Source organism: Microbacterium sp. (genome assembly GCF_031180975.1).
Lineage (GTDB): Bacteria > Actinomycetota > Actinomycetes > Actinomycetales > Microbacteriaceae > Microbacterium.
The window spans coordinates 54,883-111,653 of record NZ_JAPSLI010000011.1 but is presented as its reverse complement, the minus strand read 5'-3'; the positions used below and the strand labels follow the sequence as shown (position 1 = coordinate 111,653).

The following is a 56,771-nucleotide window of genomic DNA, read 5'->3' as shown; positions in this document are numbered from 1 at the left end:
GCGACGCGGCGGAACGGGAACTTCTTGGCCACGGTGTGGCTCCTCTCTTGGGGGACTGCGTTGTCGGGAGGCTTTCGGAGCCTCATTGGTCTCGTCTAGAATTGAGACCGGTCTCAATCGGGGTTTCCAGGAGAATACATGCGCAGCGCCGACACGTCAATAGGCTGAGTCGGACGAAGACAGAGGAGGCGGTCGGTGGCCGCAGGCAGCGAACAGCGCGAGGACGCGCGGGAGCGGAAGACGGGCGAGGCGGCGGGTCTTGCGGGCGTGGCGCGGCGCGATGCCGTCCGCGAGGCGGTCGGTCTTGTGGGCGAGCCGCGGCGCGAAACCGTCGGTCTTGTGGGCGAGCCGCGGCGTGAGGCAGGTCGCGTGGAGCCGCGGAGGGGCGCGACGGTGGCCGATGTGGCGAGCCGCGCGGGCGTCTCGAAGGCGACCGCGGCGCGTGCGCTCGGCGACTACGGCGCGGTCAGCGCGAAGGTGCGGGAGCGGGTCCGTGCGGCGGCGGAGGAGCTCGGCTACCGGCCGAACGAAGTGGCCCGCAGCATGAGCACCGGCCGGTCGAACACGATCGGGATCATCGTCGGTGACATCGAGAACCCGGCGTTCGCGCAGGCGACGCGCGGAGCAGCGGACGTCGCCGAGGAGGCCGGGTACGACCTGATCCTCTCCAACTCGCGTGAGCATCTCGAGGCCGAGCGCAAGGCGATCGAGGTGCAGCTCGCCAAGCGCGTCGACGGCCTGCTCATCGCGCCGACATCGTCGCTCGTACCTGGCATCTACGGTGGGATCGCCGACGCCGGGCGGCCGGTGGTGTTCTTCGACCGGCTCGTGCACGACTTCGACGCGGATGCCGTGGTCGCCGCGAACCGCGACGGCGCGCGGCGCCTCGCCCAGGTGCTGCTGGACGCCGGGCACCGGCGCATCGCGTACGTGTCCACGCTGGAGGAGCCGGACCCGGTCGGCCCCCGGGCGGTGTGGACCGGCGACACGCTGAGCTTCACCACGGGTCTCGGTTCGTCGGTGATCGACGACCGTGTCGTCGGGTTCGCGTCGGCGCTGCGCGCCGCCGGCATCGCCGATCCGCTGGAGTTCGTGCGCTTCGGCGCCGCGTCGTACGGGATCGGTCGTATGGTGACCGAACTCATCACGGCTGAGAGTGCCGTCACGGCGATCGTGGCGTCCGACAGCGTGATCGCGATCGAGTCGTTCCGCGCGATCCGCGACCTCGGGTTGCGCATCCCCGACGACATCTCGCTGGTCGGCTTCGACAACGCCCCGTGGACCTCGGTCACCGATCCCGGGATCACCGTCATCGCCCAGCCGGAGCGCGAGCTCGGCGCGCTGGCGACCCGGCTGCTCATCGACCGGATCGAGGGCGCCGCGCATCCGGCATCCGTCCACACCCTCCCGCAGGAGCTGATCGAGCGCGGCTCCGTCGCCGCCCCCGCCCGCTGACCCTCTCGTCCGACCCCATCTTCCGGCCCTCATCTTCCGGGTTTGGGGCGGATTCTCGCGTTTGGGGCGGACGGCAACCGCCCCAAACGCGAAAACCCGCCCCAAACGGGACGAGAACGGGGACGGGGTCAGAGGCGGGTCACGTTGGTCACCTGGATGCTGGCCTCGCCCGCGTCGTCGGAGGCGTCGAGGTCGATGGTGGCGGAGATGCCCCAGTCGTGGTGGCCGGCGGGGTCGTCGAGGATCTGGCGGGCGGTCCATACCCGGCCGGCCTGCTCGTGCGGCGCCTCGTCGAGGATCAGGAGCGCCGAGCTCCTGGCATCCGGACCTGTGCGGATCTCGTCGTGCTCGGCGTAGTACGCATCCAGCGCGTCTGCCCAGCCGTCGAACGACGGGTCGAGCTCGGTGAGCGCGTCGAGATCGTCGCGCGCAGCGAGCTGCACCCGGCGGAACAGCTCGTTGCGGACCAGGATGCGGAACGCGCGCACGTTCGTGGTGAGCCGCTTCGGCGCAGGCGGGACGACCGGCTCATCCGTGTGCTTCGACACGTCGATCGCTCCCGAGACAAGCTCTTCCCATTCGTCGAGCAGCGACGAGTCGACCTGACGCACGAGCTCGCCCAGCCACTCGATGAGGTCGCGCAGGTCCTCGGTCTTCAGGTGCTCGGGAATGGTCTGGGACGCCGCGCGGTAAGCATCCGAGAGGTAGCGCAGCACCACTCCCTCGGAACGGGCGACCTTGTAGAAGGCGACATATTCCCCGAACGACATGGCCCTCTCGTACATGTCGCGCACCACCGACTTGGGTCGCAGTTCGAAGTCGCGGATCCACGGCTGGGCGGTGGCGAACACGTCGAACGCAGCGGTGAGCAACTCCTCGAGCGGTTTCGGGTAGCTGATCTGCTCCAGCAACTCCATGCGTTCGTCGTACTCGATGCCCTCGGCCTTCATCGCCGCGACGGCCTCGCCCCTGGCGAGGAACTCCTGCTGGCTGAGGATCGCGCGCGGGTCGTCGAGCGTGGCCTCGATGATCGAGATCGCGTCCAGTGCGAAGGTCGCCGCGGACGGGTCGAGCAGCTCGAACGCCGCCAGCGCGAACGGCGACAGCGGCTGATTGAGCGCGAAGTTCGGCTGGAGGTCGACGGTGAGGCGCACCGTGGGCGTCTCGCCTCCGGCTCGCTCAACGATCGGAAGGCGCTCCACGACGCCGGACTCCACGAGCGTGCGGAAGATCCCGATCGCGCGCAGCGCGAGCAGACGCTGCCGCGTCCGCGGCTCGTGGTTGTCGTATACCAATCGGCGCATATTGCCGAACACGTCCCCGCCGCGAGCGATCACGTTCAGCATCATGGCGCTGGTGATCTGCATGTGCGAGGACAGCGTCTCGGGCTCGGATTCGATCAACTTGTTGAACGACGGTTCGCCCCACGACACGAACCCGTCGGGCGCCTTCTTGCGGATGATCTTCCGCTTCTTCTTCGGGTCGTCGCCCGCCTTGCGGATGGCGGCGAGGTTCTCGGTCTCGTGCTCCGGCGCCTGGGCGACCACCGTGCCGGCCGTGTCGAAGCCGGCGCGCCCCGCGCGGCCGGCGATCTGGTGGAACTCGCGCGCGTTCAGCTGCCGCATCCGGGTGCCGTCGAACTTGGTCAGCGCGGTCAGCAGCACCGTGCGGATCGGCACGTTGATGCCCACGCCGAGCGTGTCGGTGCCGCAGATGACCCGCAGCTTCCCGCGCTGCGCGAGCTGCTCGACCAGCCGGCGGTACTTCGGCAGCATGCCGGCGTGGTGCACGCCGATGCCGAGCCGCAGCAGCCGCGACAGCGTCCGCCCGAACGCGGTGGTGAAGCGGAATCCGCCGATGAGCTCGGCGATCTCGTCGCGCTGCTCGCGGGTGGCGACCTTCGCGCTGGTGAGCGCTTGCGCCCGCTCCATGGCGGCGGCCTGGGAGAAGTGCACGATGTACACCGGCGCCTGTCCCGTCGACAGCAACTCGTCGATCGTCTCGTGGATCGGCGTCGTCGCGTAGTAGTAGTGCAAAGGCACCGGACGCTCGACGCCCGTGACCGTCGCCGTCTCGCGTCCCGTCCGGCGGGTGAGGTCGGCGGCCAGCGCCGTCACGTCGCCGAGCGTGGCGGACATCAGCACGAACTGCGCCTGGGGCAGCTCCAGCAGCGGAACCTGCCAGGCCCAGCCGCGGTCCGGATCGCCGTAGAAGTGGAACTCGTCCATCACGACCTGGCCGACGTCGGCATCCGCCCCCTCTCGCAGGGCGAGGTTCGCGAGGATCTCGGCGGTGCAGCACACGATGGGCGCGTCCGGGTTCACGGCCGAGTCGCGGGTGACCATCCCGACGCTCTCCGGGCCGAACACGTCGACCAGCGCGAAGAACTTCTCGCTGACCAGCGCCTTGATCGGGGCGGTGTAGTAGCTGCGCCGGCCTTCCGCGACGGCGGCGAAATGCGCTCCGACCGCGACCAGCGACTTGCCCGTGCCGGTGGGCGTGCTGAGGATCAGGTTCTGCCCCGAGACGATCTCGATGACCGCCTCGTCCTGCGCCGGATAGAGGCGGATGCCGGTGGACTCGGCCCACTCCACGAACGCCGCGTAGACGGCATCCGGGTCGGCGCCGCGGAGGAGGGAGGGGTCGAGGCGCGCTGTCATGGTGGTTCGATCCTCTCGCATCGCGCGGCGCGTTGCGCGCGGGGCGCCGGTTCACAGACCGGCAGGAGCCTGCGGCACCTCGACCCGGGCGAGCCGGACCGGGTCGGCGAGCACCTCGAGGCCGGTGATCCGCTCGTCGTCCACACGGAACCGCATGAGCGAGACCACGCGACCGTGGAGCACCGCGGCGACGCCCGGCTCGCCGTCGATGAGCACCGGGGTGGAGTGGGCAGCGAGGCGCGCGGCCAACGTCGCCTTCGCCGCGATCTCACCGGCGCCCGTGACCGTCTCGTGTCCGGTGCCGTAGTCGGCGTGCAGCACCGCGTCCTCGTCGAGCAGCCCGAGGAGAGCGTCGAAGTCGCCCTCCTGCGCCGCGGTCAGCCACGCCTCGACGAGGGCGCGGCCGCGCCGACGATCGGCGCGCGCTGGGACGGATGCCTCCCGCAGGCGCCGCCGGGCGCGCGAGGCCAGCTGTCGTGCGGCCGCCGTCGTCTTGCCGAGCGCGCGGGCGACGTCCTCGAACGGCTCGCCGAAGACGTCGTGCAGCACGAACGCGATGCGCTCGGCGGGGCTCAGCGCATCGAGCAGCACGAGCAGGGCGACGTTGACACTGTCGGACCGCGAGACCAGGTCGGCGGGTTCGGGGGTGGCGTCGGCGGGTTCGTCGCGCCACGCCTCCACCTGCCAGGAGCTCTCCCGTGCGCGGCGGGGCGCCCGCAGCATGTCCAGACTCACGCGCGACACGACGGTCGTGCACCACGCATCCAGATTGCGGATGCTGTCGGCATCCGCCGATGCCAGCCGCAGCCAGGTCTCCTGCACCGCGTCCTCGGCATCCGCCGCCGAGCCGAGCAGGCGCATGGCGATCGCCACCAGCCGCGGCCTGGCGCATTCGAACCGTTCGGCGAGTTCGCGCTGGTCCATGTCACATCTTCCCTTCGTCGATCGTCATGATCTCGACGGCCGGCCGGGCCGGAATGTGACCGGCCGGGGCACGACGAAAGGACATGATGATGAACACTCCCATTCTGGTCACCGGCGGAACCGGCACCATCGGGCGGCACGTGGTGCGGCTGCTCGGCGAGGCGGGGCGCGACGTGCGCGTGCTCACCCGGCATCCGCGTGCGTCGACCGTCGGCGTGCAGCACGTGGCGGGCGACACCGTGCGGGGGACGGGACTGGCCGAGGCGCTCGCCGGGGTGGAGACCGTGCTGCACCTCGCCGGTGGGGCGAAGGGCGACGACGTCGCCGCGGGCAATCTGGTCCGGGCGGCGCGAGAGGCCGGAGCGCGGCACCTGGTGCTGATCTCGGTGATCGGCGCGGGCGAGATGCCGATCGGGTACTTCCGCATGAAGCGCGCCGCCGAGCAGGAGTTCGAGCGCAGCGGCATCCCGTTCAGCATCCTGCGGGTGGCGCAGCTGCACGACTTCGTCCTGCCAGTGGCGCGGACGATGGCGCGGATGCCGTTGGCCCCCGCCCCGCGCGGCCTGCGCTTCGAGCCGGTGAGCGTGGAGGAGGTCGCGGCACGGCTCGTCGAGGTGGCGCTCGGTGAGCCGGCGGGCCGGGTGCCGGACCTCGCGGGCCCCGAGGTTCTCGACATCGCGGAGCTGATCCGCACGTTCGCCGAGGCGCAGGGCCGGCGTCGGCGGTTGGTGCGTTTCGCGATTCCCGGGGCTGTCGGACGGGCCTACCGAGCGGGCGCCAACCTCGCCGGGCCCGCAGCCCTGCGGGGCCGGCGCACGTGGCGGGAGTTCCTCGCGGAGCGTGACGGGGCGCGCGACAGGGCCGCGGCCCGGGGGTGACGGCGGTGCGGCGTTCACAACTCAGGAACGAAGCCGCGTGGCGACGATCACATCGCCGCCGGCGGGCCCGAACCCGGCGAGTTCTCCTGAATTGTGAACACCGGCCCGGGCGCTCTCACTCCTCCCGGAGCCGAACGATGAGGTCCGCGCGCGGAGCCGTCGCGTTGATGAGGTCGGCGTTGCGCTGATCGCTGCCGAGCGACCGCTCGGTCGCCTCCTCGCGCGAACGCCCGAACCGCTCGTGCCGTGCGATCAGCCGCTCCAGGCGCTGCTCCTCGGGTGGCGCGAGGAACCACACCTCGTCGATCAGCTCGCGCACCTGCTGCCAGGGGGACCGGTCCAGCAGCAGATAGTTCCCCTCCGTGACCACCAGTGGCGTGGACGGGTGAACGGGGATCGCCGAGCCGACCGGCTCCTCGAGGTCGCGCCGGAACATGGGGGCGTAGATGATGTCGTCCTCGCCCGCCGCCACGCGCTGCTGCTGTTCACAGATGCGGCGCATCAGGGCGGCGTAGCCGAACCCGTCGAACGTGTCGTGCGCGCCCTTGCGCGCGTGCACACCCAGGCTGTGCAGCACGGCGTCCGCGAGGTGAAAGCCATCCATCGGCACCAGCACCGCGGTCTCGGGCCCGAGCGCATTGACGAGGCGTTCGGCGAGCGTCGACTTCCCGGCGCCCGGGGCGCCGGTGATGCCCAGCACTCGGCGCCCGCCCCGCGCCGCGAGCCGTTGTGCGCGCTCCACGAGCTGCGTGAACGTAAGCGTGTCGGACAGTGAAGCGGTCACCGGTCTCCTCGATTCGGGTCCAGGGGGATTGCCGCGACGGCGTCGAGCCAACTGCGCGGTCCGATCATGCCGCATCGCGTCGCCGCGACCGAGCCGGCGAAGGCGATGCGCGTCTTCAGGTCGGCACCGCGTGCGAGCGCGAACGCATAGGCGCCGTGAAACACGTCGCCCGCCGCCAGCGTGTCAACGGCATGCACTTGCGGAACCTCGACCGTCCCGGCCTGCCCCTCGCTCCACCATCGGACGGGATCGGCGCCGGCCGTGGCGACGACCGCCGGGATCCCCTGTGACACCAGCTGCGCGGCGGTCGCGGCGGCGTCGTCCGCGTCCGGCATCCGGAAGTCTGCCGACATCACTACGTCGGTGGCGCGAGGGAGCAGAGTGGCGAACGCCGGCTTCCAGCGGCCGGCATCCATCACGATGGGCAGGCGTCGCGCGACGGCAGCCTCGGCGGCGGCTGCCGCCACCTCGGGATGATGACCGTCGAGAAGCAGCACCACGGAATCCTGCAGCGCGGCCTCCAGCATCTGCGTCGATGGGGCCGGGACGACCAGGCCCGCCGCGTCACCGCCGATGACCGCGCGGTCTCCGCTCTCCTCGCTGACCGCGATGGACGAGACCGGAGCGGGGGCGTCGAGGTCGGGCATGACGTCGATCACCTCCACCCGCACCGATTCCAGCTCGGCGGCGATGAGCCGTGCGACAGGGCTGCGGCCGAGCGCCGTGATGAGCGTCGCCCGCCCTCCCAACGCGGCGAACGTGACCGCTGCGTTGGCCGCGGGTCCACCCGCCGCCACGAACTGCATGCGCGCCGTGATCTTCTCGTTGCGGGCGGGCGGGGCGATCACCCTGTGCACGATGTCGAGGGTGGCCAGCCCCGCGAACACGCCGCGGGGCCGGCTGTCACTCACCGCCGGCCGCCTCGATGTCTGTGGGTCGCTCCGCACCGGTCATGAGCGCGACGACTTCGGACATGCTGCGCTGCTTCGGGTCCACGACGGCGGCGCGGCGTCCGAGCCGGTGGACGTGGATGCGGTCGGCCACCTCGAACACGTGCGGCATGTCGTGACTGATCAGTACCACGGGGATCCCGCGGTCGCGGATCGACTTGATGAGCTCGATCACCTGCCCCGATTCCCGCACGCCGAGTGCAGCGGTGGGCTCGTCCATGATGATGACCCCGCGGCCGAAAGCGGCGGCGCGCGACACGGCCACGCCCTGGCGCTGCCCGCCCGAGAGCGTCTCGACCGCCTGGGTCACCGACTTGATGCCGATCTTGAGGTCGTCGAGGTGCTTCGCGGCCTCGGCGCGCATCGCAGGCATGTCGAGGCGGCGGAACACCGACCCCATGATCCCCTTGCGGCGGATCTCGCGACCCAGGTACAGGTTCGACGCGATGTCGAGGGCCGGGATCACCGCGAGGTCCTGATACACCGTCTCGATGCCGTGCGCGCGGGCGTCGCCGGTGCTGCGGAAGTGCACGAGCTCGCCGTTCATCCGGATCTCGCCCTCGTCGGGCACCACCGCCCCGGCGAGAGCCTTGATGAGACTCGACTTGCCCGCACCGTTGTCTCCGATGACCGCGAGCACCTCGCCCTGGCGCAGATCGAAGTCCGCGCCGTTGATCGCGGTGACGCTGCCGTATCGCTTCACCAGCCCGCGCGCCTGCAGGGCGAGGGTCTGCGTTTTCAGATCAGTCATGATCTCTGCTCCTCCTAGCGCGAGCTGCGTCGCCGCATGAACTGGTCGACGGCGACGGCGACGATCACCAGGATGCCGGTCGCGACGTTCTGGTACAGGTTGTCGACGCCGGCGAGCGTGAGCCCGTTGCGCAGGACACCCACGATGAGGGTTCCGATCAGCGTGCCGAGCACACCGCCGCGGCCGCCGAAGAGGCTGGTGCCGCCGATGACCACCGCGGTGATCGTCTCGAGGTTGGCGTTCTGGTAGGCGTTCGGGTCGGCGTTGGGGATCCGTCCGAGTGCGGCCCAGGCCGCGATCATCGCGATGACCCCGGCCACGATGTACACCGACAGGATGGTTCGGTTCGTCTTGACCCCCGACAGCAGTGCGGCGTTCGGGTTCCCGCCTACGGCGTACACGTGGCGTCCCCACGCGGTCTGGGTGAGCGCATACCCGACCACGATGTAGACCAGCAGCATCGCGATCACACCGTAGGTGGTGATGAAGCCGCCCAGATTCACCGTCGTGCCCAGGAAGGTCAGCAGCGGGTCGCTGACCGGGAAGGTCTGCGAACCGGCGAACAGTCGGGTGGCGGCGACGATCGCGGTGAACGTGCCGAGGGTAACGATGAAGGGTGGCAGGCGCAGCCCGGTGACCAGCCCGCCGTTCAGGGAGCCCAGGGCGACGCAGACGAACAGGGTGAACAGGAGGGCGACCGGCGCGCCGACGGACCCGGCGGCCTGTGCCAGCACGATGGTGCCGAGCACGGCGATCGCTCCGATGGAGAGGTCGATGCCGGCCGTGAGGATGATCAGCGTCTGCGCGACGGCAAGGATGCCGATCACGACCGACTGCTGGAGGATCAGCGACAGGTTGCCCGGCGCGAGGAATCGCGGACTGATCGCCGTGAAGACGATGATCGCCAGAAGCAGCGCGATGGTGGAGCCGAACAGCGGCGCCTGCAGGATGCGGGACAGCCCTGGTCGTGCCGAGTGCGAGACGGTCGACGCCGCCATGGTGGGTGTGTTCGTCATGAGTTTCGTCCTTCTGCCGGGAGTGGGCCGCCCCGCAGAGCGACCCACTCTCACGAAGGGGCTCAGCCCCAGCAGTTCTCCGCGCCCCAGGCGGTGTCCTTCGACTCCACGCCGTCCACCGGCTTGTCGGTGATGAGCACCGACCCGGTGTCGTTGAACCCCGACTTCGGTTTGGTGCCGTCCTTGGCGTAGGCGACAACCGCCTCGACGCCCTGCTCGGCCATCTTGGTCGGGAACTGCATCACCGTCGCGCCGATGATGCCCTTCTTGACGTTCTCGACGCCCGTGCAGGAACCGTCGATGGAACCGATAACGATCTGGTCCTCGAGACCGGCCGCGAGGATGGCGGCGTAGCCGCCCGCCGCCGCCGGCTCGTTGATGGTGTACACAGCGTTCGCCTCGGGGGCGCGCTGCAGGAGGTTCTCCATCGCAGTCTGGGCCTTGGTCTGGTCGCCGTTGGTGTTCTCCATGCCGAGGATTTCAGGGGAGTCCTCTTCGAGGCCCATGCCCTCGAGGAAGCCGTCGTGACGGAAGGTGTCCACCGTGCCGCCCGGGGTCCCGTCCAGCATGAGCACCTTCGGCTCGGTGTCGCCGAGCGTGGCCTTCACCCACGAGCCCTGCGCGACGCCGGCGGCGAAGTTGTCGGTCGCGAAGGTCGCGTCGACGGCATCCTCGGGGTCGGTCGCCGTGTCGAGCGCGATGACGATGACGCCCTGATCGCGGGCGTTCTTGATAGCCGCCAGGATGCCGGAGGACGAGTTCGGGGTGATGAGGATGCCCTGGACGCCCTGGCTCACCAGGTTCTCGATCGCGGCGACCTGGCCTTCGTTGTCGCCGTCGAAGGCGCCCGCGAGGGCGATCAGTTCGGCACCGTTCTCGTCGGCCGCCTCCTGTGCGGCCTCACGCATCTTCACGAAGAACGGGTTGGAGTCGGTCTTGGTGATGAGGCCGATCTTCACCTCGGCATCGGATCCGCCGCCACCGTCGCCGGAGCCTCCACCGGACGTGGATGAACTGCACGCGGTGGTGCCGAGCAGCATGACGGATGCGGCGAAGGCTGCTGCAGTGACGAGCAGGCGCTTCGGAATGGTGCGCTTCATGAGAACTCCTTCGATCTCGCACGGGGGACCTCGGTGTCCCCGCCACACACCATACGGCCACGAAAGCGCTTGCGCAAGCGCTTTCGTGGCGGTGATGCAGCTGTTATCGTGAGCGAGGCGCGGGATGCGCAGGGTGCGCAGGAGAAGTGCGCGGGGAGAAGGAGGGCCGTCGTGGTGACGATGGTGGACGTGGCGCAGCGTGCCGGCGTCTCTTTGAGCACCGTCTCGCACGTCCTCAACGACACCCGGCGGGTGAACCCTGAGACACGTCAGCGCGTCGAGGATGCCGTCGCCGCTCTCGGATATCGACGCAACTCGGTCGCGCGCACCCTCGCCGGAGGCAGTTCGCACACCATCGGGTTGGCGATCTCCGGGCTCACCAATCCCTACTTCGGTCCGCTGCTGCACGCGATCGAGCGCCGGGTGTCGGCGGCGGATCACGTTCTGGTGCTCGGCGACACCCACGACGAGCCCGAGATGGAGGTGCGTGTCATCGAGTCGCTGCTCGAACGGCGCGTCGACGGCCTGATCGTGGCGCCCTCTGCCGGATTCCTCCCGACAGCCGAGCGGATCGCCGCGACCGGTACGCCCCTCGTCCTCATCGACCGCAGCATGGATCTCGACTGCGACCAGGTCATCCCGGAGAACACCGAGTCGGTCCGCCGACTCGCCTCCCACCTCATCGAGCACGGTCATCGCCGGATCGCCGCGGTGGTCGGCCTCCCCGGGCTGGACTCCTCCGCCGATCGTGAGAAGGGCTTCCGCGCGGCGCTCGCCGCCCACGGCATCCCGGTGGACGAGCGGCTCGTCGTGGGCGGCGAGTCGAACTCGGAGACCTCCGCTCTGCGCGTCGCGGAGCTGATGAAGGATCCCGACCCGCCCACTGCGCTGGTCACCTTGAACAACGCGATGACCATCGGCGCTCTTCGCGCGGTGAAGGATGCCGGCCGCAGCATCCCGGGTGACGTCGCCGTGGCTGCCTACGACGACTTCGAGTGGAGCGACCTCTTCGAACCCGGGCTGACGGCGATGGCGCAGGACGTAGCACGCATGGGGCGCGAGGCCGTCGATTTGCTGATGAGCCGCATCGGCGGGTCGACCGAGCCGCACGAGCGCCGCGTGATCGAGACCACCTTCCACCGCCGCACGTCGTGCGGCTGCCCGCCCACACCCTGAGAGGACTGATCTGTGCCGATCGCCACCCCCGAGCAGTACGTCGCCATGATCGACAACGCGAAGTCCCGCGGGTTCGCGCTGCCCGCGATCAACGTGACCAGCTCGCAGACGCTCAACGCCGCGTTGCAGGGCTTCGCCGATGCGGAGAGCGACGGCATCATCCAGGTGTCCCTCGGCACGGCGCTGTACCTCTCCGGTGCGCGTGTGCAGAACAGGGCGACCGGGTCGAAGGCGCTCGCCCTTTACGCCCGCGAGGTCGCCAAGGACTACGGCGTGACCGTCGCGCTGCACACCGACCACTGCCCGATGGAGAACCTGGACGACTGGGTGCGCCCGCTGCTGGCGGACTCCATCGAGCGCGTCGAGCGCGGAGAGGAACCGCTCTTCCAGTCACACATGTGGGACGGGTCCGCCGTCGCCCTCGATGAGAACTTGCGCGTCGCCCAGGAGCTGCTGGAACTGAGTGGCCGCGCCCGCACGCTGCTCGAGGTCGAGATCGGAGTCGTCGGCGGCGAGGAGGACGGCATCTCGCACGAGATCAACGACGATCTGTACTCCACCGTCGAGGACGCCCGCGCCACGGTGCAGGCGCTCGGCGCAGGGGAGCGCGGCCGCTACCTGACCGCGCTCACGTTCGGGAACGTGCACGGCGTCTACAACCCGGCGTCCGTGCATCTGCGGCCGGAGATCCTCGGCGACATCCAGCAGGCGATCGGCGCCGAGATCGGGCGGGACCGCCCGTTCGACCTCGTGTTCCACGGCGGATCCGGGTCGTCGACGGAGGACATCGCCGCGGCGGTGGCGCACGGCGTCGTCAAGATGAACATCGATACCGACACGCAGTACGCCTTCACGAGTTCGATCGCCGGGCACATGATGTCGAACTGGAACCGGGTGCTCAAGGTCGACGGTGGTTACGGCGACAAGAAGGCGTACGACCCACGCTCCTGGGGGAAGCCGGCCGAGTCTGCGATGGCGGCGCGAGTCGTCGAGGCCGCGGAGCAGCTCGGCTCGGCGGGTAACGCACTGCGCTGAGCGCCACCGCTTCCGCGCCGCGTGACGCAGGGTTGTTCACAACTCAGGAACGAAGCCGCGTGGCGACGATCACATCGCCGCCTGCGCGCCCGAACCCGGCCGGTTCTCCTGAGTTGTGAACGCCGACCGGCGAGACGTGCTCAGCGCTCGCCGGCGAGCTCGCCGTGGATGCGGCGAAGGTCCTCCATGAGCGATCCGATCAGCACCCAGTGCTCGGATGCCGGGCGGCGCACCACCAGGGGAGTCGTCAGCGCCGGGATCGCCGACGTCGCCGGCTCGTCCGCCGCATCCGACTGCTGCACGGCCAGCCGCACGTCGTGCCCCGCCCTCCGCAGCTGCTCGGCGATGGCCCGCACCGTCGGATCGTCGGCCAGGGCGTCGTCGTAATGGTCGAAGTAGGCCCTCGTCATGCCGATCACCTGTGTGACGACGGGAGAGAGCCGGTCGAGCAGCGCTCGCATGGCGACGAGGTCGTCGCGGTGCCGAGACCCGCGCGGGTTCAGCGCCAGAGACTCCTCGGCCGTCGTGAGGGACATGTCAGCGGCGCCCCGCATCGGCCGCAGCAGCCGCACCTGTACCATCAGCGCCTCCAGATCGGCGCGGGTCCGCACCGACGGGAGGGCGTCGGCCAGACGCTCCAGGCTGGCGGCCACCTCGCGCCCGAGCAGACCGAGGTCACGCCGCGCAGGCGCGGTGTGCACGGGCGGCACCACCAGCACGTTGACGACGAACCCGATCGCGGCGCCGATCAGCGTCTCCAGGATGCGATCGACCGCGTACCCGGGACTCGACGAGCCCAGCGCCAGCACGAGCATGGCCGAGATCGCGACCTGATTGCCCGTACCGGGCGAAGCGCGCGAGGCCCAGGCGACCAGCATGGCGACCACGATCGCGGCCAGCACCACCCAGCTCTGCGGCCCGAGCACGAGGCTCAGCAGCACGGCGATCGCGACGCCGGCGATTACGCCGACGCTGCGCTCGAGCGCCTTCGACAGCGACTGGTTGACGCTCGGCTGCACCACGAGCAGCGCGGCGATCGCCGCGAACACCGGCAGCGGGCCAGGGATCAGCCACCCGGCGATGAGCCACGCCGCGATGGTCGCGGCCGCCGACTTGAGCACCTGCAGCAGTGGTGCTCGCCGGGATGACCGGATCGCCGCGGGGATGCGCATGCCCCCAACGCTAGCGGGGCGGGCATCTCGCCGGTCGAGTGGATGCCGTGCTCACCCGTGCCGGCTCAGGCCGTCGCGGCGCGCAGCGCGATCTCGATCATCTCCCCGAACGTCTGCTCGCGCTCCAATGCCGTGGTCTCCTCGTGCGTCACCAGGTGGTCCGACACGGTGCAGATGCTGAGCGCCCGGCGCTGCCGGTACGCGGCGAGGGTGTACAGGGCGCTGGTCTCCATCTCCACGGCGAGCGCGCCGTGCTGTACGAGCGGCTCGGTGAGCTCGGTCCGGGTGCTGTAGAACTGGTCGCTGGAGAACAGCAGCCCGACGTGCACCGCACTGTCCAGCTGCATCCCCTCCGCCGCTTCGACCGCCGCGCGCAGCAGTCCGAAGTCCGCCACCGGTGCGTAGTCCTGGCCGTGGAAGCGCACCCGGTTGATCCCCGAGTCGGTGCACGCGCCGTTCGCGATGATGATGTCGCGCATGCCGACCCGCTCTGTCAGCGCACCGCACGAGCCGACCCGCACGATCGTCTGCACGTCGTAGGAGTCGAACAGTTCGTTGGCGTAGATCGACATCGACGGCTGCCCCATGCCCGAGCCCTGCGCCGACACATGGTGGCCGTTCCAGGTGCCGGTGAAGCCCAGCATCCCGCGGACTTCGCTGTAGCACACGGCATCCTCGAGGAAGTTCTCGGCGATCCACCTCGCCCGGCGAGGGTCCCCCGGGAACAGGACGATGGGGGCGATCTCCCCGGGGGCTGCGGCGATGTGAGTGCTCATCCGTTCAGGGTAGACCGGTGATCCCCGCACGCCGGGTCGGCGGGTCATGCTTCGATGAACGGGTGGTTCACGACACGCGCACGATCGACCCGGTGCCCCCGGCCGGGCCCGGCCAGCGGCGAGCGCTGCGCGAGCTGGTGCGCACGATGTGGGCCACGGTGGCGTGCTTCGTCCTGGGCGCGGCCGCCGGCACCGTCGTGCTGTGGGGCGCCGATCGTCCGTTCAGCGGCGACGGCTAGGTGATCATCCCGGTGGCGCTGGTGGCGGCGGTGATCGCCGGCGGCGCGTTCGCGGTCAGCTCGGTCGTGCACCGTGCGGACGAGACGGCGGGCATGCCGCCCTGGCAGGCGATCGTCTCGCACGTCAGCGCGGTCGCGGTCGGCATCGCTGTCGCCGGCGTCACCGCGCTGGGTGTGCTGCTCGCCGGCGAGGTGCTGGCCACCGGCCTACAAGGGCTCACGCTCCCCGCACCGGGGGGCGGTGCGTTCACCGGAGTCGCCGCCGCGGTCGGCGGACGGCTGGCGTTCCGTTCCGGCATCCGGCTGAGCACCGCCGATCTCGCCGCGCTGCTGTTCTCGTTCCTCGTGATCGGCACGCTGTTCGCGATGATCACCGCGACCGACCCGACGTGGTGGGAACGCAGCTTCTCACAGCTGGGCATCGGAATCGGCGGCTGGGCCTTCAACGGCACGGTGGTCATCGCCGGTCTGCTGATCGCCACCTGCGGCTCGTACCTCGGCCGCGACCTGCATCGGATGCTGGGGGACGACGCCCTGCCCGCGATCGCCTCCGTCGTGCTCACCTGGGCCGGTGCGGGCGCCGCGCTCGCGGCGGTCGGGATGCTGCCGCTCGACACGGCCCGGATCCCGCACGCCATCGCGGCGTTCAGCGCGCTCGGTCTGCTGCTCGCCGCAGTCGTCCTGACGACCGTGGTCGTGGGGGCGCGACCGGTGCTGCGCGTCCTGACGATCGCCCTCGTCGTGCTCGTCGCCGCCGGACTCGTGCTCACCTTCGGCTTTCGGATGCTGTCGGTGGCCGCACTGGAGGGGATCGTGGTCGCTCTCGTGCTGCTGTGGCTCTCGACCCTCGTGCAACTGCTCGCGATCCTCGCTCCGGACGTGCCACGGCCCTCGGCACGGCGCTCGCCGTTGCGCGCCTGACCGCTGCGCGCGAACCGGCGCGCAGCGGTCAGCACCGAATCGCGCGGCTCAGGACGTGCGCGGGAACAGGTTCCGGATGGCGCGCCGCAGGACGCCGCGCCCGCGCGGCGGGATGTGGAAGTCCGGGTCGACGCTGACACTGGGGAACAGGACTGTGCTCGGGCTCGCCACCGCGGCCTCGTCGCTGCGGTCGATCTGATCGGCCATGGGACAACCTCCCGTCCTTGGGATGAGTTTCATACTGCGGAATGAACGTTCCGTATATCGATAAGGTAGCGCGGATTCGCCGATCCGGTCAAGGATCTTCTGCGGTTCAGCCCTCTCGGCGGCGGACGATCTCGGCGATCCACAGCGGCGCGAACGGCGAGGTGCAGCCCGGCGGCACGGGGTAGTCGGCGAGCACCTGCAGCCGTTCGCCGATCGCGACGGCGCGCTCCCGAAGCGCCGGATGATGGATGCCGAGGTTCGCGAGCGTCTCGTTCATGGCCCACTGCAGTCGGGGATCGGCATCCCTCAACTCCGCCTCGATCCGGTCGAGGAGGTCGTCGAGGTCGAGTCCGTCGGGCTTCTTCACGACGCGGTCGGTGGTGAGCGCCCAGGCGGCGGCGCGCACGTCGGCATCCGCGTCGTCGAACCAGCGCACCCGCAGCTGCTCGGCGAGCGGCGACTTCTTCGCGATGTAATTCACGAACCAGTCGTGCGCCTTGGCGCTGCGCGTCGAGCGCAGCATGGCGTCGAGCTCGTCGGCATCCGCTTCCCGCGGCCGCATGATGAGCAGGGCCAGCAGCTGCCCGGCCACGTCGCCGGAGTCCCACAGTTCGCGGGCGAGGGGCGCGTCCATGCCGATCCGCTTCGCGAGGGTTCGCAGCTTCGACAGGTTGACGCCGTGGGCGTCGCCGTGCCGCTCGTTCACGGCACGCGCCTTGGGATCCTCGAGGGCGGCGAGTTCGGCGAGCGCGTCGGAGGCGGTGAGCGTCGACATGACCCCAGGCTACGCGGAGCGCCACTGGTGCGGGGCGGCCCTGTTCGGCATCATGTCTCTCGACCGCATGCGGTGACCTGCACCGCAGGGAGGGGCGACCATGTCCGATCAGATCTTCACCTACGCCGCCCTGGCGCTGTACTTCGCGGGGATGCTGCTCATCGGCTACATCGCGTTCCGGCGCACCGACGACCATGAGGACTACATGCTCGGCGGTCGCAACCTTCCGCCGTGGGTCGCCGCGATCAGCGCCGGCGCCGCGGACATGTCGGGCTGGCTCGTGATGGGACTGCCCGGCGCGATCTACGTCAGCGGCCTGATCGAGGCGTGGATCGCGATCGGCCTCACCATCGGCGCGTACCTGAACTGGCTGCTCGTCGCCCCGCGGCTGCGCGCCTACACGCAGGTGTCGCGCAACTCGATCACGGTGCCGAGCTTCTTCGAAAACCGACTCCGCGACTCCAGCCGCACGCTGCGGGTGCTGGCAGGCCTGATCATCCTGGTGTTCTTCACGCTGTACATCTCGTCCGGCATGGTCGCCGCCGGCGTCTTCTTCGAGAGCTCGTTCAACGGCGACTACCTGTTCGGGATGCTGCTGGTGGGTGGCATCACGCTGCTCTACACGCTGTTCGGCGGTTTCCTCGGGGCATCGTTCACCGACGTCGTGCAGGGACTGATGATGGTGATCGCGCTGATCGTCGTCCCGGTCGCCGCGGTGATCGCGATCGGCGGCCTGGGGGAGACGGGCGGCCTGATCGCCGAGAACGCCGGTGCGGGGCACCTCGCGCTGCTCGGCGGCGAGGCCGTCACCGGCGCCACGATGCTCGCGATCGTCTCGGCGCTCGCCTGGGGCCTCGGCTACTTCGGTCAGCCGCACATCATCGTGCGGTTCATGGCGTTGCGCACGCCGCAGGAGGCCAAGAGCGCTCGCCGCATCGGCATCTCCTGGATGGTGATCTCCATGGGCGGGGCGGTGCTGTCCGGCCTGGTCGGCATCGCGTACATGGCGCAGCAGGGCATCGACCTCGACAACGCCGAGACAGTGGTGCTCGTGATGTCGCAGACGCTGCTGCCCCCGTTCGTCGCCGGTCTCATCCTGGCGGCCGTGCTCGCGGCGATCATGAGCACGATCTCCAGTCAGTTGGTGGTGTGCTCGTCGGCGCTCGTCGAGGACCTGTACAAGGTGGTGAAGAAGGACCCGCCGTCGCAGAAGCGGCTCGTCCTGCTCGGGCGCATGGCGGTGCTGGCCGTGGCGATCGTGGCCATCGTGCTCGCCATCACCCCGAACGACACCATCCTCGGGCTCGTGTCGTTCGCGTGGGCCGGTTTCGGAGCTGCATTCGGCCCGATCATCCTGCTCAGCCTGTTCTGGCGGAAGCTCACCACCTGGGGCGCCCTGACCGGCATGTTCGTGGGCGCCGCGACGGTCTTCATCTGGAAGGCGCTCAACACCGGCCTGTACGAGCTGCTGCCCGCATTCGTGCTCGCCACGGTCGCCGCCGTGCTGGTCAGCCTGGTGACCTATCGGCACAACGAGGAGATCCAGCAGGAGTTCACCGACACCGGCACCATGCTCGCGGTGCGACCCCGCGCCGACAACTGAGGCGGTCCGCTCGAAGAATAGGGAATCCTCCCGATGCCCACCCGCCCCCTCAGAGAGGAACGTGGGACGCGTCGAAAGAGGAGATCCCATGTACGAGCACCCCTACCTCATCCACCGGGTCAACGTCCTGGATGCCGAGCGCCTCGAGACCGAACTGGAGCGCCGCCGCCTGATGCTCGAGCAGCCCGACCGCTTCGTGCCCCGCGAGCGGTGGACGGTGCGGATCGGCCGGCTGCTGCACCGCCGGGAGGGACGAACGGATGCCGTCGCGCCGGCGACCTCGCCCCGCGAGCGGCGCACTGAGGCCGCCGACGCGTGCGTGGCGTGCGCGCCGGCATGATCGCACCCGCGCCCGATCGCGCTTTCATCGCCCGGATCGGCGCCGATGTCGGCGGCCGGTGGGACGATGAGAGCATGTCGCTCATCGCCCAGACCGCCGACATGGTGGGCCGTGACGCCGAGCTGAGTCTGCTCGGCGACGCGCTGCGGCGTGCGGCCGCTGGCGAGACGGCATCCGTGCTCGTCGCAGGCGAAGCCGGTATCGGCAAGACGCGCCTGCTGCGCGAGTTCCGTACCGTCGCGGAGCGATCGGCGGCGGTGTTCACCGGCTGGTGCGTGGATTACGGGGCGACGCCCGCGCCGTACGCTCCGCTGCCGTCGATCCTGCGCGGCGTGCTCACGGCGCTGGGCGACGACGGGGCCGAGGCCGCCGGACCGGCGCGGGCTGCCCTCCGCCTGCTGATCCCAGAGCTCGGCCCCGCCGACCGCGCCGCCGTGAGCCCGGATGCCCTTCGGGAGGCCATCGCCAACCTGCTGGAGGCGGCCGCCGAACGGCGCCCAGTGGTCGTGCTCGTCGAGGACCTGCACTGGGCCGACGACGCGACGCTGGCCATGCTGTCGTTCCTGCTGAGGGCGCTGTCCGGACATCGGGTGCTGTTCGTCCTCACCTGCCGGGTCGACGAGGTGCGCCGGGGCGGCGGGGTGCGCGCGTTCCTCGTCGAGGCGGAGCGGGCGCGACTGCTGGAGCGGGTGACGCTGCGCCGGCTCGACCCCGTCGCCGTGCGCGCCATGGTGGAGGCGCTGAACGGGCCGACCGACGACACCGGCTTCGCCCGGCTTCTGGAGCGGTCCGAGGGTGTGCCGTTCTTCATCGAGGAGCTGTCCTGCAACGCTCTCGGGCCGTTGCCGGAGTCGCTGCGCGACCTGCTGCTCGCGCGCTTCGACCGGCTCGGCGAGGACGCCAAACGCGTGGTGCGCACGGTCTCAGGATCCGACGCGCCCGTGCCGCACGAACTGCTCGCCGGCGTGGCAGGGCTGCCCGACGAGCGCCTGGACGACGGCATCCGCGAGGCCGCCGCGGCGTCGATTCTCGCGGTCCGACCGGACGACTCGTATGGGTTCCGGCACGCGCTGCTGCGCGAGGCCGTGCACGACGACCTGCTGCCCGGTGAGCGGGCGCGCCTGCACCGCGCCTACGCCGAGGCCCTCGAGGCCGCGGCGACGGCCGACCCCGCGTCCTGCCTGGAGTCGGCGCTCGCCTACCACTGGCATCAGGCGCACGACGCACCCCGCGCGCTGTCGGCGGCGATCGCCGCGATGGAGCGCGCGAAGGCCAGCTACGCGTTCTCCACGGCCGCGCGGTTCGGCGAGCTCGCGCTGGAGCTGTGGGACCAGGTGCCGAGCGCCGCGGAGGCGGCGGGCGTCGACCGCGTGACGCTGCTGCTGCGGCTCGGGTCGATCCTGCGCAACGCCGGCGACGGCGAACGTTCGCTGGCCGTGGTCGATCTCGCCCTCGCCGAGGTCGAGCCCAAGACGGTCGAGCCGCGCCTGCACGCCCGGCTGCTGCGCGACAAGGCGCTGTATCTGCAGAACCTCGGGCGCCCGGGCTCCGCCGAACTGCTCTGCCAGGCGCTCGATCGCATGGACGGCGTCGACGACGACCGGCTCCGCGCCACACTGCTGAACCTGCTCGGCGGGCGGAGAATGGTCGCCGCGCAGCTTGAGGAGGCGATCGCCACGGCCGACGAGGCCTACCGGATCGCCGAACGGATCGGCGACGACGCGCAGATGTCGGTGGCGGCGAACACGCGCGGCAGCGCCCGCGTGCACCTCGGCGATGTCGAGGGCGGGCTGACGGACTTCCGGCTGGCGTGGGAGCGCGCCGCCGACGACACCGCCCGGCTGCGATACCACGTGAACTACTCCGACATCCTCCACCACCTCGGCCGGCACCGGGAGGCGGTGCGCATTGCCGAGGAGGGCATCGCGCACGCCCGCACGCTCGGCGTGGAGCGCACCAGCGGCTCGCTGCTCACGCAGAACCTCGCTGAGCCGCTGCTGCAGCTGGGCGAGGTGGACCGCGCTGAGGAGCTGCTGGCCAAGGACCTCACCTTCCGCACCCACCGCATCTTCCGGGTGTACACGATGGCGACCCGCATCCGGCTGCTCGCCTGGCGCGGCCGACTCGACGAGGCGAGGGGCCTGCTCGACGAGTGGCGTCCGACCATGCTCGGCATCGCGCCCCTCGAGCGGCAGGTCGAGTACTCGCTGATCGCCACGGAACTGACGCTGCGGCTGAACGCGGGCGACGCCCACGGTGCGGCGGAGATCGTGCGCGGCCTGGTGCAGCGCGGCGGTCCGCTGCACGCACAGGGGCCCCGGCTGCTGCTCGAGTCGGCGTGGGCGGTCGCGGCGCTCCGGGCCGCCTCCTCCATCGCAGCGGGTGCCGAGACCGAAGCGGATGCCGGTGAGCTGGCCGCCGGGATCGCCGCGCTCTGGGCATCCACGCCGCCCGGCCAGCGTCCTGACGGGTGGGGCGTCCTGCTCACCGCTCTGCTCGACGGGGAGGTCGACGCGCTGCGCACCGCCGTCCCGGTGGCGGACGCCGACGACATGCCGGCCGCGTACCGGGTCGTGGTGCGGCTCGAGCTCGCCCGCCGGCTGGTGCGCGGCGACCGCGCCGGTCGCGCCGAGGCGGCATCCGTCCTCGCCGACGCCGCCCTGATCGCCGCGCAGATCGGCCACGTACGGCTCGCGCAGGACGTGGACGCCCTCGCCACGGCATCCGGCGTGCGAGCGGAGCAGCACCCGAGCGGCGTGAACGAACTGACCGCCCGAGAGGCTCAGGTGCTCGAGCTGCTCGCAGAGGGACTCAGCAACCGGCAGATCTCGGAGCGGCTGTTCATCAGCGTCAAGACGGTGAGCGTGCACGTGTCGGCGATCCTCCGCAAGCTGGGTGCGTCGAGCCGCAGCGAAGCAGCGGCGCGGCACAGGGCGAGGGCGCTCGTGCAGTCCTGAAGGAGATCGACCGGAACGAAGGAGCATCCGCGGGTCTGCGGTCCTTCATTCGCGTCGATCTCCTTCGCGTCGGACGGTCGCGCCGTCGGCGGCGCCGACAGCAGCAGGGTCAGGACGCCTCGGCGCGCCCCTGCCGCCAATACCCCATGAACGCCACCGACCGGCGGTCGATGCCCAGGTCGCGCACCAGATGGCGGCGGAGCGCCGTGATCGTGCCCGCCTCGCCGGCCAGCCACGCGTACTCGCTGCCCTCCACGGCATCCGGCACCTCCCACAGGATGTCGTCGCCGGCCGCCTCGTCGTCGATCGCGTCGGCGACGGATGCCGCACCCGCGCGCTCCCGGCCCCACGCGTGCACGGCGGCGCTGAGCCGCACCCCGTGCGCGGTGCCGCCGCGGGGCAGCCAGGTGACCCGCACGCCCTCCGGCGCCCGCAGCGGCAGGGCGTCGGCGGCGCTGGGCACCTCGATGCACACCTCGCCCGTGACGTCGTCGCCCAGCGCCTCCACGATCGAGCAGATCGCGGGCGCCGCGGTCTCGTCCCCGGCGATCAGCACCGACGTCGCCGATCCCGGATTCCACTCGATGCCGCCGCACGGCTCCTCCGAGCGGGCGTTCGGGCCGACCACGCAGAGCGGGTCGCCGACGCGAGCCTGCGTCGCCCAGGCGGATGCCGGTCCCTCGGTGCCGTGCAGCACGAAGTCCACGTCGATCTCACACGCCTCCGGGCGGGGGTCGCGGATCGTGTACGTGCGGATCGGGTTGCGCAGCTCGTCGGGCAGCTCCCGCCACCGCCGGTACCACTCGGCCATGCTCTGCGACTCGTCGAACTGACCCACGTCGGTGACCGAGCCGTCGGCCAACGGGATGATCAGCTTGATGCGCTGGTCGAGGCCGTCGGTGCCGAAGTCCGCGAGGTCGTCGCCGCTGAGCGTGATGCGGGTGAAGTGCGGCGACAGTGGCGTGACGCGTGCGACGGTCGTGCGGAAGGTGCGATAGGGGTGGTGGATCACTCGTACATCATAGGTTAGGCTCTCCTAACGTGACCCCCACCGACCTGCACACGCGCCCCGTCGGCGAGCGGCACGGCCGTCCGGCCGGCGAGCTGCACGGCGACGCCCTCGCCCTCAGCTACGGCCGCACCCGCGTGGTGCACGACGTGTCGCTGCACCTGCGCCCGGGCGTCGTCACCGCACTGATCGGCCCGAACGGCAGCGGCAAGTCCACGGCGCTGCGCGCACTGGCGCGGCTGCACCGCATCGACGCCGGCACCGTCCGCGTCGACGGCGCCGAGGGCCCGCGTGACGCAGCCTCGCTGTCGGCGAAGGCGTTCTCCCGCACGGTTGCGATGCTGTCGCAGTCGCGCCCGCACCCGTCCGGTCTCGAGGTGCGCGACGTGGTCGCCTACGGCCGGCATCCGCATCGCGGGCGGTTCTCGAGCATGACCGACGCCGACCGCCGCGCGATCGACGAGGCGCTGTCGCTCACCGGCCTCGCGCAGATGGAGCACCGACCCGTCGACGAGCTGTCCGGCGGCGAACTGCAGCGCGTGTGGCTGGCCACGGCGCTGGCGCAGAGCACCGGCATCCTGCTGCTCGACGAGCCGACCAACCATCTCGACCTGCGCTACCAGATCGAGACGCTCGACCTGGTGTGCGACCTCGCCGACCGCGGCACGGCCGTGGGCGTCGTGCTGCACGACCTCGATCACGCGGCATCCGTCGCCGACGAGATCGTGCTGATGCACGCCGGGCGCGTCCGGGCGGCCGGAACGCCGGCGGAGGTGCTCACCTCCGAGAACCTCACCGAGGTGTACGGGCTGCGCATCGACACCACCGTGGACGCCGCGACAGGGCGCGTCCACGTCGCCCCGCGGGGTCGCCACCACGACCGGGTGCGCCCGCTGCTCGAGGCCGTGCCCGCCTGACCCGTTCCCCTCATCACCACCCCGGCGATACCCGTCCCCTCACCCTGGAGCATCCATGAACAAGCCCTTCGCCGCGCTCGCCGCCCTCGGCGCGCTCACCCTCGCCCTGACCGCCTGCGGCACCACGCAGACCGGAACGAAGGCCGCCGCCGACACGAACAGCACCAGCGCGACCGGCATCGGCTGCGCCGACGACACGACGAAGACCTCGACCGGTCCGGTCGAGCTGACCGACGCGTTCGGCCGCACCGTCACCCTCGACGAGCCCGCATCGAAGGTGGCCGTGCTGGAGTGGCAGCAGATCGAGGACGTGCTGTCGCTGTGCCTCACCCCGGTCGCCGTCGCGGATGCCGAGGGCTACCGCACCTGGGACACCGCCGAGGAGCTGCCGGAGGACGTGAAGGACGTCGGCACCCGACAGGAGCCCAACCTCGACGCGCTGTTCGCCACCGAGCCCGACCTCGTCATCGTCGAGGCGTACACGCGTGACGACGCGATCATCGGCCAGCTGGAGAAGTACGGCGTGCCCGTGCTCGCCACCCTCGGCGCCGACGCGAAGGACCCGATCGCGCAGATGCTCGGCACCTTCGACCTCATCGCGCAGGCGACCGGCCGCGAGGAGCGCGCCGAGATCGTCAAGGACGAGTTCGAGCAGCACCTCGCCGACGCCAAGAAGAAGGTCGCGGATGCCGACCCCGAGGTGTCGGAGTTCGTGTTCTTCGACGGCTGGGTCGACGGCGGCAACGTCTCGCTGCGCCCGTTCGGCCAGGGCTCGCTCGTCGGCGAGCTGGGCGAGGAGCTCGGCCTCACCAACGCCTGGACCGGTGAAGTGGACCCGGCCTACGGCCTGGGCCAGACCGACATCGAGGGCATGACCACCGTCGGCGACGCGAACCTGCTGTACAGCGGCACCACCGACCCCGACTCGGAGAGCTTCATCGACGCCGCCGGGAAGAACCCGGCGTGGGCGTCGATCCCGGCCGTGAAGGAGGACCGCACCTATGCGTTCCCCGGCGGCATCTGGACGTTCGGCGGCCCGCGCTCGGCCGAGCAGATCATCGACGCGTACGTCGACATCATCACCAAGTGACGCCGAGTGCGCGGGGGAGCGGGGACGGAATGGGGGTCGACACGCCAGTCGTCGGACCGGATGCCGGGATTCGTCCGGCATCCGGCGTGCCGACCCCCCATCCATCGGCGCACGGCGGGCCGCCGGCACCGCTGGGCGCGCCCTCGCCGGTGGCGGGTGCCGGCGGCCGACTGACGGCGGCGGGCACGCTGCTGGCCCTGGTCGCGGTGCTCGTGCTGGTCGCCGGATGGCACCTCACGCAGGGCACCAGCGGCGCGGTGTTCGCCGACCCCGACGTGCTGTTCGGGTCGCGGCTGCCACGGCTCGCCGCCGGCGTCGCGGTTGGCATCGCGCTCGGTGTGGCCGGCGTGCTCATGCAGTCGCTGTCCCGCAACCCGCTCGCCTCGCCGGACACCCTCGGCGTCACCGCCGGGGCGTACTTCGCCGTCACCGCGGTCACCGCGTTCGGGCTGAGCGTTCCGTTCTGGGCGTCCGGCGTCGTCGCGTTCGTGGGCGGTCTGCTCGCAGCGGGTCTGGTGCTCGGACTCGCGGGCGGCTCCGCGTCGTCGACCACGCGTCTGGTCCTGGCGGGCACCGCCCTTGCCCTCGCCCTGCAGGCCGGCACCTCGGCGCTGCTCGTGCTGTTCGACGAAGAGACCAAGGGCCTGTTCGCGTGGGGCAACGGCAGCCTGTCGCAGCTCGGCATCGAGAGCTTCCTGCGCGCGGCGCCCGTCGTGCTGATCGTCATCGGCCTCACGCTCACGCTCGCCCGCCGGCTGGACGTGCTCGCCCTCGGTGACGACACCGCCTCGTCGCTCGGCGTGCCGATCCGGTCGACGCGCGTCATCGGCATCCTGCTGTCGGTACTGCTCACCGCGGCGGCGGTCACGCTCGCCGGACCGATCGGGTTCGTCGGCCTGTGCGCGCCGGTGCTCGCGCGCCTGCTGTCGCGCCTCGTCCCCGCTCTCGGGCGGCACCTGCTGCTTGTGCCCGCGGCCGGGCTGATCGGCGCGATCGTGGTGATCCTCGCCGACGCGATCCTGCGCGCCCTGATCGGCGCGGAGGGCGCAATCGCCGTCCCGACCGGCGTCGCCACGACCGTGGTCGGCGCGATCGTGCTCGTCCTCATGGCACGACGACTGCGGGATGCCGGTCCGACGAGGCGTCCGCCGACCATCCGCTTCGGTGTGCGCAGCGCACGCCGGTACGTCATCGTGCTCGCCACCGGCGTGGCCGCGCTCGCTGCAGTCGTGCTCGTCGGCCTGCTGGTCGGCAGCACCCCGCTGCTCACCGGCGACATCCTGCTCTGGCTGCAGAATCAGGCCCCGCCCCTGGTGGCATTTGCGCTCGACGAGCGTGCGCCGCGCGTGATCGCCGCAGTGGTCGCCGGCGCGGCGCTCGCCCTGGCGGGCACGCTCACGCAGGCGGTGAGCCGCAACCCGCTGGCGGAGCCCGGACTGCTGGGGATCACCGGCGGTGCTGGTCTCGGCGCAGTGCTGGTCGTCACCGGCGCGACCGCGTCGACCTTCGGGATGCTGGTCGCGGCCGTGACCGGCGCGCTGCTGGCGTTCGTGCTCGTGTACGCCCTGGCGTGGCGGGGCGGCCTGAGCGCCGACCGGTTCATCCTGATCGGCATCGGCGTCTCGTACGGCACGGTCGCGCTGACCACGTTCGTGCTGCTGCGGTCGAGCCCGTTCGACACCCCGAAGATCTACACCTGGCTCTCCGGCACGACGTACGGACGCATCTGGGAGCAGGTGGTCCCGCTCGCGATCGTGCTCGCCCTCGCGCTGCCGTTCGTGCTCGCGCAGCGCCGCGACCTCGACATCATCGCCATGGACGAGGACACGCCGCGGCTCACCGGCATCCGTCTCGAGCGCACCCGGCTCGCCCTGCTGCTGACCGCGGCGGTGCTGGCGGCGCTCAGCGTGGCCGCGGTCGGGGTGGTCGGTTTCGTCGGGCTGGTCGCCCCGCACGCCGCGCGCGCCCTGGTCGGCGCGCGGCACAGCCGGGTCATCCCCGTCGCCGTCGTGCTCGGGGCGGTGCTGGTCGGGATCGCGGATGCCGTCGGTCGCACCGTCCTCGCCCCGGCGCAGCTGCCCGCGGGCCTGGTCGTCGCCCTGCTCGGCGCCCCGTACTTCGTCTGGCTGCTGTGGCGGTCGCGCGACGCGTAGCCCGACGCCCAGCCGATTCCGATCACCGATGCGTAACGTCGGGAGCATGAGCACGGTTCCCGTCGACGACGCCGCGATCGCCGAAGCCAGGCAGCTGCGCGACGAGTTCCAGCGGTTCCTGCGCGAGTACGAGTTCGGGATGCGCGAGGTGGAGACGAAGATCTCGATCCTGCGCGACGAGTTCACCCACAGCCACGCGTACAACCCGATCGAGCACGTCAAGAGCCGCTTGAAGACGCCCGACAGCATCGTCGAGAAGGTCGCCCGCAAGGGCATCGACCCCGACTTCGACAGCATCCGCCGCGAGATCACCGACATCGCGGGCGTGCGGGTGACCTGCAGCTTCGTGACGGACGTGTACCGGCTGTTCGAGCTGTTCACCCAGCAGCACGACCTGACGGTGCGGGTCGTGAAGGACTACATCGCCGCGCCGAAGCCGAACGGATACCGCAGCCTGCACGCGATCGTGGAGGTGCCGGTGTTCCTGTCGACCGGACCTGTGCAGGTGCCGGTCGAGGTGCAGTTCCGCACCATCGCGATGGACTTCTGGGCCAGCCTCGAGCACAAGATCCACTACAAGTTCGCGGGGCAGGTGCCGACTCACCTGGTGCAGAGCCTGACCGAGGCCGCGGATGCCGCGGGCGAGCTCGACCTGCGGATGGAGCGGCTGCACCGCGAGGCGCACGCCGTGAACCGTAAGGTCATCGAGGCCTGAGCGGGTCGCGCGTGCGCGTTCGGGTCGCGCTCGCGCGTTCGGGTCGCAATGGATGCCGCTATGCGGCGCGCCAACCGGCGTTTTCTGCGACCTGGGCGGTCGGTGTGGGTCGGCCGCGCGTTCGGGTCGCAACGGATGCCGGTATGCGGCGCGCGAAGCGGCGTTCTCTGCGACCTGGGCGGTCGGTGCGGGTCGGCCGTGGGTTTCGGGTCGCAACGGATGCCGGTATGCGGCGCGCAAAGCGGCGTTCTCTGCGACCTGGGCGGCGGTCGGCGGGGGAGTGTGCGAGCGCGCGCGTTCGGGTCGCAACGGATGCCGCTATGCGGCGCGCAAACCGGCGTTCTCTGCGACCGGGCGGCGAGCCGAACGGGAGCGCAGCCCCGGAACCGTCAGCCGAGGAACTCCCGCGCGGCGGCGTGCATGGCCCCGACGCCCACCTCGATGGTGGGGTGGAGCACCGGGGCGAAGAACGGCGAGTGGTTGGTCGGGATGTCGCGGTCGACGGTCCCACGCTCGGCGGCGTTCAGGTAGGTCTCGGGGTCGATCCCTCCCCAGAACCAGAACACCAACGGCGCGCCCGCATCGCGGGCGAACCACGACACGTCCTCGCTGCCCGCGTACAGACCTGGGTCGACCACCGCCTGCTCCCCGAACGCCGCGCGGAACGCCTTGACGGCGCGCGCGGTGGCATCCGCGTCGTTGATCGTCGCAGGGAGCGTGTGGATCGTGCTGATCTCGGGCTCGCGCTCGGCGCCCGACGCCATCGCCTCTGCCCGTACGATGCGCTCCACGCGGGCGAGCACCTTGTCGCGCAGCTCCTCGTTCGGGTAGCGCAGGCTGAGCTGCAGGGTGGCGTCAGCCGGGATGATGTTGTTCTTCGTGCCGGCGTGGAACGCCCCGACCGTGACCACGGCGAGCTCGTGCGGGTCGACCTCGCGCGACACGACGGTCTGCAGCCGCATCACCGTCGACGCCGCCATGACGATGGGGTCGATCGTCGAATGGGGACGCGAGCCGTGCCCGCCTCGGCCGTGCATGACGACCTGGATGCCGTCGGATGCCGACATCTGCGGCCCCGGACGCACCCCGACCAGCCCGGCCGGCAGCGGCGTGACGTGCTGCCCGAGCACGACATCCGGGCGCGGGAAGCGCACCAGCATGCCGTCGTCGAGCATCGCCCGTGCGCCCGAGCCGTACTCCTCGGCGGGCTGGATGATCACCACGACCGTGCCGTGCCAGTGGGCCCGCTCGGCGACCAGGCGCTCGACGGCGCCGATCATCGCGGTCACGTGCATGTCATGTCCGCAGGCGTGCATCACGGGAACGGTGTTGCCGTCGGGGTCGATGCCGGTGGCGGTGCTCGCATACGCCAGGCCGGTGTCCTCCTTGACGGGCAGGGCGTCCATGTCGGCCCGCAGCCAGACGACCGGTCCGGTCTCTCCCTTGGGTCCCGGATTCTCGAGCACCCCGACGACGCCGGTGACGCCGACGCCCTCGTGCACCTCGAGCCCGAGATCGCGCAGGTGCGCGGCGGCGATGCCCGCCGTGCGGGTCTCCTGGTACGACAGCTCCGGATGCCGGTGCAGGTCGGTGTAGAGCGCTTCGAGGTCGATCGGCATGCCCCTGAGCCTAGTGACGCCGGAAGCGTTCGACCGCCGCGCGGTCGTGTCGGGGACGCCGGGTCAGTCGGGTCGACGCTGCGCCATCAGGGCGAGCGGGCGGCCCTCCACGTCGGTGAAGAACGCCATCCACTCCTGCGTGCCGTCCTCGTGCGTGTGGATGACGTGCGGTTCGTGCGTGAACACGACGCCGCGCTCGCCGAGGGCGGCGCGGGCGGCGACGACATCCGGCACCCGGAAGTACAGGATCGACTCGTCGTGCACCGGACCGTCACCGGCCGACAGGAACAGGCGCACGCCGTCGCAGTCGAAGAAGCTCAGCGACCCGAACGTGTACAGGTGCCGGAGTCCGAGCACGTCCCGATACCACGCCTCCGCGGCCTCGATGTCGGTGACGGAGCGGGAGATCTGGCCGATCGGGCCCAGGGCGACGGCATCCATGCGGCGACGGTACCACCGCGCGGATGCCGGCGTCAGCCCCGCAGATCGGCGACGAGCGCTTCGACGCGGCGGCGGATCTCGTCGCGGATCGGGCGCACCGCGTCGATGCCCTGCCCGGCCGGGTCGTCGAGCTTCCAGTCCTCGTAGCGCTTGCCGGGGAAGAACGGGCACGCGTCGCCGCAGCCCATCGTGATGACGACGTCGGAGTCCTGCACGGCATCCGTGGTCAGCACCTTCGGCTGCTCGCCGGCGATGTCGATCCCGACCTCTGCCATCGCCTCGACCGCGACGGGGTTGATCTCGGATGCCGGCATCGAGCCGGCCGAGCGGACCTCGATGCGGCCGGCACCGAGCTCGCGCAGGAAGCCGGCGGCCATCTGCGAGCGTCCGGCGTTGTGCACGCACACGAACAGGACGGAGGGCTTGTCGGCGGTCATATGGTCATCCTCTCATCGGCGGGGGGTCCTGGCACAGGTACGCCGCCCGGCGCCGTCGCGGAGCCGATCTGCAGCAGCGGGGTGGCGCAGCATCCGGCATCCGTTCCACCGTCGGTACCGCCGTCGAACGAGCCCGACCCGCCGCACACGCCGGTCTCGGGCAGCACGAGCTCGGTGCGCGCCGCCGCCGCGTGGTCGCCGGCGAGGTGCGCCACGACGCTGCGGACCTGCTCGTACCCGGTCAGGGCCAGGAAGGTGGGGGCGCGGCCGTAGCTCTTCGCGCCGACGATGAAGAAGCCGGGCTCGGGCTGGGCGAGCTCGCGCGCGCCGGTCGCGGCGACGGTGCCGCAGGAGTGGATGTTCGGGTCGATCTCGCGGGCGATGCCGGCGACCGCCTCGAGCGCCGGGTCGAGGTCGATCCGCAGCTCGCGCAGGATGCCGGTGTCGGGCCGGAATCCGGTGAGGGCGAACACCTGACCGACCGAGATCGCTCGGCCGTCGTCGGAGACCACGGTCACGCCGTCGGTCTCGACGCGGAATTCGGCGACGCGGAACCCGCCCACCACGTCGACCAGGCCCTTCTCCCTCGCGCGTCGGGTGCGCACGCCGAGCGCTGCCCGCTGGGGCAGGGCATCCGCGGCGCCGCCGTCGGCGTGTGGAGCGCTGCGCCGCAGCATCCAGGTCACTCGGGTGCCGGGTTCGCGGCGGGCGAGGTCGGTGAGTCGCAGCACCGCGTGCGCGGCGGAGTGCCCTGAGCCGATCACGGCGACGTGTCGGCCGGCGAAGGAGGAGACGTCGTCGGGGATGCGGTACGAGATGCGGTCGGCCGCGGCCGTCTCGCCGACGGCGGGCAGCCCGTCGCCGCCGGCGGGGTTGGGCTGGGACCAGGTGCCGCCGGCGTCGATCACGGCGCGGGCGAGGACACGGCCCTCTCGGCCGGTGGCGTCGACCGTGTGCACCGTGAACGCCTGCTCGGAGCGGCCGTCGTCCACGGTCTTGTCGCGGTTGTGGCGCGAGATGCCCGTCACCTCGACGCGGTATCGCACTCGAATGGGCGTGCCGTCGCCGACGCCGTCGCCGAGAGCGGATGCCAGCGGCGCGAGGTACCCGTCCACCCATTCCGCCCCCGTCGGGTACCCGCCGGTGGGCACTGCCCAGCCGGTCGCCTCGAGGAGCCGCTGGGATGCCGGGTCGACGAGCTCCGGCCAGGCGGAGAACAGCCGGACATGTCCCCACTCCGCCACCGCGGCGCCGGCGGACGCGCCGCGCTCCAGCACGAGCGGTTCGAGGCCGCGCTCGACCAGGTGCGCAGCGGCCGCCAGGCCCTGCGGGCCGGCGCCGATGACGACGACGGGAAGGTCGGACATGCGCACTCCTCATATCGATGGATGTCGATGGGTATTGATGGCTCGATCCTGCTCGACCTATCGATGATTGTCAATACGTGCGAGAATGTCGGGCATGAGCCTGCCCGTGACGATCGATGCGCCCTGCTGTACTCCGCAGCAGGGCGAGCGCGGTCTGCCCGCCGCCGAGGCGGAGCGCATCGCGCGGGTGTTCAAGGCTCTCGGCGACCCTACGCGCGTGCGGCTGCTGTCGCTCATCGCCGCGGGCGCCGGAGGCGAGGCGTGCATCTGCGATCTCACCGAGCCGGTCGGCCTGTCGCAGGGCACCGTGTCGCATCACATGAAGCTGCTCGCCGACGCCGGGCTGGTCACGCGCGATCAGCGGGGCCGCTGGGCGTACTATGCGCTCACCGACGGAGCGCTCGATGCGGCGGCCGGCGCGCTGCGCGCGCTCGCCTGAGGCCCGCCGTCGGGGCGGTCGCTCAACGCAGCAGTGCCGCGGCCAGCGTGCGTTCCATCCAGTCCCGGTGCGCGCCCGCCGTCCAGCCGGCCTGCAGCACCAGCGCCTCGTACGCCGCAGGCGAGCCGACCGACCAGATCGTCGCCGCGACCGAGGCGTCGTCGACCCCGTCGCGCAGGCCGCCCCGTGCGCGCAGCAGTCGCGCGGTGCGGCCGTACCGCTCCAGACGCTGCTGTGCGCGCCGGGTCTGCAGGTCGGCGATCTCGGGGTCGACGGCGGCGCCCTGGGCGATGACGCGGTGGATCGCGTGCGTGCGCGCGTTCGCCTCGGCGAGCCAGTCGGCGAGCACCCGGATCACCCCCGGCGCATCCGGCGCCGCCTCGAGGCGCCCGGCGAGGAACTCCAGCACCGGTCGCCCCTCCGGGCCGGACGCCGTCCTGTCGAGCACCGCCGAGAGCACCGCCGCCTTGCCGCCCACGGTGTTGTAGACGGTCTGCACCGCGGCATCCGCTTCACGCGCGATCATGCCGATCGTCGTCGCGACGTATCCGTGCTCGCGGAACAGCCGCTCGGCGGCCGCGACGACCGCGTCGCGAGTCGCGGCCTGCTGGGCGGCCCGACGGGAGGGTCTTGCGCGATCCACATACGTGTGCCGCGGCGGTTTCTGGCGGTGGCCGGCGTGGCGTGGTTCGCGCTGCTGCACCGCGTGCTCACCCGGGCGACGCCGGTGGGGAGGAAGGCCGCGCAGAAGGTGCCGTTCGCAGCGGCTCCACTCATCGGGATCACCGCGCGCGACCTCGACGAGGTGGGAGCGGAGCGGGCGCCACGGCTGACCGGCGCGTCGGACGGCCTCCCGCAGCTGGCGGACGGCGGGGTGATCGAGTGCGACGGCGTGCTGTGGGCGACCGGCTATCGGCCCGCGCTGGACTGGATCGACGGGCTGGAGCTGGACGGCCGCGGTCTCCCCGCGCACGAGCGCGGCGTCTCCACCGGCGTCCCTGGCCTGTTCTTCCTCGGGCTGCCCTTCCAGTTCGGGCTGACCTCGACGCTCATCGGCGGCGCCGGGCGGGATGCCGAGTATCTGGCATCCGTTCTGGCGCAGTGAGTCGATTTCGAGGCACCCAGGCGCTTTCGCAGGTGGGCGTGGTACGGTGACATGTCCCTCCGAAACCGGAGGCTTTCATTCCGGCCCGCGACTGGTACCGCGTCGTGTGCGGCCCCGATTCCCATCCGCCTCTTCCGCACATCGTGCTCGACTCGGATGTCCCCCCACTTCCCCATACGTGCCCATCGGACGTACCGATGCGGCGCCAAAGGCCGTGAAAACGGCCAGATCAACAGAAAGAAGAAACACATGGCCACTGGCACTGTGAAATGGTTCAACTCCGAAAAGGGCTTCGGCTTCATCGCTCCCGATGACGGTTCCGACGACCTGTTCGCCCACTTCTCGGCGATCGCCGGGTCGGGCTTCAAGGAGCTGACCGAGAACCAGAAGGTCGAGTTCGACCCCGAGCGTGGCCCCAAGGGCATGCAGGCAGCGAACATCCGCGCGCTCTGAGCGCAGCGCACTGCGACTCGAACCGGCCGGAGCCCTCGTGGCTCCGGCCGGTTTCGCGTTTCCGGCGGCGCGCCCCGCGCGGCTGCCGGCATGGGATCCTAAGTCCGGTGGGAAGGGCTCCGCACCCGACTTCGGCTCCCATGCTGGGGCACTGCCGCCGCCCGTGCGCCCCGCAGCGCGGCCGCGGTCACCCCAGCACGAGCCGGTAGCCCATGCCCGCCTCTGTGAGCAGGTGCGCGGGAGCGCTGGGCTCGCGCTCCAGCTTCTTGCGCGGCTGTGACATGTACAGCCGCAGGTAACCCGAGTCCGACACCTGGTCGGTGCCCCAGATCTCCCGCAGCAGTTCGTGCCGCGTCACCAGTGCGCCCGGATGCCGGCACAGGTGCTCCAGCATCCGCCACTCGGTCGGGGTGAGGTGCACCGGCGAGCCGCTTCTCGTGACCAGCCGTGCGGCGAGGTCCACCACCACATCGCCGAACCGCACGACGGCCTCGCCGACGACCGGTTCGGGCGCCGCCCGCCGAGCGAGCGCGCGCAGCCGGGCCAGCAGCTCGTCCACCTGGAACGGCTTCGTGACGAAGTCGTCGGCACCGGCATCCAGCGCGTCCACCTTGCCCGCCGAGCCGGTGCGGCCCGACACGACCAGGATCGGCGCGCGCGTCCAGCCGCGCAGCGCGTGGATCACCTCCACCCCGTCGAGCCGCGGCATGCCCAGGTCGAGCAGAATGATGTCGGGGTGCGTCTGCGCCGCCATCGTGATGGCAGCGGCGCCGTCCGCGGCGGCGACGACGTCGTACCCGTGCGCGGCGAGGGTGATGCGCCGCGCGCACCAGCTGGGGGTCGTCGTCGGCGATGAGCAGCCTCACGCGGTCGCCTCCGTACCGCCCGTGGTCGGTTGAGCGGATGCCGCGAGCGGCAGCGACACGACCATGGTGAGCCCTCCTCCGTCGGTGTCCTCCGGCGTGAGGGTGCCGCCCATGCCCTCGGTGAACCCCTTGGACAGGGCGAGCCCGAGTCCGAGCCCTGTGGTGTTGTCGCCGATCATCAGCCGCTTCGCGAGCTGCGGGGCTTCGGAGAGATCTCCGGCGTCCACGGCGGACGACGCTACGCGCGCCCGGACACGGCCGGCCGGATCTGACGGAATCCCTACGCCGTCGGGCCGGTCCTCACGGAATCCTCACGCCGGTCGGGTGCGGTGTGCGGGGTGCGGGGCGAGCCAGCATGGGAGCGGAAGTCCGGTGGGAAGGCGTCTGGACCTGATTTCGGCTCCCGCGCTGCGCGCCGACCGCCCGCGCGCCCGGGCGTCAGCCGCGCGCGGGGCGCGCGGTCACCGGCACGGGTCCGGTCACCGACAGCTCGTCCTCCCAGCACTGGATGCCGGTGACCTCCGGCATCCGCGCCTGAGTGAAGATCGGGTCGAGGCCCGCCCGGCGCTGGTCGGAGTAGTCGCGCAGCAGCTTGAACGCCACACCGGAGAGCAGGGCGATGGCGACGAGGTTGATGATCGCCATGACCCCCATGATGCCGTCCGCCGTGTTCCAGATCAGGTCGGCCGAGGCGATCGAGCCGAGGAAGACGACGGCGACGACCACGGCGCGGTAAGCGGTGAGCACCGCCGGCCGGGCGTTGATGAACTCGATGTTCGACTCGCCGTAGTAGTAGTTGCCCAGAATCGAACTGAACGCCAGCAGGAAGATGATCACGCTGAGCGCGACGTTCGACCAGGTGCCGAGCGACGTCACCAGCGCGTTCTGCGTGAGGACGATGCCCTGTTCGGCGTTCGACAGGTCGGGGGTGGCGACGAGCACGATGAACGCAGTGATCGAGCAGACCAGGAACGTGTCGAAGTACACCCCGAGCGTCTGCACCAGACCCTGCTTGACCGGGTGGGTGACGGCGGCGGTCGCGCCGGCGTTCGGGGCCGAGCCGAGTCCGGCCTCGTTCGAGAACATGCCCCGCTTGGCGCCGATCATCACGATGGTGCCCAGGGCGGCGCCGACGACCTCGTTGAAACCGAACGCCTGGGTGTAGATCGACGCGAACACCTCGGGCAGCCGCTCGATGTTCATACCGACCACGATCAGCCCGATGATGAGGTACAGCAGCGCCATGAGCGGCACCACGGCCTGCGAGACCGACGCGATGCGCCGCACGCCGCCGAAGATGACGAGCGCCGTCAGCGCGGCGAGGGCCGCGCCGACCACCCAGGGGATCCAGGCGACCTCGCCGCCGAAGCTGCCCGACACCGTGGCGCTGATCGTGTTGGCCTGCAGCGAGTTGAACGACAGGGGGAAGCACAGGATCAGAACGATGGCGAACAGGATCCCCATCCAGCGCGCCTTCAGCCCGTGCTGCATGTAATAGGCGGGCCCACCGCGGAACCCGTCCTTGTCGCGCACCTTGAACGTCTGGCCCAGCGTGGACTCGATGAAGCTCGCCGCGCCGCCGACGAAGGCCATCGTCCACATCCAGAACACCGCGCCGGGGCCGCCGATCGCGATCGCCGTGCCGACCCCGGCGATGTTGCCGACGCCGACCCGGGATGCCGCGGAGATCGTGAACGCCTGGAACGCCGACACCGATTGCGGCCGGCCGTCGGCATCCGTCGGGGTGCGGTCGGTGAGAGTGCGGAACATCTCCGGGATCATCCGGAACTGCACCACCCCCGAGCGCAGCGTGAAGTAGATGCCGAGGACGACGAGGATCGGGAACACGGCCCACGTCCACAGCTTGTCGCCGGCGAAGAGCACGAAGTCGTTGAGGGCTTCCATGGCACCCAGTATGACGGCAGCCGATCGCGGCCGCAGTCAGACCCGCGCCGTCGATCCCCGCACGATCAGCTCGAACGGCAGCGCGCCGGCGCCGGGCGTTCCGGCATCCGCGTCGTCCTCGAGCTGGGCGAGGATCGCGTGCGCCGCACGCTCGCCCTGCGCCATCGGGAACTGGTCGACGGTCGACAGCTGGAAGAACTCGCCCAGTTCGTGGCCGTCGATCCCGATCACCGACAGGTCGCGGGGCACCTGGAAGCCGAGGTCGCGGGCGGCGAGGATCGCGCCGATCGCCATCTCGTCCGACGCGGCGAAGATCGCCGTCGGGCGGGGGCCGGGCCGGCCGAGCAACTGTTTCGCGGCGCGGAAACCGCCGTCGACGCTGAAGTCACCGGGCTCGAGGAAGGCCGGGTTCGCGGCGATCCCGGCATCCTCCAGCGCCTGCTCGAAGCCGAGCCGGCGCTGGGTGGGGATGTGGAAGTCCAGGTCGAACTCCGGGCTGGCGCCGATGTGCGCGATGTCGCGGTGCCCGAGCCCGAGCAGGTGCTGCGTGGCGAGCCGGGCCATGCCGGTGTCGTCGACCGTCAACGTCTTCAGGCTCGGGTTCGGTCCGCCGATCGCGATCACGGGCAGCCCGAGGTCAGCGAGCTGCTGCGTCTCGTCGTCGTCGAGCTCGATGGAGACGGCGATGACGGCATCCACCCGCTGACGGCGCAGGAAGGTCGCGAAGACCTCCCTGCGCACGTCGGCGTCGGCGGTGATGTTGTACAGGGTGATGTCGTATCCGGCGCGCATCAGCGCACTCGAGACTCCGGACAGGACCGTGCTGAAGAACCACCGATCGAGGAACGGCACGATCACTCCGACGTTGCGGGTACGACCGGATGCCAGGCTGGAGGCCCTCGACGAGACGACGTAGCCCAGGGCGTCGGCGGCCACGCGCACCCGCTCGCGGGACGCCGCGGACACGTGCCCGCGGCCGCTGAGCGCACGCGACACCGTCGCCGTGGAGACGCCCGCGAGCTTGGCGACCTCGTCGATGCTCACCATGTCGTTGCTCCCTCTTCCCCGCGAGACTTCTCTTTCAGCATGAGACAGGCCGTCTGTCGTGCCGTCTCATGCTGAAAGAGAAGTCTCATCGTGTCGTGTGCGTGTGCGTGTGCGTGTGCGCGTGCGCTGCGTGGGTCAGGCTGTGCGGAACCAGGCGGCGGTGTCGACAGGCAGGGTCGTGCCATCGAACGGCCGGCTCTGCACGATGAACTCCACGCGGTCCCCGAGCTCGAGCGGCCGCGCGCCCAGGTTCGCGACGACGTGGATGTCACCGCGACGGAACGCCACGGCATCCGCTCCCCGATCCTCCCAGACCAGGCTGCCGGTGCCGAACCCGTGCTCGCGGCGCAGGCGGATCAGCGCCTTGTACAGGTTCAGCGTCGAGGCCGGGTCGGCCTCCTCGGCGTCGCGCGCGTACGACGCCCACTCGGTCGGCTGCGGCAGCCAGGACGCGCCGGTGTCGTTGAACCCGAACGCCGGGGCGTCGGCGTTCCAGGGCAGCGGCACGCGGCATCCGTCCCGGCCGTAGCGCTTGCCCTCGGTGCGGAACCAGGTCGGGTCCTGCCGGAACTCGTCGGGGATCTCCATCGCTTCCGGAAGGCCGAGCTCCTCACCCTGATACAGGTACGCGGATCCGGGCAGGGCGAGCATGAGCGTGGTCGCGGCGCGGGCACGTGCGAGCCCGACGACGGGGTCGGGCTTGCCCTTGGACTTCGGCCCGATGCCCTCGCCCTGCGGGTTGTCGGCGGTGAGAGCGAGTCGGGAGGCGTGCCGCACCACGTCGTGGTTCGACAGCACCCAGGTGCTGGGCGCGCCGACACCGCCGAACGCGTCGAGCGAGCGCCGGATGACGTCGCGCAGCGCGTCCGCATCCCACGGGGTCATCAGGTAGGGGAAGTTGAACGTCTGATGCATCTCGCCGGGGCGCACCCACAGGGCCGTCTTCTCGAGCGTCGGCAGCCATGCCTCGCCGCACAGCGCACGGTCGCCGTCGTACTCGGCGAGCACCTGATGCCAGTCACGGTAGATGTCGTGCACGCCGTCCTGTCCCCAGTAGGGCACGTTCTCCTCGCCGCCGCCCATCGAGTCGGCGTCCGCGACGGGCGCGTAGTCCGGCAGGCCCGCCTCCTTGACCATGCCGTGCGCCACGTCGACCCGGAAGCCGTCGACGCCGCGGTCGAGCCAGAAGCGCAGCACCGCGCGGAACTCCTCCTTGACCTCCTCGTTCGTCCAGTCGAAGTCGGGCTGCGTGGCGTCGAAGATGTGCAGGTACCACTGGCCAGGGGTGCCGTCCGGCTCGGTGACGCGGTCCCACATCGGACCGCCGAACACGCTCTCCCAGTTGTTCGGGGGCAGTTCGCCGTTCTTGCCGCGGCCGTCGCGGAACACGTAACGGGCGCGTTCCTTGCTGCCGGGGCCCGCCTTCAGCGCCTCCTGGAACCAGCGGTGCTGGTCGGAGGAGTGGTTGGGGACGAGATCGACGATGACGCGGATGCCGCGGGCGTGCGCCTGCGCGAGCATCTCGTCGAAGTCCGCCAGCGTCCCGAACAAGGGGTCGACGTCGCGGTAGTCGGCCACGTCGTAGCCGGCGTCCTTCTGCGGGCTCGTCATGAACGGGCTCAGCCAGATCGCGTCGACGCCCAGCTCCTTCAGGGCGTCCAGCCGGGCGGTGACACCGGGCAGGTCGCCGATGCCGTCGCCCGAGGCGTCGGCGAAGGAGCGGGGGTAGATCTGATAGATGACGGCCGTGCGCCACCACTCGGAACCGGGGGCTGCGGACTGTTCGAGCTGTGCCATGCGATCAGGCTACTGCAAACGCTTACAGTCTGCGTTCCATCGAGGTCTTGAGCGTGCTCGGCCGCTGAGCCTGTCGAAGCGCCCCAGCCGCCGCCGACGGGTCAGGATGCCGGCAGCACGACGTTCACGGGCGGCTCGCCTTCCAGCATCCGCTCTATCTGACGCCGGATCAGGCGGGCGATCCTCGGGTTCATGGCGGTCGAGGCGCCGCCCATGTGCGGGCTGATCAGCAGGTTGGGCGCCTGCCAGAGCGGATGACCGGCGGGGAGGGGCTCGTCCTCGAAGACGTCCAGGGCCGCGCGGATGCGCCCGGTGGTGAGCTCGGCCAGCAGCGCATCGGTGTCGATCAGCCCGCCGCGGCCGACGTTGACGAGCAGGGCGCCGTCGGCGAGGCGGGACAGCATCGCCGCGTCGAAAAGGTGCCGTGTCTCGTCGCCACCCGGCAGGCTGAGCACCACGATGTCCGCGTCGGCGAGCAGATCGGGCAGCTCGTGGGTGCCGTGGACGGTGACGTCGCCGACGCCGTCGACCCGCTCGGTGCGGGCGGTGCGCGCGACAGCGGAGATCTCCACCTCGAACGGCGCGAGCCGGCGGGCGATGGCGGTGCCCACCCCGCCGAAGCCGACGAGGAGCACGCGACGGTCGGCGAGACTGGGTCCGAACCGCGGCGACCATTCGCCGCGCTGCTGCGCGAGGACGAAGCGCGGGATCTGCCGCTGTGCCGCCAGCATGAGCGCCAGCGCGAGCTCGGCCGTCGAGGTCTCATGAACGCTGGCCGCGTTCGCGAACGTCATCCCGGAGGGGAGGTGCTCGGCGACGCCGTCGTAGCCGATCGACTGGCCCTGCACGAGGCGGATGTCGAGGCCCTCGAGGCGTTCCAGCACCTGCGGCCCGCCCATGTACGGCGGCACGACGATGTCGATGCGCTCAGCCGGCGGCGGTGAGCCCATGTCCCAGACGGTCAGTTCGACGCCGGCGGGCAGCGCGCCCAGGTTCTCGGCGAGACGGTCGGTGGGGACGGTGACAAGGATGCTCACGCTTCGAGACTAACCCCGAGCGTGGGGCGCCCATGCGCCGCGGTGTCTCCGTGCCGCCGCGTTCACAACTCAGGAGAAATCGCCCGATTCGGCCGGCGACGGCCCGGATTCCGAGGCCCAGGCCCCATGTCTCCTGAGTTCTGAACGCCCGCCGACGGCGGCGGGATCGCCTGATTGTTTTCGAATCGCGTGAATGGCTCGGTTTCGCCCGGTTTCACAGCCATTCAAGCGATTCGAACACCAGATGGGTTGACACAACTGCGTTCTGTATACAGAATACGATTGTTCCCTGCGCCGGATTCCGGCTCCCAAGATGAAAGCTCTTCCAACGACGAAAGAGGTAGCGGACATGCCGCACTCGAACCCCCGGAAGTATCTCGCAGCAGCCGCCGTCGGCGCGCTGTCGCTCGGCCTGGTCGCCTGCAGCGGCAGCGGCGGAGGCGGCGGAGGGGTGGACGCCGACGGCAAGGCCACCGTGGTCTGGTCGACCTGGGGCACCCCGGAGGAACTGACCCGGTACGAGGAGTTCAACAAGGACTTCATGAAGCGCCACCCCGACATCAAGGTGAAGCTGCAGCCCGTCGCCGGTTACGGCGACTACCACTCGAAGCTCCTCGCCCAGCTCACCAGCAACACCGCGCCGGACGTGTTCTACGTCGGGGACGACATGATCGGCCAGTTCGTCGACTCGAAGCGGTTGATGCCGCTCACCGAGCTGATGGAGTCGGATGCCAGCAAGACGAAGCCCGACGACTTCTTCCCCGGGCTCTTCGGGGCCGCCGAGAAGGGCGGCGAGATCTACGCCGCACCCAACGACTCCAACCCAGACGCGCTCTGGTACGACAAGGAGGCACTGAAGACGGCGGGCATCACCGAGGATCCGGCCACGCTCGCCGAGAACGGCGAATGGACGACGGACAAGTTCCTCGAGATGAACCAGAAGCTGCACGACGCCGGGCTGACCGGCTCCATGTACTGGAACTACTGGGCCACGCACTGGAGTTGGCTGTCGTCCCAGGGCGTCGACGCGCCGTACGACGACAGCGGCGAGTTCGTCGCGCACGAGAACCCGGACGCCGTCGCGGCGGTCGAGCAGTTCGGCGAGCTGTTCCAGAACGGCACGTTCGTCGTCGCCGACACCCTGCCCGACGGCGCGGGCGCCGACAGCGTATTCGTCACCCACAAGGCCGGCTTCTTCGCCCAGGGCCGCTACACGATCGGCACTCTCACCTCGGCCGGCGTACAGGACTCCTACGACATCGTGCACTGGCCGACGCCGGACGGCGAGCCGGCCCCGACGGGTGTGGCCACCTCGTTCCTGGCGATCAACGGCAAGACCGAGGTGAAGGACGCCGCGTTCACGTTCTGGACCGAGTTCCTCTCCGCCGAGGGCCAGAAGTTCCGTCTGCAGGGCGGCGGCAACGCTGTCCCGTCAATCAAGGGCGCCGACGAGGTCGTGCTCGAGGACGACTACCCCGCACACGCGCAGACCTTCCTCGACATGCGGGACATCGGCTTCGAGGACTACCCCGCCGAGGCCAGGGTCCCAGGCCTGCCCGTGGCGGTGAGCGAGGAGTTCCAGAAGCTGTACGAGGGCAAGGCGGACGCGCAGCAGACGCTCGACGCGATCGCCGCGCTCGTCGAGGACCGTTCGGAGAAGTAAGCGTGACCCAGCTCACCGGCACGGCACGGATGGCGCAGGAGACCCCTGCGCCATCCGCGCCGCCCCTCCGCAAGGAAGCCGCCTGGCGACGCCGCGACCGGCGCTGGGGATACGTGTTCGTCGGCCCCCAGCTCGTGGGCATGGCCCTTTTCGTGGTGCTGCCGTTCGTGGCGAGCCTCGTGCTGGCGTTCGCCAGCTGGGACGGTCTCACGGACCTCACCTGGGTGGGCTTCGACAACTTCGCCTACCAGCTGCAGGACCCGCTGCTGCTGCGCTCCATCCTGAACACCCTGGCGATCGCCGCGATCACGGTGCCCATCGGCCTCGGGCTGGCCATCGTCGTCGCCGTCGCTCTCGAGCGGCTGAAGACGCGCGCGCTGTACCTGGTGCTGTTCTTCTCGCCGGTCGTCACCGCGACGGTCGCCATCGCGATGATCTGGCAGCAGATGTTCCGGGTGGACGGCGTGCTGTCCACCGCCATCGCGAACACGTTCGGCATCGAGCCGCCGAACTGGCTGCAGGATCCGCGCTTGGCGCTGCTCGCGGTGTGCATCGTCACGGTCTGGTCGTCGCTGGGGCTGAACGTGGTGATATTCCTCGCCGGGCTCCAGAACATCTCGCCGTCGGTGATCGAGGCTGCCCGCATCGACGGCGCGGGCGCCGTACGGCTGCTGTTCAGCATCCGCCTTCCCCTGCTGTCGCCGATCGTGTTCTTCTCGTCGGTGATCGCGTTCATCTCGTCGTTGCAGACCTTCGACATCGTGTACGTGCTGGTATCAGGCGGCGGCCCCGACCACGCGACCCGCACCATCGTCTACCACATCTACGATCTGGGCTTCGGGCGCTTCGAGTTCGGTCCGTCGAGCGCGGCCAGCATCATCCTGCTCGCGCTGACGCTGCTCATCACCGCGATCCAATTCGCGGCCCAGAAGAAGTTCGTGCACTACGAGGACGATCCCGCATGACTCAGCTCAGCACGCCCCCGCTCACCGGCGATCGTCACGCACCGTCGACCGACTCCACGGTGGCCATCGTCGCGCCGGGCACCCGTCGCGGCCGTCCCGGCGGGGCGCCGCGCCGGCGCGCCGGGGCCGTCGCGCTGCACGCTCTGCTCATCGTCGCTGGCGTCTCGATGGTGTTCCCGTTCATCTGGATGCTGCTGACGTCGCTCAAGACGCTGCCGCAGCTGCTGCAGAACCCCCTCGAGTTCCTGCCCAACCCCTGGACCGTCGAGAACTACGCCGCGGCGTGGAACGCCGTGCCGTTCGGGCAGGCCTACCTGAACAGCATCTACATCACCGCGCTCGTCGTGACGGGAACGCTCATCACCGCATCGATGGCCGGCTACGCGTTCGCGCGCATCCGGTTCAGGGGCAGCCGCACGCTGTTCATCGTGTTCCTCGCGACGCAGATGATCCCCGCGCAGGTGACGCTGATCCCGTTCTACCTGCTGATGTCGAATCTCGGCTGGGTGGACTCGCACCTGGCGCTGATCGTGCCCGGCATGATCGCGAACCCGTTCGCCGTGTTCCTGATGCGCCAGTTCGTGCTGTCGCTGCCCAAGGAGCTCGAAGAGGCGGCTCTCGTCGACGGCGCCGGCCGTCTGCGGATCTTCTTCAGCATCGTGCTGCCGAACCTGCGGCCCGGCCTCGCCGCGCTCGCGATCATCACCGCGCTGGGCGTCTGGAACGCGTTCCTGTTCCCGCTGGTGCTGTTGAACTCCCCGGAGCTGTTCACGGTGCCGCTGCTGCTGAACGCATTCGAAGGACAGCACGGATCGGTCAATTACGGCCTCGTCATGGCGGCATCCGCCATCGCGACAGTGCCTATGCTGATCGTGTTCGTCATCGGGCAGCGCAAGATCCTGAACAGCATGGCCGCCTCGGGACTCGGAGGGCGCTGATGGCCGACGTCCTCGCCTCCCTCGTGGGGCGCCATATCGACCTGGTCGCCGCGCCGTTCACGCTGCCGCGCTCCCGCGTGCTCGTGCTCCGCTCCGAGGACGGTGCCGGCGTACGCGTGCACACCTCGGAGTACGAGAAGCGGCTGAGCGACTGCCGCGTGCTGGATGCGGTCGTGGTGACGGATGCCGACGGCGCCGCGCTCCCGGTGGCCGATGTGCTCCCGCACCGGATCGCGTTCTCCGATGTTCTCCGGTCGTCGAGCGAGCACGCCGAAGTGTCCCGGTCGTTGAGCGAGCACCGCGAAGCGGAGCGAGACGAAACGCTTTCACCTGGTCAGGGCGGTTCGTCTCGCTTCGCTCGCTCAACGACCGAGGCCTCCGCGTCCCTCACCTTCGACGGCCCCTCGGCGCTCAGCATCGCCGGCGTCGAGGGCGCGCGAGTCCTCCTGCGTCACCCGGACGGGCGCGTTGAGGAGCATGCGCTCACACCGACTGGCATCCGCTTGCGCGTCGGTGCCGACCGCTCTGTCGCAGTGGAGCCCGGCGACCACCCCGCGGCGCTCGATGCGACCGAGGCGCTCTGGGATGACTGGCTCGGCCGGTGCCCCCGGGTGCGCGACGACCTGCAGCAGATGGCCGCCTTCTGCTGGTGGGTGCTCGGGGCCAACATCGTCGAACTGCCCTCCCTCGGCGGCGCCAGGGCCGTGGTGCCGTCGAAGATCGGTTACGTCGGCCTGTGGCAGTGGGACGCGTACTTCATCGCGGTGGGGCTGCGGCACGGCGACCCGGCCCTGGCCCGCGAGCAGCTCCAGCTCGCTTTCCGCTTCGCGCGTGAGGACGGGCAGCTGCCCGATGTCGTGCACGAGGAGGGGGTGCTCGCCACCAGCGACGACCTGCCGGAGAGCGACCGCGCCACGTTGCGCCGTGCCGGGTCGCAGATCGCCGACCCCGACGCGCCGGTGCCGCTGACCAAGCCGCCGCTCGCCGCGTGGGCGCTGCGCAAGGTGCTCGACGCCGAGGACGCCCCGGACTGGGCGCGCGCCCAGCTCGACCGGGTGATCCGCTCGCAGGACTGGTGGTTCTCCGGCTCCGATCTCGACGGTGACGGGATGCCGGAGTACGGGCATCCGTACTCGTCGGGCCTGGACGACAGCCCGATCTTCGACGGACCGATCCCGACCACCGCGCCCGACCTCGGCGCCTACCTCGTGCGGCAGGACCGCGAAATCGCGGCCCTGCTCCGCCGGTACCGTCCGGATGCCGACAGCGCGCCGTTCCTCGCACGCGCCGAGCGCACGGAGCGGCTGCTGCTCGGCCTGTGGGATGCCGGCGACGGCCGCTTCGTCGCGCGCGGCGCCGGCGAGGAGATCCGATCCGACACGATCGTCGGGCTCATGCCGCTGCTCACGGGGAGCTTGCCCGCGGGCATCCGCGATGCGCTGCGCGAGGCCGTCGACGACCCGGCCCGCTTCGCGCTGACCTGGGGGCTTCCCACGGTGGCGGCGTCCGATCCCGATTTCTCGCCCGAGCGGATGTGGCGCGGCCCGGTGTGGATCAACACCAACGTGCTCGTGGCGGAAGGACTCGAGGCGTCGGGCTTTCCCGAGCGCGCCCGCGAACTCCGCGAGCAGACGGTCGGGCTCGTCGTTCACGGGGGCGGTCCCCACGAGTACTTCAACCCGCACACCGGCAGGAAGGCCGAACGCGCCACGACGGCGTTCGGATGGTCTGCCGCGCTGTTCCTCGACCTGGCGGTGGCGCTGAGCTGACCCCGGCGCGGGCGGATCCGGCATCCGTGCGACCACGCCTTGTATTCAATATTCAGATCGACGAAGGAGTCACATGAAGAAGCATCTCGCTCTCGCCACGGCGACCGCCATCGCGGCGGTCGTTCTCGCCGGCTGCGCCACCGGCGGTGTCCCGGCCGCGAAGAAGGACACCGCGCTCGACCCGGATGCGAAGCTCGCGGGCGAGATCACCGTCTGGTCGTGGGACGTGGGCGCCGTCGCCCTGGAGCGGCTGGCGAAGGAATTCGAGAAGAAGCACGACGGCACCACGGTGAACGTCGTCGACGTCGGGTACGACAACGCGTACGACAAGATGTCCGTGGGGTTCCAGGCCGGCACCGGGCTGCCCGACGTCGTGACCATCGAGACCGACCAGGCCGCCGGCTACATCACGCAGTTCCCCGACGGAATGCTGGACCTCACGCCGGTGCTGGGCGACGCCGAGGCAGACTTCGACCCGTTCAAGTGGGCGGCCGGTTCGGATGCCGAGGGAGCGCTGCGCATCGCGCCATGGGACTCCGGGACGGTGGCGCTGTACTACCGCACCGACATCATCGAGCAGGCCGGCGTCGACATCGAAGCCGCCGACACGTGGGACGAGCTCGTCGAGCTCGGGAGGACGGTCAAGAACAAGACCGGTCACACGCTGCTGTCGCTGGACCTCTCCGCCGGTGGTGGCTTCCAGATGCTGCTGCAGCAGCTCGGCAAGGGTCTCTTCGACGAGAACGGCGACATCGCCATCGCCTCTCCCGAGGCGGAGCGTGTGCTGACCCTGCTCAAGGACCTCAACGACGCCGGTCTCCTGAAGAACGTCCGCGGCTGGGACGGCCGCGTCACCTCCGCCAAGGACGGCGACTCCGCCGTCACCGCGGAGGCCGTGTGGTGGATCGGCACGCTGCAGGGCGACGCGGCGGAGCACGCGGGCAAGTACGGCGTGCTGCCGCTCCCCGCGTTCGACGAGGGCGGCGCGCACACCTCGAACAACGGCGGCTCCGGCCTCGCGGTTCCCGCCCAGGCGAAGAACCCGCAGCTGGCCGCCGCTTTCGTCGAGTTCGCGCTGGCGGATGCCGGAAACCAGGCGTCCATGATGCAGAACGAGGGCCTGTTCCCGTCGTACCTGCCCGCGTTGCAGGACGAGCAGTTCTCGGAGCCGGTGGAGTACTTCGGCGGCCAGCCGGTGTACGAGGTGTTCGCGGAACTGACCGGCGAGATCCCGCCGATCGTATACACCGCCGACAGCGCCGAGGCGTCGGACGTCATCGCCAACACGGTCAGCGCAGTGGTGCTGAACGGCGCCGACGCGAAGAAGGCGCTGGCGGATGCCGCGAAGCAGCTGGCCACGTCGACCGGACGCGACATCGCGCAATGACCCTGCTCGCATCCCGTCGGCGCTCGCGCGGGACGGATCCGGGCCGGGCGGGACGCTGGTTCGTCCTGCCCGCCGCGGGCCTGCTCGCCGTCTTCTTCGCCTACCCACTGGTCGCGTCCCTCTGGCAGAGCCTCACCAGCACGGACGCCGGCGTGACGAGCTTCGTCGGCGCAGCGCAGTACCAGCGGCTGCTCGCCGATCCGCTCGTCGCGAAAAGCCTTTTCAACGCCGGGCTGATCCTCATCGTGCAGGTCCCGCTGATGATGGCGCTCGCCGTGGGGCTGGCGTACCTGCTGAACCAGTCCTGGCTGCGGTTCCGGGCGGGGTTCCGCCTGCTGACCTTCCTTCCCGCCGTGACGACGCTCGTGGCGTACGCCGTGGTGTTCCGCGTGCTGCTGGCCACCGACGGCGGAGCGGTGAACCAGCTGCTCGGGCTGGTCGGTATCGCCGCGGTCGACTGGCTCAACAACGAGTGGTGGGCGCGGGTGGCCGTGATCGCCGCGGTCACCTGGCGGTGGACCGGATACAACATGGTGATCATCCTCGCCGGCCTGCAGTCCATTCCCGCCGAGCTGTACGAGGCGGCACGGATCGACGGTGCGAATCGCTGGCAGACCTTCTGGCATGTCATCCTCCCGCAGCTGCGCCCGGTGCTCATCTTCACCGGCGTCACGTCGACGATCGGAGCCCTGCAGCTGTTCGACGAGAACTTCATCCTCACCGGCGGGGGACCGAACGACGCGACCCTCACGCCGGTGCTGTATCTGTACAAGGTCGGATTCCGGCAGTTCGACTTCGGCTACGCGTCCGCGATCGCGTGGATGCTCGTCCTGCTCACCGCGATCATCGCGATCGTGCAGTTCCGCGTGATGAGGGAGAAGCCATGACCCAGCTGGCCACCAGGGCGATCGTCACCGGCCGGGACCCGCGGGACACCGTCAGCCGCGGAGCGGGTGAGGACGGCATCCGCCGGCGCCTCGCGCGGCTGCCGCTTTATGCCCTGCTCGTCATCGCCTCGGCGGTGGCGATCCTGCCGTTCCTATGGATGGTCGTCGCGTCGACGCATCCGACCTCGGCGCTGTTCGGCACGCCGCTGCCGGTGCTGCCCGGCGATCAGCTGTGGGAGAACCTCGCCCGTCTCGAGGAGCGCATCGGGTTCAGCCGGGTCATGCTCAACAGCCTGGGGCTCGCGGTGGTCTACACGGTGTTCAGCTCGCTGGTCAGCATCCTGTGCGGCTACGGCCTGGCGACCTACCGGTTCCGCGGCCGCGGCATCCTGCTCGGCGCGGTGCTGGTGACGATGATGATCCCGATGCAGGTGCTGCTCGTGCCGCTGTTCCAGATCATGGCCGGGCTGGGCTGGATCGACACTTACCAGGCGGTCGTCCTGCCGTTCCTCGCCAACGCGTTCGGCATCTTCCTGATGCGCCAGGGGTTCCTGGACTTCCCGCCCAGCCTGATCGAGGCTGCGCGCATCGACGGCGCATCGGAGCTGAGGACGTTCTACCGGATCGTGCTGCCGGTGGCGAAGCCGCAGATCGCCGCGCTGGTGATCTACACGTTCATCAGCCAGTGGAACTCGTTCATCTGGCCGCTGCTCATGCTGAACACCGAGGAGAACTACACCGTGCCCGTCGCCCTGAACACGATGATCGGGATGAGCCGGGTTGACTACTCCGGTCTCATGCTCGGCTCGCTGCTCGCGACACTGCCCCTCATGCTGCTGTTCCTGGTGTTCCAGAAGCAGTTCGTGTCCGGCCTGCTGGGCGGCGCCGTGAAGGGGTGAGCGATGCGCGTGGGCGGTATCGGATGCCGCAGATGGTGGTGAAACGGCGAGCTGATGGTGATAAAGCGGCGAGGAGCTAATGGTGAAACGGCGAGAAGTTAATGGTAAAACGGCGAGCAGCTACTGGTGAAACGGCGAGCCACGCGATAACCTGAGCGGATGATCGATGAGCCACTCATCCAGCGACTGGCGCGTCCGCGTGTGGAGGACGCGCTCGCCGACACGCGGATCGTCGTGATCCAAGGCGCGAGACAGGTCGGGAAGTCCACGTTGGCCGAACAGGTGCTCGCCGACCGTGCGGGACTGGCCGTCACTCTGGATGATCCTGCGTCACTCGACTTCGCCCGCGCGGATCCCGCAGGATTCGTGGAGCAGGCGCCGGAGGGCATGCTTCTGATCGACGAACTGCAGCGAGCACCGGAACTCGTGGTGGCACTCAAAGCCTCGGTGGATCGGGATAAGCGGCCTGGGCGTTTTCTCGTCACGGGGTCGGCGAACCTGCTCGACCTCTCATCGACGCACGAGTCGCTAGCGGGACGGGCGGAGCGGGTCGACCTCCATCCGCTGAGCCAGCGTGAGCTCGCGGCCTCCGTGGGGTCCTTCGTCGATCTTGCGTTCGCACCGGATTCCCTTGCCCGGCATTCGAGTGCCCTCGTCCGTGAGGACTACCTCGAACGGGCCGTCGCCGGAGGCTATCCCGAGGCGTTGCATCGCTCTTCTTCGCGAAGGCGGAGTGATTGGTACGACGCCTACGTCTCGCAGATCGTGAGGCGAGACGCCCCCGACGTCTCCGGTCTGCAGCGCCTCGCGGACCTTCCCAGACTCTTGCGGCTGATCGCGGCGCGCATGGGCAGCACGATGGTGTGGACATCGCTCGCAGCGGATTCCGGTATCCCCCGGCGGACGCTCGACCCGTACGCGGCGCTACTGGACACCCTCTACCTGACGCATACCCTTCCCGCTTGGGCCGTGAACCTCACGTCTCGCGAGGTGAAGCAGCCGAAGGTCTTCCCGGTCGACTCGGGATTGGCCGCCAGTCTGCTGGGTGTGTCCGCTGCGCAACTCACTCCGACTGCGCCGCTGTCGGGTCAGCTTCTGGAGTGCTTCGTCGTCGGCGAACTGCGCAGGCAGCTGACCTGGGCCGACCGTCGGGCGTCGCTGCACCACTATCGGGACAGTCGTGGCGTCGAGGTCGATGCGGTGCTCGAAGCACCTGACGGCCAGGTCGTGGGCATCGAGATCAAGGCAGCCGCGACGGTTCGGGCGAAAGATGCGGCTGGGCTCAGCATCCTACGTGATCGGCTCGGCGATCGTTTCGTCGCCGGCTACGTTTTGCACACCGGCCCAGCGTCGGTCGCCGTGGGGGAGCGGATCACCGCTGTACCGATGGACGCGCTCTGGGCACCCATCTGACCTACAACCTGTGAGGCGCAAAGCACCCGGGTGGCAGTTTTGGCTATGCTCGCGTCGTGGACCTCACGCTTACTCCGTTGTTCCTGAGTATCAAAGTTCTGACTGAAGAATCTGTGGTAAAGGGCGCGATCGCTGGGTTGCTTCACGAGTTCAACGTTCCGAAGGATTGGGGCGGCGAGAGTAGTGATCTTTGCACGTTGAATCTAAGAGTCGCTGGGAAGCAGATGTCGTCCGCGTGGTTACTATGCTCGGGGCGTTTGCTCATGACATGAGGTGCCCAAGGCGATACATGGTCCTCGAGGGCGACGCTACAGGAAAGATTCTCCGCGGTTCAGGACATGTGATTGCCAACGGTGCTTGGCGTCCGGCGGGGACGACCTGAGCCTCGGAGTTGAAGTAAGCGCGGCGGATGCCTCCGACACGAACCGCCGCAGTGCCTCCGGCCGTTTCGTCTCGCTTCGCTCGCTCAACGACCGGGGCGCGTCGAGTTCAGCCGAAGTACGGGCTCGACGCGTTGTCGAGGATGCGCCGCATGCCGTGCGTCCAGTTGATCTTGAGCGCCTCGATCGCGCCGGGAACGTCGCCCGCCTTCAGGTGACGGGCGATCTCGCCGTGCTCGGCGGCGACGCGTTCGACCTTGACGTCCTCGGGGACCAGCAGCGACTCATAGCGGTGGAAGGCGCTGCGGACGTTCTCGATCACGTCGAGCAGCCGACGGTTCGGACAGGCCGACAGCATGATCGAGTGCCATTCGTCGTCCTTGGTGATGATCAGCCGGTGCTCGACCAGTTCCTCGGCGAATGCGTCGGCCAGCTCCGCCAGGCGCCCGCCGATGCGACGCAGCTCGTCCACCGGTGAGAGCTCCAGCGCCAGGCTCTCAAGGGCGGCCATGACGGGAGCGAGTTCCTCGAACTCGTCTGCGGACAGCGGTACGAAACGGAATCCCTTTCCGTTCTCACTGGTGATCTGTCCCTCGGACTCCAGGGCGATGAGCGCCTCGCGCAGCGGCGTTCGGCTCACGCCGAGCTCTGCGGCCAGCTGTACCTCGTTGATGCTCTGCCCCGGCTGCGCCTGCCCCGACCGCATCCGCGCGAGAAGCTCCTCGCGGACTTGCGATCGGAGGTTCTTGCGTTCGATTGCCATGGCATCCCCTTCTGGACAAGCGCAAGCCTATGGGTTGACGACCTCGCGGCGAGTGACTTACGCTGTGTATACAGAATACAAAGGACAGCGCCTCCGCGCCAGAGGCGGGCGGCAGTGATCCGGCATCCCAGCAGACTCAGAGAGGAGCCTTCGTGGCCGCATCCCGCGACGACGACCGCATCCGCCCCGTCCGCATCGACTGCCTCGCCTTCGGCGGAGACTACAACCCCGACCAGTGGTCCGAGGAGACCTGGCACGAGGACATCCGCCTCATGAAGGAAGCCGGGGTCACGATGGTGAGCCTGCCGATCTTCAGCTGGCCGCAGCTGGAACCTGAGCCGGGGGTGTACGACTGGCGCTGGCTCGATCGCATCCTCGATCTGCTGCATGACAACGGCATCCGCATCGACCTCGCGACAGCCACCGCGACCCCGCCATCGTGGCTGCTGCGCGCCCACCCCGAGATGGCGCCGTGGGATGCCGAGGGGCACCGTCTCGAGTTCGGCTCCCGTCAGACCTATTGCCCGTCGTCGCCGATCTGGCGCGAGAACGTCGAGCGGATGACACGGGCGATGGCCGAGCGCTACGGCGCGCACCCCGGACTCGCGATGTGGCACATCTCGAACGAGTACGGCGACCACACCTCGCGATGCTGGTGCCCGGAGTCGGCGAAGCACTTCCGCCGCTGGCTGCAGGACCGCTATGGCGACCTCGACGGCCTGAACGAAGCGTGGGGCGTCAACGTGTGGGGTCAGCGCTACACGTCGTGGGATCACATCGAGACGCCGAGGAAGGCCCCCGGGCCGATCAACCCGACCAAACTGCTCGATTTCGAGCGGTTCAGCTCCGACGCCCTGCTGGAGCTGTTCCAGATCGAGATCGACGTGCTCCGCGAGGTCACCCCCGACATCGCCGTGACCACGAACTTCATGAGCATGTTCCGCGACTTGGACTACTGGGACTTCGCCGAGCGTGAGGACGTCGTCACCGACGACGCCTACCCGGACCCGGCCGACCCGACGTCGCACGTCGGCGCGGCGCTGAACTACGGGCTCATGCGCTCCCTCAAGGGCGGCCGACCGTGGCTGCTGCTGGAGTCGTCGGTGAGCGCGACCAGCTGGCGGGACGTGAACGTGCCGAAGGCCCCCGGAAAGATCCGGGTGGAGAGCCTGCAGGCTGTCGCGCACGGCTCGGACGCGGTGATGTTCTTCCAGTGGCGGCAGGCGAAGTACGGCCAGGAGAAGTTCCACTCGTCGATGCTGGGTCACCGCGGTGAGCGTTCGCGCAGCTTCCAGGAGACGAAGGCACTCGGCAACGAGCTCAAGCGCCTCGAGGCGGTGCGCGGCACGCGGGTGCGCTCACGTGTCGCCCTGGTCGTCGACTGGGATTCCTGGTGGGGTTCCAGCGCCGTCGAGTCGCTGCCGTCGCAGCGCCTGCAATGGGCGCAGCAGGCCAGAGCGTGGCATCGGGCCCTCTACTCGCTCGGCCACGCGGTCGACACCGTGCGCGCCACCGGACCATTCGACGGCTACGACCTCGTGGTCGTTCCTAACCTGTACATCGTCGAGCGGCCACAGGCCGACGCGTTGTGCGTGTTCGTGGAGCGCGGCGGCAACCTCGTGGTGGGCCCCTTCTCGGGCGTCGTCGACGCCACCGAGAAGGTGCACGACGGGGGCGCCCCGGGCCCGCTGCGCCGACTGCTCGGGGTGGAGGTCGACGAGCAGTGGCCGCTCGCCGACGGGCTCGCCGAGCGCATCGACTACGCCGGCCGCCTGCTCAAGGTCCCGCATTGGGCCGAATGGATCGAGGCGGATGCCGACGTGGAGGTCCGCGGACGCTACGCCTCCGGCGTGCTCGAAGGGCTGCCGGCGATCACCCGCCGCCCCAGCGGTGAGGGCTCGGCCTGGTACATCAGCGCAAAGCTGGAGCACGACGGCCTGCTGACGGTGTTCCGCGACATCCTGCGCTGCTCGGGGCTGCCCGCCCGTGATGAGGCCTGCGTCGACGCGGAGGCCGTCACCCGCGCCGACGACAACACCGACTACACCTTCCTCCTCAACCACGGCACCGAGCCGGTCGCGTTCTCGCTGCCGGCATCCGGAGTCGACCTCCTCTCCGGGAACGAGGTCGCCGACCGCGTCGAGCTCGGTGCCTTCGGCGTTGCCGTCGTCGTGTCGCCGCGCGCGGCATCCGTCCCGTTCATCACCGTGACCACCCCATCCGCGAAGGAGCGAGCATGACGCCGACGTTCGTGCATCCATACATCCCCAACACCGCGCCCGACGTCAAGCAGGCCATGCTCGACGCGGTCGGCGCGGAGTCCGTCGAGGACTTCTACATCGACGTGCCGGAGGAGCTGCGCCTGCGACGGGCACTCGATCTGCCGGAGCCGTTGCCCGCCGAGCACGACCTGGCGCGCCACGTCCGCGGCATCCTCGCGAAGAACCGCTCCACTGAGGAGCGGCTGAGCTTCCTCGGAGCTGGGACGTACAACCATCACGTGCCGGCCGTCGTCGACGAGGTGATCCGCCGTAGCGAGTTCCTCACCGCCTACGCCGGAGAGCCGTACGAGGACCACGGCCGGTTCCAGGCCCTGTTCGAGTACCAGTCGCTGATGGCGGAATTGCTGGCGATGGATGTCGTCAACGTGCCCACGTACGACGGCTACCAGGCCACGGCCACCGGCCTGGCGATGGCCGGCCGGCTGACCGGCCGTCGGCGGGTGCTGGCGCTCAGCGACGTGCTTCCGGAGAAGCTGTCGAAGGTGCACGACTACATCCGCACCGACCTGGACATCGAGCAGCTCGCACCGGCCGGCGGCACCGCAGACCTCGCGGCGCTGCAGCACCGCCTCGACGACGAGGTCGCCGCCGTATGGATCGAGACACCGAGCGCCACCGGCGCCGTCGAGACGCGGCTCGCCGAGATCGCTGAGGCGGCCCACGCCGTGGGAGCTGTCGTCGTGGTCGGCACGGATCCGATCGGGTATGGCGTACTCACCCCGCCCGCACTGCAGGGAGCCGACATCGTCACAGGGGACATCCAGTCTCTCGGCCTGCACCAGTGGTTCGGCGGCGCCCACGCCGGCTTCATCGCCGTGCACGACGACCCGCGCTTCGTGATGGAGATGCCGTCGCGTCTGTTCGGACTCGAGGCCACCGACGTGCCGGGGGAGTACGGCTTCGGCGACGTGGCCTACGAGCGCACGTCGTTCGCACAGCGCGAGGACGGCAAGGAGTGGGTCGGCACAGCGGCCGCGCTGTGGGGCATCGCCGCAGGCGTGTACCTGTCGCTCATGGGACCCACCGGAATGGCGGAGCTGGGCGAACTGCTCCTGGCCCGCACCCGCTACGCGCAGCAGAGGCTCGCCGCCATCCCCGGCATCGAGCTGGGCGACGACGCGCTGCACCTACGCGAGTTCACCCTCACTTTCTCAGACATGCGGGCCGCCGACGTCGTCACGGCTCTGCGTGGCCAGGGCATCGAACCGGGCGTCGTCGTCGACGAGCAGACTCTGCTCGTCTGCGTCACCGACACCACGTCCGCCACTGACATCGACCGACTGGCGCACGCGCTCGCCGCCGCGCTCGGCACACCCGGCGCGACCGCCGACATCACGAAGGAGTCGAAGTGAGCCTGCCCATCGCCCCCACCACCGGTCCCCGCCGCTTCCACCAGGCGAGCTGGAACGAACCGATCGTCTTCGAACTGTCCACGCCGGGCGAGCGCGGCATCGCGGTGCCCGCCGTCGAGCCCGCTGTGCGCGATGCCGTCGGTGATGTCCTTGCCTCCCTGCCCGAGGGGATGCGCCGCCCCGCGCCGCCCGCGCTGCCCGAGATCGCGCAGATGCGGGTGCTCAAGCACTACCTGCGGCTGTCACAGGAGAACCTCGGCTCCGACCTGAACGTCGACATCGGCCAGGGCACCTGCACCATCAAGTACTCGCCCAAGATCAACGACCAGCTCATCGAGGTGCCGCAGCTGCGCGCACTGCACCCCGCGCAGGACCCTGCCGACACGCAGGGCGCCCTCGAACTGATCTGGCGCCTGGAGCGGCTGATGGCCGAGATCTCCGGAATGGATGCCGTCTCGCTGGCCTCCCCCGGCGGATCGGCGGGCATCTGGACGAACATCGCCATGATCCGTGCGTATCACGAGTCGCGCGGTGAGGGGGAACAGCGCGACGAGGTCATCACCACGATCTTCAGCCACCCGTCCAACGCCGCAGCCGCGAAGGTCGCCGGCTACAAGGTCATCACCATCTACCCGGATGCCGACGGGTACCCCGACCTCGGCGCGCTCAAGGCGGCGCTGTCCGAGCGCACCGCGGCGATCATGGTGACCAACCCCGAGGACACCGGCATCTACAACCCGGCGATCAAGGAGTGGGTCGACGCGGCGCACGCCGTGGGCGCCCTCGCCTCGTACGACCAGGCGAACGCCGCCGGCATCCTCGGCATCACCCGCGCCCGCGACGCCGGGTTCGACGTCTGCCAGTTCAACCTGCACAAGACGTTCTCCGCCCCGCACGGCAGCGGCGGCCCCGGCGCGGCAGCCAACGCCGTCACCGCCGAGCTCGCTCCGTTCCTCCCCGGCCCGAGGGTCGAACAGGTGGACGACCGGTTCGTCGTGCGCGGGCCGGGCGAGCTGTCGATCGGTCACGTCGCGCCCGCGCACGGCGTCATCCTGCACGTGGTACGCGCCTACGCGTGGATCATGGCGCTGGGCGCCGAGGGCCTGCTCGCCGCGTCGCAGATCGCAGTGCTGAACAACAACTACCTGCTGAAGAAGGTGCTCGAGATCCCCGGTGCCTCCGCGCCCTACGCCACCGGGCGCCGGCGCATCGAGCAGGTGCGCTACTCGTGGCAGGAGTTGTTCGAGGAGACCGGCATCACGTCGGAGGAGATCGGCATCCGCATGGCCGACTACGGCTTCCACTACTGGACCAGCCACCACCCGTACATCGTGCCGCAGCCGTTCACGCTCGAGCCCACCGAGTGCTATTCGAAGGCGGAGATCGACGAGTACGTGACGGCGCTCGCCACCGTGGCACAGGAGGCGCGGCAGAACCCGGAACTGGTCCGCACGGCACCGCACAACCAGACCGTGCACCACACGCACCACGACGACCTCGACGACCCGGAGCGCTGGGCGATCACCTGGCGCGCCTATCGCCGCAAGTACTTCGGCGAGTTCAGGGCGGACGCCGTGCAGCCGGCGCTCGAGGGGGCCGGCGCCGCGTGATCGGCCTGGTCGTCAACCCTGTCGCCGGAGTCGGCGGGCCCGCGGGCCTTGCCGGCTCCGACGGCGCGGACGTGCAGCGGCGCGCTCAGGCGCGCGGCGCGCGGTCGCGCGTGCAGGAACGGACGGCCGCAACGCTCGGGGTGCTCGCGCAGCGGCATCCGGGTCTCGTCGTCGTCACCGCGGCAGGGGCGATGGGGGCGGACGCCGTGCGCGCCGCGGGCCTGACCCCGAGCGTGGTGCACGCCGCCGCCGCGCTCACCGTGACCACCGGCGCGGACGCGTCCCGCGCCGTCGCCGCGGTCGCAGCGGCGGGGGCGACGTTGATCCTCGTCGCCGGTGGGGACGGA

Annotated in this window: 50 protein-coding genes and 2 pseudogenes (1 of these 52 running past the window's edge); 28 read left to right on the top strand and 24 right to left on the bottom strand. The window is 70.2% G+C overall.

All coding sequences use genetic code 11. The features are described from left to right. Positions 1 to 195: 195 nt before the first annotated feature. On the top strand, positions 196 to 1,455 hold the full coding sequence (locus RIF65_RS14175) for a LacI family DNA-binding transcriptional regulator (RefSeq protein WP_309064875.1): 1,260 nt from the start codon (positions 196 to 198) through the stop codon (positions 1,453 to 1,455). A gap of 128 nt (positions 1,456 to 1,583) precedes the next feature. Here the strand turns inward: RIF65_RS14175 and RIF65_RS14170 are convergent, their stop codons facing one another. Further along, the gene (locus RIF65_RS14170; RefSeq protein ID WP_309064874.1) at positions 1,584 to 4,115 is read right to left on the bottom strand and encodes a DEAD/DEAH box helicase; all 2,532 of its coding nucleotides are present in this window, start codon (positions 4,113 to 4,115) and stop codon (positions 1,584 to 1,586) included. A 51-nt stretch (positions 4,116 to 4,166) separates the two neighbouring features. Continuing rightward, a complete protein-coding gene (locus tag RIF65_RS14165) occupies positions 4,167 to 5,039 on the bottom strand; it encodes a sigma-70 family RNA polymerase sigma factor (RefSeq protein ID WP_309064873.1) in 873 nt (290 codons plus the stop codon). 89 nt (positions 5,040 to 5,128) lie between these two features. Between RIF65_RS14165 and RIF65_RS14160 the strand changes: the two genes are divergently transcribed. After that, positions 5,129 to 5,917: an SDR family oxidoreductase gene (locus RIF65_RS14160; protein ID WP_309064872.1), complete on the top strand. Its 789-nt coding sequence runs from the start codon at positions 5,129 to 5,131 to the stop codon at positions 5,915 to 5,917. 115 nt (positions 5,918 to 6,032) lie between these two features. Here the strand turns inward: RIF65_RS14160 and RIF65_RS14155 are convergent, their stop codons facing one another. From RIF65_RS14155 to RIF65_RS14135, 5 genes are all read right to left on the bottom strand, one after another. Beyond that, positions 6,033 to 6,701, bottom strand: coding sequence for a nucleoside/nucleotide kinase family protein (locus RIF65_RS14155; RefSeq protein WP_309064871.1), 669 nt, complete (start codon positions 6,699 to 6,701; stop codon positions 6,033 to 6,035). Beyond that, a complete protein-coding gene (locus RIF65_RS14150; RefSeq protein ID WP_309064870.1) occupies positions 6,698 to 7,612 on the bottom strand; it encodes a PfkB family carbohydrate kinase in 915 nt (304 codons plus the stop codon). The genes RIF65_RS14155 and RIF65_RS14150 overlap by 4 nt, the downstream gene beginning before the upstream one ends. Next, positions 7,605 to 8,402 (bottom strand): ATP-binding cassette domain-containing protein, encoded by a 798-nt coding sequence (locus RIF65_RS14145; RefSeq protein WP_309064869.1) that lies wholly within the window; start codon positions 8,400 to 8,402, stop codon positions 7,605 to 7,607. Before RIF65_RS14145 ends, RIF65_RS14150 begins: the two co-directional genes overlap by 8 nt. A 14-nt stretch (positions 8,403 to 8,416) precedes the next feature. Further along, positions 8,417 to 9,418 (bottom strand): ABC transporter permease, encoded by a 1,002-nt coding sequence (locus RIF65_RS14140; RefSeq protein ID WP_309064868.1) that lies wholly within the window; start codon positions 9,416 to 9,418, stop codon positions 8,417 to 8,419. 62 nt (positions 9,419 to 9,480) lie between these two features. Continuing rightward, positions 9,481 to 10,518 (bottom strand): substrate-binding domain-containing protein, encoded by a 1,038-nt coding sequence (locus tag RIF65_RS14135; protein WP_309064867.1) that lies wholly within the window; start codon positions 10,516 to 10,518, stop codon positions 9,481 to 9,483. Between the two features lie 180 nt (positions 10,519 to 10,698). Between RIF65_RS14135 and RIF65_RS14130 the strand changes: the two genes are divergently transcribed. Both RIF65_RS14130 and fbaA read left to right on the top strand, forming a co-directional pair. Further along, positions 10,699 to 11,694, top strand: a complete 996-nt coding sequence (locus tag RIF65_RS14130) for a LacI family DNA-binding transcriptional regulator (protein ID WP_309065027.1) — start codon at positions 10,699 to 10,701, stop codon at positions 11,692 to 11,694. 12 nt (positions 11,695 to 11,706) lie between these two features. Continuing rightward, positions 11,707 to 12,729 carry a class II fructose-bisphosphate aldolase gene (gene fbaA, locus RIF65_RS14125; protein ID WP_309064866.1) on the top strand — a complete coding sequence of 341 codons (1,023 nt, stop codon included), beginning with the start codon at positions 11,707 to 11,709 and terminating at the stop codon, positions 12,727 to 12,729. A 140-nt stretch (positions 12,730 to 12,869) separates the two neighbouring features. On the opposite strand, the gene RIF65_RS14120 is transcribed toward fbaA, so the two are convergent. Together RIF65_RS14120 and deoD are read right to left on the bottom strand one after the other, a co-directional pair. Beyond that, positions 12,870 to 13,901 carry an FUSC family protein gene (locus RIF65_RS14120; protein WP_309064865.1) on the bottom strand — a complete coding sequence of 344 codons (1,032 nt, stop codon included), beginning with the start codon at positions 13,899 to 13,901 and terminating at the stop codon, positions 12,870 to 12,872. Between the two features lie 65 nt (positions 13,902 to 13,966). Beyond that, positions 13,967 to 14,677 (bottom strand): purine-nucleoside phosphorylase, encoded by a 711-nt coding sequence (gene deoD, locus RIF65_RS14115; protein WP_309064864.1) that lies wholly within the window; start codon positions 14,675 to 14,677, stop codon positions 13,967 to 13,969. Between the two features lie 62 nt (positions 14,678 to 14,739). Here deoD and RIF65_RS14110 point away from each other — a divergent pair, with 62 nt between their 5' ends. Then, positions 14,740 to 14,916, top strand: a complete 177-nt coding sequence (locus RIF65_RS14110; RefSeq protein ID WP_309064863.1) for a hypothetical protein — start codon at positions 14,740 to 14,742, stop codon at positions 14,914 to 14,916. Continuing rightward, positions 14,917 to 15,837 (top strand): DUF998 domain-containing protein, encoded by a 921-nt coding sequence (locus RIF65_RS14105; RefSeq protein WP_309064862.1) that lies wholly within the window; start codon positions 14,917 to 14,919, stop codon positions 15,835 to 15,837. It abuts the gene before it with no gap. Positions 15,838 to 15,885: 48 nt separating this feature from the next. Here RIF65_RS14105 and RIF65_RS14100 read toward each other — a convergent pair whose 3' ends face one another. Both RIF65_RS14100 and RIF65_RS14095 read right to left on the bottom strand, forming a co-directional pair. Beyond that, a complete protein-coding gene (locus tag RIF65_RS14100) occupies positions 15,886 to 16,044 on the bottom strand; it encodes a hypothetical protein (RefSeq protein ID WP_309064861.1) in 159 nt (52 codons plus the stop codon). Between the two features lie 106 nt (positions 16,045 to 16,150). Then, complete coding sequence (locus RIF65_RS14095) at positions 16,151 to 16,819, bottom strand: DNA alkylation repair protein (RefSeq protein WP_309064860.1); 669 nt, start codon at positions 16,817 to 16,819, stop codon at positions 16,151 to 16,153. A 100-nt stretch (positions 16,820 to 16,919) separates the two neighbouring features. Between RIF65_RS14095 and putP the strand changes: the two genes are divergently transcribed. The 3 genes from putP (at position 16,920) to RIF65_RS14080 (ending at position 21,719) form a co-directional block, all read left to right on the top strand. After that, entirely contained in the window at positions 16,920 to 18,422 is a 1,503-nt protein-coding gene (gene putP, locus RIF65_RS14090) for a sodium/proline symporter PutP (protein ID WP_309064859.1), read from the top strand. Positions 18,423 to 18,510: 88 nt separating this feature from the next. Next, positions 18,511 to 18,762 carry a hypothetical protein gene (locus RIF65_RS14085; protein WP_309064858.1) on the top strand — a complete coding sequence of 84 codons (252 nt, stop codon included), beginning with the start codon at positions 18,511 to 18,513 and terminating at the stop codon, positions 18,760 to 18,762. Positions 18,763 to 18,836: 74 nt separating this feature from the next. Next, entirely contained in the window at positions 18,837 to 21,719 is a 2,883-nt protein-coding gene (locus RIF65_RS14080; RefSeq protein ID WP_309064857.1) for an ATP-binding protein, read from the top strand. 109 nt (positions 21,720 to 21,828) lie between these two features. On the opposite strand, the gene RIF65_RS14075 is transcribed toward RIF65_RS14080, so the two are convergent. Beyond that, positions 21,829 to 22,731, bottom strand: a complete 903-nt coding sequence (locus RIF65_RS14075) for a siderophore-interacting protein (protein WP_309064856.1) — start codon at positions 22,729 to 22,731, stop codon at positions 21,829 to 21,831. 29 nt (positions 22,732 to 22,760) lie between these two features. Here RIF65_RS14075 and RIF65_RS14070 point away from each other — a divergent pair, with 29 nt between their 5' ends. The 4 genes from RIF65_RS14070 to RIF65_RS14055 are packed head-to-tail and all read left to right on the top strand — an operon-like array spanning position 22,761 to position 27,603. After that, positions 22,761 to 23,645: an ABC transporter ATP-binding protein gene (locus tag RIF65_RS14070; protein ID WP_375142204.1), complete on the top strand. Its 885-nt coding sequence runs from the start codon at positions 22,761 to 22,763 to the stop codon at positions 23,643 to 23,645. A gap of 55 nt (positions 23,646 to 23,700) precedes the next feature. After that, positions 23,701 to 24,735 carry an iron-siderophore ABC transporter substrate-binding protein gene (locus RIF65_RS14065; protein WP_309064855.1) on the top strand — a complete coding sequence of 345 codons (1,035 nt, stop codon included), beginning with the start codon at positions 23,701 to 23,703 and terminating at the stop codon, positions 24,733 to 24,735. Between the two features lie 29 nt (positions 24,736 to 24,764). After that, positions 24,765 to 26,888, top strand: coding sequence for an iron ABC transporter permease (locus RIF65_RS14060; RefSeq protein WP_309064854.1), 2,124 nt, complete (start codon positions 24,765 to 24,767; stop codon positions 26,886 to 26,888). A gap of 46 nt (positions 26,889 to 26,934) precedes the next feature. Then, the gene (locus RIF65_RS14055) at positions 26,935 to 27,603 is read left to right on the top strand and encodes a GTP pyrophosphokinase (protein WP_309064853.1); all 669 of its coding nucleotides are present in this window, start codon (positions 26,935 to 26,937) and stop codon (positions 27,601 to 27,603) included. Positions 27,604 to 27,992: 389 nt separating this feature from the next. On the opposite strand, the gene RIF65_RS14050 is transcribed toward RIF65_RS14055, so the two are convergent. The 4 genes from RIF65_RS14050 to RIF65_RS14035 all read right to left on the bottom strand — a co-directional run bounded on the left by RIF65_RS14050 (position 27,993) and on the right by RIF65_RS14035 (position 31,467). Next, positions 27,993 to 29,222, bottom strand: a complete 1,230-nt coding sequence (locus RIF65_RS14050) for an amidohydrolase (protein WP_309064852.1) — start codon at positions 29,220 to 29,222, stop codon at positions 27,993 to 27,995. Positions 29,223 to 29,285: 63 nt separating this feature from the next. Then, on the bottom strand, positions 29,286 to 29,663 hold the full coding sequence (locus RIF65_RS14045; RefSeq protein ID WP_309064851.1) for a VOC family protein: 378 nt from the start codon (positions 29,661 to 29,663) through the stop codon (positions 29,286 to 29,288). Between the two features lie 32 nt (positions 29,664 to 29,695). Next, positions 29,696 to 30,100, bottom strand: a complete 405-nt coding sequence (locus tag RIF65_RS14040; protein ID WP_309064850.1) for an arsenate reductase ArsC — start codon at positions 30,098 to 30,100, stop codon at positions 29,696 to 29,698. After that, positions 30,097 to 31,467, bottom strand: a complete 1,371-nt coding sequence (locus RIF65_RS14035; protein WP_309064849.1) for an NAD(P)/FAD-dependent oxidoreductase — start codon at positions 31,465 to 31,467, stop codon at positions 30,097 to 30,099. Before RIF65_RS14035 ends, RIF65_RS14040 begins: the two co-directional genes overlap by 4 nt. Before the next feature lie 94 nt (positions 31,468 to 31,561). On the opposite strand from RIF65_RS14035, the gene RIF65_RS14030 reads away from it, so the two are divergent. After that, positions 31,562 to 31,906: an ArsR/SmtB family transcription factor gene (locus tag RIF65_RS14030; RefSeq protein WP_309064848.1), complete on the top strand. Its 345-nt coding sequence runs from the start codon at positions 31,562 to 31,564 to the stop codon at positions 31,904 to 31,906. A gap of 22 nt (positions 31,907 to 31,928) precedes the next feature. Here the strand turns inward: RIF65_RS14030 and RIF65_RS14025 are convergent, their stop codons facing one another. After that, entirely contained in the window at positions 31,929 to 32,549 is a 621-nt protein-coding gene (locus RIF65_RS14025; protein WP_309064847.1) for a TetR/AcrR family transcriptional regulator, read from the bottom strand. 36 nt (positions 32,550 to 32,585) lie between these two features. Here RIF65_RS14025 and RIF65_RS14020 point away from each other — a divergent pair, with 36 nt between their 5' ends. Together RIF65_RS14020 and RIF65_RS14015 are read left to right on the top strand one after the other, a co-directional pair. Continuing rightward, entirely contained in the window at positions 32,586 to 33,011 is a 426-nt protein-coding gene (locus RIF65_RS14020; RefSeq protein WP_309064846.1) for a hypothetical protein, read from the top strand. A gap of 249 nt (positions 33,012 to 33,260) precedes the next feature. Then, on the top strand, positions 33,261 to 33,464 hold the full coding sequence (locus RIF65_RS14015) for a cold-shock protein (RefSeq protein ID WP_309064845.1): 204 nt from the start codon (positions 33,261 to 33,263) through the stop codon (positions 33,462 to 33,464). Between the two features lie 187 nt (positions 33,465 to 33,651). Here RIF65_RS14015 and RIF65_RS14010 read toward each other — a convergent pair. The 6 genes and pseudogenes from RIF65_RS14010 to RIF65_RS13985 all read right to left on the bottom strand — a co-directional run bounded on the left by RIF65_RS14010 (position 33,652) and on the right by RIF65_RS13985 (position 40,116). Beyond that, positions 33,652 to 34,330: pseudogene (locus tag RIF65_RS14010) on the bottom strand (response regulator). After that, a pseudogene (locus RIF65_RS14005) lies at positions 34,327 to 34,518 on the bottom strand (hypothetical protein); the annotation flags it as partial. The pseudogenes RIF65_RS14005 and RIF65_RS14010, both read right to left, overlap by 4 nt. A gap of 250 nt (positions 34,519 to 34,768) precedes the next feature. Beyond that, entirely contained in the window at positions 34,769 to 36,235 is a 1,467-nt protein-coding gene (locus tag RIF65_RS14000; protein ID WP_309064844.1) for an alanine/glycine:cation symporter family protein, read from the bottom strand. 36 nt (positions 36,236 to 36,271) lie between these two features. After that, complete coding sequence (locus RIF65_RS13995) at positions 36,272 to 37,282, bottom strand: LacI family DNA-binding transcriptional regulator (RefSeq protein ID WP_309064843.1); 1,011 nt, start codon at positions 37,280 to 37,282, stop codon at positions 36,272 to 36,274. A 135-nt stretch (positions 37,283 to 37,417) separates the two neighbouring features. Further along, a complete protein-coding gene (locus RIF65_RS13990; protein WP_309064842.1) occupies positions 37,418 to 39,079 on the bottom strand; it encodes a glycoside hydrolase family 13 protein in 1,662 nt (553 codons plus the stop codon). A 101-nt stretch (positions 39,080 to 39,180) separates the two neighbouring features. Further along, a complete protein-coding gene (locus RIF65_RS13985; protein WP_309064841.1) occupies positions 39,181 to 40,116 on the bottom strand; it encodes a 2-hydroxyacid dehydrogenase in 936 nt (311 codons plus the stop codon). Between the two features lie 349 nt (positions 40,117 to 40,465). On the opposite strand from RIF65_RS13985, the gene RIF65_RS13980 reads away from it, so the two are divergent. The 8 genes from RIF65_RS13980 to RIF65_RS13945 all read left to right on the top strand — a co-directional run bounded on the left by RIF65_RS13980 (position 40,466) and on the right by RIF65_RS13945 (position 50,037). Continuing rightward, a complete protein-coding gene (locus RIF65_RS13980; protein WP_309064840.1) occupies positions 40,466 to 41,779 on the top strand; it encodes an ABC transporter substrate-binding protein in 1,314 nt (437 codons plus the stop codon). A 2-nt stretch (positions 41,780 to 41,781) separates the two neighbouring features. Beyond that, entirely contained in the window at positions 41,782 to 42,744 is a 963-nt protein-coding gene (locus tag RIF65_RS13975) for a carbohydrate ABC transporter permease (RefSeq protein ID WP_309064839.1), read from the top strand. After that, the gene (locus RIF65_RS13970; protein ID WP_309064838.1) at positions 42,741 to 43,682 is read left to right on the top strand and encodes a carbohydrate ABC transporter permease; all 942 of its coding nucleotides are present in this window, start codon (positions 42,741 to 42,743) and stop codon (positions 43,680 to 43,682) included. The genes RIF65_RS13975 and RIF65_RS13970 overlap by 4 nt, the downstream gene beginning before the upstream one ends. Then, complete coding sequence (locus RIF65_RS13965; RefSeq protein WP_309064837.1) at positions 43,682 to 45,451, top strand: amylo-alpha-1,6-glucosidase; 1,770 nt, start codon at positions 43,682 to 43,684, stop codon at positions 45,449 to 45,451. Before RIF65_RS13970 ends, RIF65_RS13965 begins: the two co-directional genes overlap by 1 nt. Positions 45,452 to 45,524: 73 nt before the next feature. Beyond that, positions 45,525 to 46,838, top strand: coding sequence for an ABC transporter substrate-binding protein (locus RIF65_RS13960; protein ID WP_309064836.1), 1,314 nt, complete (start codon positions 45,525 to 45,527; stop codon positions 46,836 to 46,838). After that, positions 46,835 to 47,725 carry a carbohydrate ABC transporter permease gene (locus RIF65_RS13955; RefSeq protein ID WP_309064835.1) on the top strand — a complete coding sequence of 297 codons (891 nt, stop codon included), beginning with the start codon at positions 46,835 to 46,837 and terminating at the stop codon, positions 47,723 to 47,725. The genes RIF65_RS13960 and RIF65_RS13955 overlap by 4 nt, the downstream gene beginning before the upstream one ends. Continuing rightward, positions 47,722 to 48,624 (top strand): carbohydrate ABC transporter permease, encoded by a 903-nt coding sequence (locus tag RIF65_RS13950; RefSeq protein ID WP_309064834.1) that lies wholly within the window; start codon positions 47,722 to 47,724, stop codon positions 48,622 to 48,624. The genes RIF65_RS13955 and RIF65_RS13950 overlap by 4 nt, the downstream gene beginning before the upstream one ends. A gap of 159 nt (positions 48,625 to 48,783) precedes the next feature. Then, positions 48,784 to 50,037, top strand: a complete 1,254-nt coding sequence (locus RIF65_RS13945; RefSeq protein WP_309064833.1) for an ATP-binding protein — start codon at positions 48,784 to 48,786, stop codon at positions 50,035 to 50,037. A 489-nt stretch (positions 50,038 to 50,526) separates the two neighbouring features. Here RIF65_RS13945 and RIF65_RS13940 read toward each other — a convergent pair whose 3' ends face one another. Then, on the bottom strand, positions 50,527 to 51,180 hold the full coding sequence (locus RIF65_RS13940) for a GntR family transcriptional regulator (protein ID WP_309064832.1): 654 nt from the start codon (positions 51,178 to 51,180) through the stop codon (positions 50,527 to 50,529). A 152-nt stretch (positions 51,181 to 51,332) separates the two neighbouring features. On the opposite strand from RIF65_RS13940, the gene RIF65_RS13935 reads away from it, so the two are divergent. The 4 genes in view from RIF65_RS13935 to RIF65_RS13920 are tightly spaced (each overlapping or abutting the next) and all read left to right on the top strand, a layout consistent with a single transcriptional unit that may run on beyond the window. Further along, entirely contained in the window at positions 51,333 to 53,420 is a 2,088-nt protein-coding gene (locus tag RIF65_RS13935) for a beta-galactosidase (protein WP_309064831.1), read from the top strand. Next, positions 53,417 to 54,814: an aminomethyl-transferring glycine dehydrogenase subunit GcvPA gene (gene gcvPA, locus RIF65_RS13930; protein WP_309064830.1), complete on the top strand. Its 1,398-nt coding sequence runs from the start codon at positions 53,417 to 53,419 to the stop codon at positions 54,812 to 54,814. Before RIF65_RS13935 ends, gcvPA begins: the two co-directional genes overlap by 4 nt. Further along, positions 54,811 to 56,424 (top strand): aminomethyl-transferring glycine dehydrogenase subunit GcvPB, encoded by a 1,614-nt coding sequence (gene gcvPB / locus RIF65_RS13925; protein WP_309064829.1) that lies wholly within the window; start codon positions 54,811 to 54,813, stop codon positions 56,422 to 56,424. The genes gcvPA and gcvPB overlap by 4 nt, the downstream gene beginning before the upstream one ends. Continuing rightward, on the top strand, positions 56,421 to 56,771 hold the 5' end (the start) of the coding sequence (locus tag RIF65_RS13920) for an ATP-NAD kinase family protein (protein WP_309064828.1). Its footprint extends 873 nt past the window's final position; the window shows 351 of its 1,224 coding nt (coding positions 1–351); its start codon is at positions 56,421 to 56,423; its stop codon lies beyond the right edge, outside the window. The genes gcvPB and RIF65_RS13920 overlap by 4 nt, the downstream gene beginning before the upstream one ends.

Bases quoted from the DNA above. Each gene is read 5' to 3' on its own strand.
- RIF65_RS14045 (WP_309064851.1), bottom strand. From the start codon at position 29,663: ATGGATGCCGTCGCCCTGGGCCCGATCGGCCAGATCTCCCGCTCCGTC.
- RIF65_RS14030 (WP_309064848.1), top strand. From the start codon at position 31,562: ATGAGCCTGCCCGTGACGATCGATGCGCCCTGCTGTACTCCGCAGCAG.
- RIF65_RS13995 (WP_309064843.1), bottom strand. From the start codon at position 37,282: ATGGTGAGCATCGACGAGGTCGCCAAGCTCGCGGGCGTCTCCACGGCG.
- RIF65_RS14015 (WP_309064845.1), top strand. From the start codon at position 33,261: ATGGCCACTGGCACTGTGAAATGGTTCAACTCCGAAAAGGGCTTCGGC.
- RIF65_RS13955 (WP_309064835.1), top strand. From the start codon at position 46,835: ATGACCCTGCTCGCATCCCGTCGGCGCTCGCGCGGGACGGATCCGGGC.
- RIF65_RS13980 (WP_309064840.1), top strand. From the start codon at position 40,466: ATGCCGCACTCGAACCCCCGGAAGTATCTCGCAGCAGCCGCCGTCGGC.
- RIF65_RS14120 (WP_309064865.1), bottom strand. From the start codon at position 13,901: ATGCGCATCCCCGCGGCGATCCGGTCATCCCGGCGAGCACCACTGCTG.
- RIF65_RS14055 (WP_309064853.1), top strand. From the start codon at position 26,935: ATGAGCACGGTTCCCGTCGACGACGCCGCGATCGCCGAAGCCAGGCAG.
- RIF65_RS14145 (WP_309064869.1), bottom strand. From the start codon at position 8,402: ATGACTGATCTGAAAACGCAGACCCTCGCCCTGCAGGCGCGCGGGCTG.
- RIF65_RS14140 (WP_309064868.1), bottom strand. From the start codon at position 9,418: ATGACGAACACACCCACCATGGCGGCGTCGACCGTCTCGCACTCGGCA.
- RIF65_RS13990 (WP_309064842.1), bottom strand. From the start codon at position 39,079: ATGGCACAGCTCGAACAGTCCGCAGCCCCCGGTTCCGAGTGGTGGCGC.
- RIF65_RS14050 (WP_309064852.1), bottom strand. From the start codon at position 29,222: ATGCCGATCGACCTCGAAGCGCTCTACACCGACCTGCACCGGCATCCG.
- RIF65_RS14135 (WP_309064867.1), bottom strand. From the start codon at position 10,518: ATGAAGCGCACCATTCCGAAGCGCCTGCTCGTCACTGCAGCAGCCTTC.
- RIF65_RS14040 (WP_309064850.1), bottom strand. From the start codon at position 30,100: ATGACCGCCGACAAGCCCTCCGTCCTGTTCGTGTGCGTGCACAACGCC.
- RIF65_RS13950 (WP_309064834.1), top strand. From the start codon at position 47,722: ATGACCCAGCTGGCCACCAGGGCGATCGTCACCGGCCGGGACCCGCGG.
- RIF65_RS14165 (WP_309064873.1), bottom strand. From the start codon at position 5,039: ATGGACCAGCGCGAACTCGCCGAACGGTTCGAATGCGCCAGGCCGCGG.
- RIF65_RS14170 (WP_309064874.1), bottom strand. From the start codon at position 4,115: ATGACAGCGCGCCTCGACCCCTCCCTCCTCCGCGGCGCCGACCCGGAT.
- RIF65_RS14035 (WP_309064849.1), bottom strand. From the start codon at position 31,467: ATGTCCGACCTTCCCGTCGTCGTCATCGGCGCCGGCCCGCAGGGCCTG.
- RIF65_RS13965 (WP_309064837.1), top strand. From the start codon at position 43,682: ATGGCCGACGTCCTCGCCTCCCTCGTGGGGCGCCATATCGACCTGGTC.
- RIF65_RS14160 (WP_309064872.1), top strand. From the start codon at position 5,129: ATGAACACTCCCATTCTGGTCACCGGCGGAACCGGCACCATCGGGCGG.
- putP (WP_309064859.1), top strand. From the start codon at position 16,920: ATGTCCGATCAGATCTTCACCTACGCCGCCCTGGCGCTGTACTTCGCG.
- RIF65_RS14130 (WP_309065027.1), top strand. From the start codon at position 10,699: ATGGTGGACGTGGCGCAGCGTGCCGGCGTCTCTTTGAGCACCGTCTCG.
- RIF65_RS14095 (WP_309064860.1), bottom strand. From the start codon at position 16,819: ATGTCGACGCTCACCGCCTCCGACGCGCTCGCCGAACTCGCCGCCCTC.
- RIF65_RS14000 (WP_309064844.1), bottom strand. From the start codon at position 36,235: ATGGAAGCCCTCAACGACTTCGTGCTCTTCGCCGGCGACAAGCTGTGG.
- deoD (WP_309064864.1), bottom strand. From the start codon at position 14,677: ATGAGCACTCACATCGCCGCAGCCCCCGGGGAGATCGCCCCCATCGTC.
- RIF65_RS13940 (WP_309064832.1), bottom strand. From the start codon at position 51,180: ATGGCAATCGAACGCAAGAACCTCCGATCGCAAGTCCGCGAGGAGCTT.
- RIF65_RS14085 (WP_309064858.1), top strand. From the start codon at position 18,511: ATGTACGAGCACCCCTACCTCATCCACCGGGTCAACGTCCTGGATGCC.
- RIF65_RS14100 (WP_309064861.1), bottom strand. From the start codon at position 16,044: ATGGCCGATCAGATCGACCGCAGCGACGAGGCCGCGGTGGCGAGCCCG.
- gcvPA (WP_309064830.1), top strand. From the start codon at position 53,417: ATGACGCCGACGTTCGTGCATCCATACATCCCCAACACCGCGCCCGAC.
- RIF65_RS14080 (WP_309064857.1), top strand. From the start codon at position 18,837: ATGTCGCTCATCGCCCAGACCGCCGACATGGTGGGCCGTGACGCCGAG.
- RIF65_RS13970 (WP_309064838.1), top strand. From the start codon at position 42,741: ATGACTCAGCTCAGCACGCCCCCGCTCACCGGCGATCGTCACGCACCG.
- RIF65_RS14060 (WP_309064854.1), top strand. From the start codon at position 24,765: ATGGGGGTCGACACGCCAGTCGTCGGACCGGATGCCGGGATTCGTCCG.
- RIF65_RS14065 (WP_309064855.1), top strand. From the start codon at position 23,701: ATGAACAAGCCCTTCGCCGCGCTCGCCGCCCTCGGCGCGCTCACCCTC.
- RIF65_RS13960 (WP_309064836.1), top strand. From the start codon at position 45,525: ATGAAGAAGCATCTCGCTCTCGCCACGGCGACCGCCATCGCGGCGGTC.
- RIF65_RS13945 (WP_309064833.1), top strand. From the start codon at position 48,784: ATGATCGATGAGCCACTCATCCAGCGACTGGCGCGTCCGCGTGTGGAG.